The sequence below is a fragment of the Kitasatospora sp. NPDC056184 genome (genome assembly GCF_042268405.1).
In the GTDB taxonomy this organism is placed as follows: Bacteria; Actinomycetota; Actinomycetes; order Streptomycetales; family Streptomycetaceae; genus Kitasatospora.
Window position 1 is genome coordinate 57,672 of the sequence record NZ_JBHJUI010000027.1, and the last position, 40,606, is coordinate 98,277.

36 protein-coding genes (1 of these 36 running past the window's edge) are annotated in these 40,606 nt (G+C 74.1%); 17 read left to right on the plus strand and 19 right to left on the minus strand.

The window, feature by feature from the left end; translation table 11 throughout:
* Positions 1 to 2,304: the 5' portion of an FtsX-like permease family protein gene (locus ACFC0B_RS34580; RefSeq protein ID WP_376095191.1), read on the minus strand. Its footprint begins 546 nt before the window's first position; only the first 2,304 of its 2,850 coding nucleotides appear in the window; the start codon lies at positions 2,302 to 2,304; its stop codon lies beyond the left edge, outside the window.
* A gap of 805 nt (positions 2,305 to 3,109) precedes the next feature.
* Here ACFC0B_RS34580 and ACFC0B_RS34585 point away from each other — a divergent pair.
* Both ACFC0B_RS34585 and ACFC0B_RS34590 read left to right on the plus strand, forming a co-directional pair.
* Positions 3,110 to 4,612 carry a TolB family protein gene (locus tag ACFC0B_RS34585; RefSeq protein WP_376095194.1) on the plus strand — a complete coding sequence of 501 codons (1,503 nt, stop codon included), beginning with the start codon at positions 3,110 to 3,112 and terminating at the stop codon, positions 4,610 to 4,612.
* 537 nt (positions 4,613 to 5,149) lie between these two features.
* Positions 5,150 to 5,473: a hypothetical protein gene (locus ACFC0B_RS34590; RefSeq protein ID WP_376095197.1), complete on the plus strand. Its 324-nt coding sequence runs from the start codon at positions 5,150 to 5,152 to the stop codon at positions 5,471 to 5,473.
* A gap of 35 nt (positions 5,474 to 5,508) precedes the next feature.
* Here ACFC0B_RS34590 and ACFC0B_RS34595 read toward each other — a convergent pair whose 3' ends face one another.
* The 4 genes from ACFC0B_RS34595 to ACFC0B_RS34610 all read right to left on the minus strand — a co-directional run bounded on the left by ACFC0B_RS34595 (position 5,509) and on the right by ACFC0B_RS34610 (position 9,644).
* Positions 5,509 to 6,051, minus strand: a complete 543-nt coding sequence (locus ACFC0B_RS34595) for a GNAT family N-acetyltransferase (protein ID WP_376095200.1) — start codon at positions 6,049 to 6,051, stop codon at positions 5,509 to 5,511.
* 280 nt (positions 6,052 to 6,331) lie between these two features.
* Positions 6,332 to 7,636 carry a serine hydrolase domain-containing protein gene (locus ACFC0B_RS34600; protein ID WP_376095203.1) on the minus strand — a complete coding sequence of 435 codons (1,305 nt, stop codon included), beginning with the start codon at positions 7,634 to 7,636 and terminating at the stop codon, positions 6,332 to 6,334.
* A gap of 149 nt (positions 7,637 to 7,785) precedes the next feature.
* On the minus strand, positions 7,786 to 9,057 hold the full coding sequence (locus tag ACFC0B_RS34605) for a hypothetical protein (protein ID WP_376095206.1): 1,272 nt from the start codon (positions 9,055 to 9,057) through the stop codon (positions 7,786 to 7,788).
* A gap of 137 nt (positions 9,058 to 9,194) precedes the next feature.
* Positions 9,195 to 9,644, minus strand: a complete 450-nt coding sequence (locus ACFC0B_RS34610; RefSeq protein ID WP_376095209.1) for a hypothetical protein — start codon at positions 9,642 to 9,644, stop codon at positions 9,195 to 9,197.
* A 587-nt stretch (positions 9,645 to 10,231) separates the two neighbouring features.
* Here ACFC0B_RS34610 and ACFC0B_RS34615 point away from each other — a divergent pair.
* Entirely contained in the window at positions 10,232 to 10,738 is a 507-nt protein-coding gene (locus tag ACFC0B_RS34615) for a DUF2004 domain-containing protein (RefSeq protein WP_376095212.1), read from the plus strand.
* 3 nt (positions 10,739 to 10,741) lie between these two features.
* On the opposite strand, the gene ACFC0B_RS34620 is transcribed toward ACFC0B_RS34615, so the two are convergent.
* Positions 10,742 to 11,326, minus strand: coding sequence for a DUF4240 domain-containing protein (locus ACFC0B_RS34620; protein ID WP_376095215.1), 585 nt, complete (start codon positions 11,324 to 11,326; stop codon positions 10,742 to 10,744).
* Positions 11,327 to 11,664: 338 nt separating this feature from the next.
* Between ACFC0B_RS34620 and ACFC0B_RS34625 the strand changes: the two genes are divergently transcribed.
* The 3 genes from ACFC0B_RS34625 (at position 11,665) to ACFC0B_RS34635 (ending at position 16,717) form a co-directional block, all read left to right on the plus strand.
* Positions 11,665 to 12,024: a CATRA system-associated protein gene (locus ACFC0B_RS34625; RefSeq protein WP_376095218.1), complete on the plus strand. Its 360-nt coding sequence runs from the start codon at positions 11,665 to 11,667 to the stop codon at positions 12,022 to 12,024.
* On the plus strand, positions 12,017 to 13,573 hold the full coding sequence (locus ACFC0B_RS34630) for a CATRA conflict system CASPASE/TPR repeat-associated protein (protein WP_376095221.1): 1,557 nt from the start codon (positions 12,017 to 12,019) through the stop codon (positions 13,571 to 13,573). The genes ACFC0B_RS34625 and ACFC0B_RS34630 overlap by 8 nt, the downstream gene beginning before the upstream one ends.
* Positions 13,574 to 13,651: 78 nt before the next feature.
* Entirely contained in the window at positions 13,652 to 16,717 is a 3,066-nt protein-coding gene (locus ACFC0B_RS34635; RefSeq protein WP_376095224.1) for a CHAT domain-containing protein, read from the plus strand.
* 243 nt (positions 16,718 to 16,960) lie between these two features.
* Here ACFC0B_RS34635 and ACFC0B_RS34640 read toward each other — a convergent pair whose 3' ends face one another.
* Positions 16,961 to 17,803 carry an NmrA family NAD(P)-binding protein gene (locus tag ACFC0B_RS34640; RefSeq protein WP_376095227.1) on the minus strand — a complete coding sequence of 281 codons (843 nt, stop codon included), beginning with the start codon at positions 17,801 to 17,803 and terminating at the stop codon, positions 16,961 to 16,963.
* A gap of 64 nt (positions 17,804 to 17,867) precedes the next feature.
* Between ACFC0B_RS34640 and ACFC0B_RS34645 the strand changes: the two genes are divergently transcribed.
* Positions 17,868 to 18,203, plus strand: coding sequence for a winged helix-turn-helix transcriptional regulator (locus tag ACFC0B_RS34645; RefSeq protein WP_376095230.1), 336 nt, complete (start codon positions 17,868 to 17,870; stop codon positions 18,201 to 18,203).
* A gap of 146 nt (positions 18,204 to 18,349) precedes the next feature.
* On the opposite strand, the gene ACFC0B_RS34650 is transcribed toward ACFC0B_RS34645, so the two are convergent.
* Entirely contained in the window at positions 18,350 to 19,588 is a 1,239-nt protein-coding gene (locus ACFC0B_RS34650) for an SUKH-4 family immunity protein (RefSeq protein WP_376095233.1), read from the minus strand.
* Positions 19,589 to 20,113: 525 nt separating this feature from the next.
* On the opposite strand from ACFC0B_RS34650, the gene ACFC0B_RS34655 reads away from it, so the two are divergent.
* Positions 20,114 to 23,425, plus strand: coding sequence for a tetratricopeptide repeat protein (locus ACFC0B_RS34655; RefSeq protein ID WP_376095236.1), 3,312 nt, complete (start codon positions 20,114 to 20,116; stop codon positions 23,423 to 23,425).
* A gap of 224 nt (positions 23,426 to 23,649) precedes the next feature.
* Here ACFC0B_RS34655 and ACFC0B_RS34660 read toward each other — a convergent pair whose 3' ends face one another.
* On the minus strand, positions 23,650 to 24,123 hold the full coding sequence (locus ACFC0B_RS34660; protein WP_376095239.1) for a hypothetical protein: 474 nt from the start codon (positions 24,121 to 24,123) through the stop codon (positions 23,650 to 23,652).
* Between the two features lie 35 nt (positions 24,124 to 24,158).
* On the opposite strand from ACFC0B_RS34660, the gene ACFC0B_RS34665 reads away from it, so the two are divergent.
* From ACFC0B_RS34665 to ACFC0B_RS34675, 3 genes are all read left to right on the plus strand, one after another.
* The gene (locus tag ACFC0B_RS34665; RefSeq protein ID WP_376095242.1) at positions 24,159 to 24,839 is read left to right on the plus strand and encodes an SMI1/KNR4 family protein; all 681 of its coding nucleotides are present in this window, start codon (positions 24,159 to 24,161) and stop codon (positions 24,837 to 24,839) included.
* Between the two features lie 126 nt (positions 24,840 to 24,965).
* Positions 24,966 to 25,367: a transposase family protein gene (locus tag ACFC0B_RS34670; protein WP_376095294.1), complete on the plus strand. Its 402-nt coding sequence runs from the start codon at positions 24,966 to 24,968 to the stop codon at positions 25,365 to 25,367.
* Positions 25,274 to 25,468, plus strand: coding sequence for a hypothetical protein (locus tag ACFC0B_RS34675; RefSeq protein ID WP_376095297.1), 195 nt, complete (start codon positions 25,274 to 25,276; stop codon positions 25,466 to 25,468). The genes ACFC0B_RS34670 and ACFC0B_RS34675 overlap by 94 nt, the downstream gene beginning before the upstream one ends.
* Positions 25,469 to 25,716: 248 nt before the next feature.
* Here ACFC0B_RS34675 and ACFC0B_RS34680 read toward each other — a convergent pair whose 3' ends face one another.
* Positions 25,717 to 26,268, minus strand: a complete 552-nt coding sequence (locus tag ACFC0B_RS34680) for a hypothetical protein (RefSeq protein ID WP_376095245.1) — start codon at positions 26,266 to 26,268, stop codon at positions 25,717 to 25,719.
* An 821-nt stretch (positions 26,269 to 27,089) separates the two neighbouring features.
* On the opposite strand from ACFC0B_RS34680, the gene ACFC0B_RS34685 reads away from it, so the two are divergent.
* Both ACFC0B_RS34685 and ACFC0B_RS34690 read left to right on the plus strand, forming a co-directional pair.
* Positions 27,090 to 28,247: a methyltransferase domain-containing protein gene (locus ACFC0B_RS34685; RefSeq protein WP_376095248.1), complete on the plus strand. Its 1,158-nt coding sequence runs from the start codon at positions 27,090 to 27,092 to the stop codon at positions 28,245 to 28,247.
* 407 nt (positions 28,248 to 28,654) lie between these two features.
* On the plus strand, positions 28,655 to 29,146 hold the full coding sequence (locus ACFC0B_RS34690; protein ID WP_376095251.1) for a hypothetical protein: 492 nt from the start codon (positions 28,655 to 28,657) through the stop codon (positions 29,144 to 29,146).
* Between the two features lie 199 nt (positions 29,147 to 29,345).
* Here ACFC0B_RS34690 and ACFC0B_RS34695 read toward each other — a convergent pair whose 3' ends face one another.
* Complete coding sequence (locus tag ACFC0B_RS34695) at positions 29,346 to 30,029, minus strand: TetR/AcrR family transcriptional regulator (RefSeq protein ID WP_376095255.1); 684 nt, start codon at positions 30,027 to 30,029, stop codon at positions 29,346 to 29,348.
* 93 nt (positions 30,030 to 30,122) lie between these two features.
* Here ACFC0B_RS34695 and ACFC0B_RS34700 point away from each other — a divergent pair, with 93 nt between their 5' ends.
* Positions 30,123 to 30,839: an NAD(P)-dependent oxidoreductase gene (locus ACFC0B_RS34700; RefSeq protein ID WP_376095258.1), complete on the plus strand. Its 717-nt coding sequence runs from the start codon at positions 30,123 to 30,125 to the stop codon at positions 30,837 to 30,839.
* A gap of 42 nt (positions 30,840 to 30,881) precedes the next feature.
* Here ACFC0B_RS34700 and ACFC0B_RS34705 read toward each other — a convergent pair whose 3' ends face one another.
* The gene (locus ACFC0B_RS34705; RefSeq protein WP_376095261.1) at positions 30,882 to 31,199 is read right to left on the minus strand and encodes a hypothetical protein; all 318 of its coding nucleotides are present in this window, start codon (positions 31,197 to 31,199) and stop codon (positions 30,882 to 30,884) included.
* A 173-nt stretch (positions 31,200 to 31,372) separates the two neighbouring features.
* Between ACFC0B_RS34705 and ACFC0B_RS34710 the strand changes: the two genes are divergently transcribed.
* The gene (locus ACFC0B_RS34710) at positions 31,373 to 32,083 is read left to right on the plus strand and encodes a hypothetical protein (protein ID WP_376095264.1); all 711 of its coding nucleotides are present in this window, start codon (positions 31,373 to 31,375) and stop codon (positions 32,081 to 32,083) included.
* A 137-nt stretch (positions 32,084 to 32,220) separates the two neighbouring features.
* On the opposite strand, the gene ACFC0B_RS34715 is transcribed toward ACFC0B_RS34710, so the two are convergent.
* From ACFC0B_RS34715 to ACFC0B_RS34725, 3 genes are all read right to left on the minus strand, one after another.
* Positions 32,221 to 33,402, minus strand: coding sequence for a HEAT repeat domain-containing protein (locus tag ACFC0B_RS34715; protein WP_376095267.1), 1,182 nt, complete (start codon positions 33,400 to 33,402; stop codon positions 32,221 to 32,223).
* A 262-nt stretch (positions 33,403 to 33,664) separates the two neighbouring features.
* Positions 33,665 to 34,576 carry a chitinase gene (locus ACFC0B_RS34720; RefSeq protein WP_376095270.1) on the minus strand — a complete coding sequence of 304 codons (912 nt, stop codon included), beginning with the start codon at positions 34,574 to 34,576 and terminating at the stop codon, positions 33,665 to 33,667.
* A gap of 259 nt (positions 34,577 to 34,835) precedes the next feature.
* Positions 34,836 to 35,366 (minus strand): MarR family winged helix-turn-helix transcriptional regulator, encoded by a 531-nt coding sequence (locus ACFC0B_RS34725; RefSeq protein ID WP_376095273.1) that lies wholly within the window; start codon positions 35,364 to 35,366, stop codon positions 34,836 to 34,838.
* A 97-nt stretch (positions 35,367 to 35,463) separates the two neighbouring features.
* On the opposite strand from ACFC0B_RS34725, the gene ACFC0B_RS34730 reads away from it, so the two are divergent.
* On the plus strand, positions 35,464 to 36,774 hold the full coding sequence (locus tag ACFC0B_RS34730) for an SgcJ/EcaC family oxidoreductase (protein WP_376095276.1): 1,311 nt from the start codon (positions 35,464 to 35,466) through the stop codon (positions 36,772 to 36,774).
* A gap of 152 nt (positions 36,775 to 36,926) precedes the next feature.
* Here ACFC0B_RS34730 and ACFC0B_RS34735 read toward each other — a convergent pair whose 3' ends face one another.
* The 4 genes from ACFC0B_RS34735 to ACFC0B_RS34750 all read right to left on the minus strand — a co-directional run bounded on the left by ACFC0B_RS34735 (position 36,927) and on the right by ACFC0B_RS34750 (position 39,815).
* On the minus strand, positions 36,927 to 37,286 hold the full coding sequence (locus ACFC0B_RS34735) for a hypothetical protein (RefSeq protein WP_376095279.1): 360 nt from the start codon (positions 37,284 to 37,286) through the stop codon (positions 36,927 to 36,929).
* A gap of 31 nt (positions 37,287 to 37,317) precedes the next feature.
* Positions 37,318 to 37,710 carry a hypothetical protein gene (locus ACFC0B_RS34740; RefSeq protein ID WP_376095282.1) on the minus strand — a complete coding sequence of 131 codons (393 nt, stop codon included), beginning with the start codon at positions 37,708 to 37,710 and terminating at the stop codon, positions 37,318 to 37,320.
* 181 nt (positions 37,711 to 37,891) lie between these two features.
* Complete coding sequence (locus tag ACFC0B_RS34745; protein WP_376095285.1) at positions 37,892 to 38,974, minus strand: hypothetical protein; 1,083 nt, start codon at positions 38,972 to 38,974, stop codon at positions 37,892 to 37,894.
* A gap of 163 nt (positions 38,975 to 39,137) precedes the next feature.
* Complete coding sequence (locus ACFC0B_RS34750) at positions 39,138 to 39,815, minus strand: TetR/AcrR family transcriptional regulator (RefSeq protein WP_376095288.1); 678 nt, start codon at positions 39,813 to 39,815, stop codon at positions 39,138 to 39,140.
* A 100-nt stretch (positions 39,816 to 39,915) separates the two neighbouring features.
* Here ACFC0B_RS34750 and ACFC0B_RS34755 point away from each other — a divergent pair.
* Positions 39,916 to 40,606, plus strand: a 691-nt coding sequence (locus ACFC0B_RS34755; RefSeq protein ID WP_376095291.1) for an ester cyclase, incomplete at its 3' end; no start/stop codon positions are given.

A 40,606-nucleotide genomic window follows, 5' to 3' on the forward strand; every position in this document is an offset into this window, starting at 1 on the left:
GATGCGTTCGCGCACCAGGCTCCGCAGGGCGTCCTGGTCGACGGAGCCGGTGGCCAGCCAGAGGTTGGGGCGGCCGAGTTCGGGGGCGACGGCGACGGCCGGGCCGGCCGGCAGGACGACGAACAGCCGGCCCTCGCCCTGGAGAGCGGGGGTACCGTCGACGGTTCCGGCGGTCCTGGTGAGCAGTTCGCCGCCGTTCGGCAGTCGGAGGCGGTGGGTGGCGTCGGGACCCAGCCGCGCGGCGAGTGCGGTGGAGAGCAGGGCGGGCACCGGCGCGTCCGGTCCGCCGGTGCCGCCGGACAGCATGGCGGGGTCGAAGGCGCCGCGGCCGAGCGAGCGGGAGATCTCCGCGTAGGCGGCGGGGTCGGCGACGACGGCGAAGACCCGGGTGGCGTCGTTGCCGCCGAGCACGAACACCTCGGTGTCGGCCCAGATCCGGGCGGAGGCCCGTACGCCGGGCAGCACGGCGGCGGCCTCGGCGAAGGCGGGCGGGACGGTGACGCCGATCGGGAGGAGCACGGAGGCGTCGCCGCCGATGCTGAGCCGGGCGGCGCGGGCGCGCGCGGTGTCGACGGCGCCCAGCACGGTGGTGCCGAAGCCGGCGGTGGTGACGGCGAGCAGCAGCGCGAGCAGCGGCAGCACGGAGGGGCCCCTGCGTTCGCCGGTGCCGCGGGCGGCGCGGGTCAGGCCGAGGAAGCCGACGGCGCCCGGGCGCCCGGCCGAGATCCGGCCGAGCGCGCCGATCGCCGGCGGCTGGAGGCGGGCGAGAAGCAGTCCCCCGGTGAGGGCGAGCAGCAGCGGCGCGACGACCAGCAGCGGGTCGGCGCCCTCGCCGGCGGTGGCGACGCCGCGCCGGCGGACCTCCGCCACGGCGGCGACGGTCAGGGCCAGGACGGCGAGTTCGCCGACCACGCGTCGGCGGCCGCCGACGGACCGGGCGCGGGACCAGATCCGGGCGGCGCGCAGCGGGAGGGCGAGCAGGGTGAACAGGGCGACGGCGGTGGCGGCCAGTACGGCGCCGCCCCAGCGCGGGGTGGGCAGCAGCCACAGGGCGAGCGCGGTGGCGGCGACGGCAGCCGGCAGGACGGTCACCGCGCCCTCGCCGAGCAGCCGCCGCACGACTCCGGCCCGGGAGCCGCCGCGGGCCCGGAGCAGCCGCAGTTCCGCGGCGCGCCGGTCGCCGGTGAGTGCGGCGGCCAGGCATAGCACGACGGCGCCGACGCCGGCGAGGCCGGCCGGGCCGATCGAGGCGAGCGGCGCGACGGCCTCCCTCCGCGCGGTGGCTTGGCGGAAGAGCGTGGGCAGCGGGGAGGTGATCCGAAGGCCGGGGCGCCGGGTCTCGTTGGCCAGGGTGTTGGCGGTGTGCCCGGTGAGGTAGGAGGCGAGCGCCTGCTCGGTCTCGGCGAGCCGGTCGGCGCGCAGGCTGTCGACGCCGATGGGCAGGCGCCAGAAGTCCTGGGCGCCGGCGTGCCAGGTCCGCACCTGTTCGAGGGCGGTGGCGTCGACCAGACCGGCGGTGCGCCAGTAGGCGGCGGGCGGTTCCCGCGGGACCTGGATGTAGTTGAGGCAGGCCCGGTCGGGGCAGGGAAGGTCGGTCCAGTAGGGGTCGTTCTGGTCGTTGACGTGGAGGATGCCGACCACCTCGGCCCGGGGTGCCTCGTCTTCGAGCGAGGACGGGCCGGTCCTGAGGACGGCACCGAGGCGGATGCCGATGGAGGCGGCGGCATCGCGGCTGATCGCGATCGGGACGGGCTCCCCCGGCACGGGGGTGCCGGGCCAGCTGCCCTCCGCGAGCGTCACGTGGTCGCGCAGGCCCTGCACGTAGAGCAGGTCCAGCTTCGGGTCGGTATCATCGCCGGGCCGGTTCAGGCCGGGGTCGACGAGATCGCGGGGCTTGCTGCTGCGGGCGCCGTGGACCACGTCGCCGGGAGCGACGCCGAGGATGCCGGTGCGGGCGGTGAGCCGGGCGGCGTCCTCGTCCAGGCGCGCGGCATCGGCGCGCGGGCCTTCGACTCCGCCGGCCCGGCCACGGTCGTCGATGCCCTGGTCGGAGGTGGCGAGGATGCTGGTCGCCGCCGGGCCCCGGTCGCGCAGGAACTCGCGCAGGCCCTGGTCGGCGGTCCGGTCCAGTAGGCGGGGGAAGGCCGCCGCCAGGAAGACGGTGCCGAACGCGAGGGCGGCGGTGAGCAGCGCGGCGAGCGGGGCCGTGCGCAGCCGGGTGCGCACCCAGGCGGCGGGGCGGTGCGCGGCCTGGGGGCCCGCGTTCGCGGGCCGGGGGGCCGCGGTTTCGGCCGGGCTGGTCACTGGTGGACCCTCCTGTCTGCGGACCCTGCGACAGGGCTCGTGGTCGGATGCCGGTGAGAGCCGGGGCGACGGTCCGGGCCGGTCGCCTCGCGAGGGCCCCCGCGACGGGTTGCCCAGGGCGTGCAAGCCCCTTGTTCCGGGGTGAGGTGTCCGCCCGGCCGGCTCCCGACCGCGTTGTCCATGGCGATCAGCGCCCCGAGGGTCACGGAGCTCAGCACGGTCCACAGCTCGTCGTTCCGGGAGCGGGACCGGTTCCGCCGGCGCAGGCGGACGATGACGATGCGAGGAACGCGCGCGTGCTGATCGTGTACTCCAACAACCCCACCCCGTGTCACACGTCCGAAACTCCCCGCGAGGATGCCAGAAGTCCACCGTCGGCGGGCCGAATCGGGAAGAACCGGCCGGGCCCGCACAGGCCGTTCGGCCTCCCACCATCCGGATGCGGCCAGTTCCCGCAGATCCCCGGAACAAGGCGGCCCGGGCCCGCGCGGCCGGTCCCCCCGCCGGTGGTGCCGTGGGTACGGGCGAGATCCGCGCCGGCCCGGGATGGGGGCATCAGACGTGCACCACCTCGTGGACCGGGGCGGAGGTGGCCGCCGGGCGGACCCGTTCCGGGTCCGCCCGGCGGAATCCGTCACACCGGGGGCGACGGTTTGGCGGGTTCTCATCAAGGCAGTGTCCGGGGCATTGACCCGGGTCCTGCCCGGCGGTTGGCTCGTAGCCAGCCGACCGCCGAGGGGGGCGGGCCGCGCGGCGGTGCCGGGCCGGGCGCACGGTGAGGCGCGAGCAGGGGAGGGAACCCGTCATGACCACCACACCACCAGTCACACGCACCGCACGTACCGCCCGGGGCCCACGCGCGGCACGGGCCGCCGCGGTGCTGGCCGCCGTCGTCCTCGCCGGGGCCACGGCGGTCGTCCCCGCCCAGGCCGCCCCGGCCGACGCGGCGCAGGCGGAGCCGGCGCACGCCGGGGGGATCTGGGCGCGCACCGCCCGACTCAGCACCGGTATCGGCGGCGCCGAGCCGGACCACGGGAGCCGGGCCACCGGGCTGAGCGCCGACGGCCGCTGGGCCGTCTTCGACTCCGACGCCACCAACCTCGTGCCGGGCGACACCAACGGCACGACCGACGTCTTCGTCCGCGACCTGTGGACCGGCGGCATCGAGCGGATCAGCCTCACCTCCACCGGCGCACAGGCCGACGACTTCTCCTACGAGGGCGAGATCGACGCCCTCGGCCGCTCCGTGGTGTTCACCTCCCGGGCCGGCCTCGTCCCGGAGGACACCAACGGCACGACCGACGTCTACGTCCGCGACCTGTGGACCGGCGGCATCGAGTGGATCACGACCGGTGGCCCGGCCCAGCTGGAACCCGACCGGTACGCCAACGAGCCGTCGATCAGCGCCGACGGCCGCTACGTGGCCTTCTCCTCGACCCGTGACGACCTGGCACCCGGCGCCGGCCCCTACGGCACGATCAACATCTACGTCACCGACCGGTGGCAGCACACCACCCGCCTGCTCACCATCGGCGCGGACGGCTCACCGGCCAACCGCCACTCCTTCTGGCCGGTGATCAGCGCGGACGGCGGAAGCGTCGGCTTCATCTCCCGCGCCACCAACCTGGTGCCGCGCACCGAGGGCGGCCCGGCCGTCGAGGACCCGGCCGACGCGCAGGCCGCCGCCGACGACGAGGCCGCGCAGCCCCGCCGCCGCTACCTCCACGGCGACGACACGGCCGCCCGGCCGCCCCGCCAGTACCCGTACTACGTCCACGACCTGGCTTCCGGCCGCACCACGGTCGCCAGCGCCGACGAGTCCGGCGCGCCGCACCCCGCGGCCACCGGAACGATCAGCCCCGACGGCCGCCTCGCCGTCTACTCCTACCTCGTCCCCAACGAACCCGGCAGCAACTTCCGCCACCAGGAGCTCTTCGTCCGCGACCTCAGGACGGGCGCGGTCCGCCGACTGCCGATCGCCCTGACCGGCACCGTCACCACCGGCAGTTCCTCCGAGCCGGTCGTCGCCCCCGGCAACCGCTGGGTGTACTTCAACTCCAACGCCGACAATCTCGTCCCGGGCGACACCAACCACGCCGCCGACGTCTTCCGGCACGACCTGTGGACCGGCCGCACCGAGCGGGTCAGCGTGGCCGCGGACGGCTCCCAGTCCACCGGCAGTTCCTACGACCCGGTCGTAGGCGGCCTCGGCACAGCCGTCCTGTTCACCGCGGACGACGGCACCCTGGTCGACGGCGACGCCAACTTCTGGAACGACGCCTTCCTCCGCCGCGTCCTGCCCTTCTGACGCACCGACCGCCCCCGACAGGTACGTCCCCGAGGGCCCCGGCCCCACAGGGGCGCACCCGCGCCGGACCCCGGTCGGCGTCCCCCGACGACACGGCCCCGGACGCCGTCGTGGCGGCCGGGGCCGCGGTCGAACCGTTCCCGAAGCCTGTTGCGGACGATCGGAGAGGGGCACTTCTCCGGCATGGGTGGGGTGCGCTTCGAGGTCGGGAGGCAGTTCGGCCTGCCGGCACTCGGCTTCCCGCTGCAAGCCGCAGGAACGCGGGCCGTCGCTGCGACGGCCGGCCGCGGCGAGGGCGCTTCGCCGGATGATCCCGACGCCCGGGCGGATCAGGGGCCAGTAGGCGGCGAACCGCCGCCTCGCGCGGGCGTCGATCCCCCGGATCCGCGTGCGGGGGCCCGGGACGGAGATGCCGGGCCCGAATTCGAGGGTGCTCGAAGGGCTTTGCGGGGCCGGAACGCGCGCGGTGAGAGTGGGCCGGCGGGTCGGTTCGTCCGGCCGTACCCGTGACCGTCCGAACACCACCGAGGAGTACTCATGAGCCGTTCGTCCAGCCTCCGTCTGCGTGTCACCGCCGTGGCCCTCACCGCCTCCGCCTGCGTCCTCGGCGGTACCGTCTCGTCCGCCCAGGCCGCCCCGGCCCGAGCCGAATCGGTCACCGCGACCGAGTCCGCGAAGTTCATGGGCGGCGGAACCGGCGCTTCGATGGGCTCGGCCATCGAGAGCGCGGCCAACGTGGCCTACTCGTACGCCCAGGCGGCCGGCTGGCAGCGGAGCCAGTGCTACCTCCTCGGCTCCGAGGTCAGGTCGACCGGTACCGGCTGGTTCAACGCGGTCGCCCAGGTGTTCTGTCAGCGCTGAACCGCGCTGCCGCACCGGCCGCCGCACCCTCGGCATCACGCCCCGGGCGGCAGGGAGAGTTCGTAGCGGCTGAGCCAGACCGCCGGGCGGCCGTCCTCCGGCCGCTCCCAGGGCGGGCCGTCCACCGGCACGTCCCCCCGGTGCACGAACCCCCGGCCCTCGTAGTACGCCCGCAGCCGGCCGTTGTGCCGGACACAGTCCAGGCGCAGCGCGTCGACGCCCCGCTCCCGGGCCGCCTCGCGGGCCCGGTCCAGGATCACCGCGCCGAGCCCCGGTACCCGGCGCCGAACCGCGAGCCGGTGGACGTACCCGGCGGTGCCGCCGAGCTCCGCCCACATCGGATCGGCCCAGTCCAGGGTGAACGTGCCCGCGGGCTCGCCGTCGACGTCGACCAGCCAGGTCTCGCCGCGGGCGATCGCACCCTCGACCCAGTCCGCGCCGAAACGCGCCGGCCACTGCCGGACCCCTTGCGCACCGAGCCAGGCCGCGGCCTCGTCCAGCACGCCCAGCACCTCGTGCGTGTGCTCACCTGCGGCGCGCCGGAAGGCCACGCTCTCCCTGTTCCACTCGACCGTCATGATCCGGATTGTCGCAGCCGATCCGCCGACACCCCCGACCGGCCCCGACCGGCCTGCCCCGTGCCTGCGCTCAGCTCCGCGAGGCCTTGTCCAGCCGGTCGCAGAGCACCCGGCCGCCACGGCGCCGGCTGCCACCGCGCCGGGCGCGCCGAACGCCCCCGGGTCGACGGCGGGCACCGGACCCCTGTCCCACCGATCAACGGCTCCGGTGTTCCCGTCAGGTGCGGATCATGACGGCTCCCCCGCTGCCCGGCCGGTCCGGTGTCCGGCGGGGCGGCGGTCAGCCGGTCGGGGTGGCGGTGGCCGCGGCGGCCGGCTGGCGGCCGCAGAAGGCGGTCGCCAGCAGCTTCTGCGAGGTCTTCCAGCCCTGGCCGGTGTTGCGGTAGCCGTTGGTCGAGACCGCCACCAGCCGGCTGCCGTCCAGGGTGCTGTAGAGGGCGCTGTTGTGGCCGCGGCCGGTGCTGCCGTTGTTGCCCCAGACCTCGCCGCAGGGCGTGGTCAACCGGCCGATCCCCAGGCCGTACTGGGCGGCGCCGCTCGCCGGGGCGACCGTCAGCATCTCGGCGAGCAGCGGTGCGGGGAGCAGCCGCCCGGCGAGCAGGGCGTGGAGGAAGGTGGCGAGGTCGGCGGTGGTCGAGATGCCGACGCCCGCCGCGTCCATCTCGCTCGGCTCCATCTCGGTGACGTCCACCGGGCCGCCGGGCAGATCGAGGTAGGTGTGCGCGTGCGGGCCGCGGATCCCCGTCGCGTGGACCGGCATCGAGGTCCCGGTCAGCCCCAGCCGGTCGATGATCCGGCGCTCGACCTCCCGGCGCCAGTCGCGGCCGGTGACCCGCTCGACGATCATGCCGGCCAGCAGGTAGTTGGTGTTCGCGTAGCGCCAGCCCGTGCCGGGCGCGGAGTACGGCGGGTGGCTGTTGGCCACCGCGAGGAGCTGCTGCGGCGTCCAGCTCCGCCAGCGGCCCTCGCGGAGCCAGGTCTCGTGGTCGACACCGATGGCCGGGTCCTCGGTGTAGTCGAACAGCCCGCTGGTGTGGTTGAGCAACTGGCGCACGGTGATGGAGCCGCCGCCCGGGACGGCACCCGGCAGCAGGCTCTCCACGCTGTCGTCCAGCCCGAACCGTCCCTCGCCGACCAGTTGGAGGACGACCGTCGCCACGAAGGACTTGGTCACGCTGGCGATCCGGAACCGGCCGTTCGCCGAGGGCTCGGCGCCGGTCGAGAAGTCGCCCACGCCCCGCGCGCCCTTCCACACCGTGCGCCCGTACTCGGTCACCCGGGCGAGGGAGCTGGACGCCCCGCCGATCTCGACCATGCCCTCCAGCGCCTCGTTCAGCGCCGGGGCGTCCACGCCACCCTGGTGCGGGCCGCGGCCGGCCGCCTCCGCGCCGTTCCCCGGCTGCTCCTCGCCGACGGCCGCCGCTCCGGTCGGCCCGGTGCCGAGGGCGCCGGCGGCCGGGGCGGTCACGCCCACCAGGCCCGCCCCCGCCAGCGCGAGCGCGACGACCCGCACGGCCGTGCCGCGCCGTCCGGCGCGGACCCGCGCGCCCGGCGCCGTCCGCGCCCCGTTCCGGTGCTCCGCCACCCTCATGAGTCCTCCTGTGTCCGTGTCGACGGCTTTCGCCGTATTCGAAAGATGTGCGGGGCTGACGCTCGGTCCGGTGAATCCCAGCGGGGCCTTGACGCACAGCACCTCGACGGAGGCGCGCGGCCACGCCGGGTACGCGGCGCCGGCTAGAACCCGAAGACCTGCAGGCCCGGGTACTCGTCCTCGATGATCGTCGCTATCTCCGTCACGTAGAGGTTCGGCGAGCAACCGGGCCGCGTCCCCCCGAACGGGTTCTTGCACTTCGCCCCGCCCTTGCTGCCGGAGATGATGCCGGTGGCGTACACGTCGTCACTGGGGGTGTACTGGTAGACGGGGCCGCCGCTGTCCCCCATCCCCGCCATGTCGCGGCCGGCCACCTGGTCGACCTCGTACACCTTGCGGGTCTTGCCGCCGAGCTTCACCTCCCAGCCCGTCCTGACGACCTTGCCCTGGCACACCTCCCCCATGAGCGCTCCGTCCGCGCAGAGGAGCTGGTTCTTGAAGGCGCCGGCGTGCCCGTAGACCCTGCGCGTCTCCAGCTTCGCCCTGACAGGACCCCCGCTGTAGACGTTCGACGACGCCCGGGTCACCTCGATGAGTGCGACATCGTGGTAGGCGTTGGCGGAGCTCACCTTGCCGATCACGGCACTCGCACCGGTCCTGACGGTGTCACCCGTCTGCGCGCAGTGCTCGGCGGTGAGCAGGTAGTAGTTGTCGTGCCCCTGAGTCTTCACGCCGAAGGCGGACGAGCACAGGTTGCCGCCGGGCACCTTGATCAGCGATCCGCCGTACCAGGGCGAGCTGTCCGACTCCCTGCCCGCCAAGGCCGTGGCCCCCTCCTCGGGGGTGAGGGTCACGGGAATGCCGTGGGTGAGGCTCTCGGGGAGCGTCTCGCCGAGGTCCTGCAGGGCGCCGGACCGGGCCGCGGCATGGGTCGCGTCGACGCCGACGGTCACCGAGTTGCCGTCCTCGCTCGGCCCCGCCCCGGTCACCCGGGCGCCGCCGACGTCCACTCCGGACTCCACGATCGCATGCGCGCGCTCCTGCAGCTCCCGGCCGCTGTAGGCGGCGGCCACGACGGTGACGGCGAGGCCCCGGCCCCGCTGCGCGGCGATCAGATCGTTGACGTCCTGGGGCACCTCGCCCTTCCAGCGCAGGGTGTAGCCGTTGTCCTCCGGCGACAGGGCGATACCCGCGTACCCGGTGGCGGGATCCTGACGGGCCTGCCTGTCGACCTCCTGCGCCGCCAGGGTGATCCGCTCCTGAGTGGCCAGGTCCTCCGCAGACACGCCGGCGGCGTTGGCGGGCGGCGCTCCCGCCGCCCGAGCGGCCGAGGCGGGCACCGACGTCAGCGGAACGGCGAGCGCCAACGACGCCACGCCGAGCAGAGCCACCAGACCACGTGCGTTCTTCTTCATCATCTTCCCACCCTTGGATATGAGTCGGGGACTTCCATCGCCCGCGCCTGGATGCGGAGCGCCGCCGAACGGATCCGCCGGGCCGTGCCGCCGGCACCCGCCCCGGGCAGTTCCGGGCAGCGCGTGCGCGGAGCCGGCTACCGGAACCAGCCGCTCCAGTTTCCGTTGGCGTCACGGTTGTTGAACATGTGCCGGCCGTTGTAGGTGCTGATCATCTCCAGCTGCAGAACCGTGTCGGTGAACGCGTTCACCCTGACGGAGCCGGCGGACACATGGCCTCCGAGAGAAACCCACGCGGGGTTCGGGTCACGTCCGGGGTACCACCACCGGGTCCACACGCCGAAGTCCGTCCCGATCACGAAGATCTGCGTGACGCCGTTGCTGAACTGGACCTCCGGAATGTAGCGGTTGAAGCCCTGCCCGCAGACCATCCGGCCTCCCAGGGCCCACGCGACCTCCTCGTAGGTGATGTCCGGCTTCGCGCACAAGGGCCTGTCCCACGGCGGCCGCACCCAGTTGGCGCTCGCGGTGCCGGACGCCCCGAGAACCGAGCCCGCCAGCGTGACGGTCACCACGGCCGCCGACACGACCGCCCTCCCCAACCTGTTCATCCCCACCTGTGGCCTCCCGACCAGGAACGGTCGCCCACCGGACAGCGGGCGACACACAGGGCCCGGCATCCGCCGACCGGCGAAAGAGCATCCCCAGGCCTCCTCGGCAAGCCTTGCAAACGACTTGACGGACCGTCACCGGTTGCCCGCCGATGGTGCCCCCGAGGTCGGGTCCGGATGCCCCCGCACCCGCCCCACAACTGCCCGCGTCCTCGACAACCTTCGGACGGGTCCACGGCGTCGCCGAACCCCCAACGGGCCGCCCTGTCGCAGGCCGACCCGTCGAGCGTCACGCGCAGCCGGGGCGGGGCGGCCCGGGCGCGACCGGCCACCTGCGGCAGCAAGGGCTCCACCCGCTCCCACGCCGCGCCCGTCGACCCACCTCGACCCGCCACAGGATCAGCTGTCGGAGAAGCCTTAGGATGCTTCCTCTGGATCACTCCAGCCGCGGCGGGCAGAGACGAGTACCGGAGCGTCGTCGACCGTCACACGACGGAGCCACCGGCGCGGGTGCTGCCGGGTCTCACGACGGTCCGGCACGACAGGAAGGCGGAGTGTCTCGCATGAAGGCCATTGAGCATGCCCACTTCGGGCGGGTGGAGACCAACGCGCTCCGTGACACGGATGTCATCTGGCGGAGCACCTTGCAGCTGGGGGACGACGAGGTCGAGGTCCTGCTGTGGGCCGGACCGTCCAGCGAGCCGGACGCCGGAGAGCTGGACGACCTCGCCGCACGCCTCACCGACCTGCCGGCCCTCGACGCAGCGGCGCGCGCCGCTCTGCGACGGCACCTGCGCGCGGACCGCTACTTCATCGACTTCCACGTCGAGGAACTCGAGGGCGGCGAGGCCGTCGGCCGTCTCCTCCGGGCGGCGGCAGGCGGAGAGGTCGGGGCGGACGCCTTTGTCGCGGCCATGCGCCTGGGCGGCGTCGGGCTGTGGCTGAGCGACCTGCCCGGCAGGCCTCCGGTCGTCCTGGACTACGTCTTCGAACCCGACCTCAGTGACCAGGTACTCGCCGTCAAGGTGACCCGGCACGGGGCGGTGACGTCCGTCGACTGGGAGAGCTGACGTTCATCCCGCCGGTGCGCCGGGCGCGAGCCCGGCTTCCGCGGGGAAGAGGGCGTCGAGCCGGGGTGTCCCGGCCGTCGCGACGGCCTCCGCGGTGTCGGTGTCCTCCTCGGCCTCCTGGATCGCGTCCAAGGCCCCGTAGAACGCCTCCTCGCAGTCCTCCTGGCCCGTCAGCTCGCCGAACACCTCCTGGGCCACGTAGTCGAGCTCCTCCCATTCCGGCCACTCGTCGTCACGCCACTCCCGCAGGTCCCGTCCCACCAGGGCCCGTACCTCGGCGACGTCGGCGAGGGCGTCCGGATCGGCGAGCACCGCCCGGTACGTCCCCTGCCCCTGGGCCACCAGCCACAGCGCGAAGTAGTCGAAACCGTCGTCGGAGCACAGGCCGCCCTCGATCCGGCGCACCGCCCGCCACAGCGCACCCGTGGCCACCGCCGCGCACGCGGCCTCCAGACGCGCCTGGAACTCGACCGCCTCCGCGGCCGACCCGCTCCGCAGCGTCCCGCTCAGCCACTCCAGCCGTTCGTGCCGGCCACCGGCGCGACGGCTCAGCCCGTCCATGAGCGCCCAGAAAGTCTTGTCGTCCATGCCGCACAGGATCGCAACCACCACTGACACGCCCGTCGGCGCCCCGCACGCGAACAGCGGCAGCCGGGTGCGGGCGGAGGCGGGCGCCGTGCCGGCGTTCCAGCTGCGGCGGGGGCCCGTCCAGCGCGGCGCCACGCCCCGGACGGGCGGTCCGGGACTGCCGGCGGCGGCTTCGGACCGGCCGCCGGAGGAGGGGATGACGGCGCGGTCAAGGCCTCATCACCGATCGGCATCAGGCCTGCGGCTTCAGGCGTACGGCCCGCCTTCGAGGGGGAGATGCGCCATGCTGGTCCGGGGGCCGCCGACGCGTGTCGCGGCGACGAGCAGCGGGGGTCGGCATGGCACTGTCCGAGCGGGACCACCAGCGGGTACGGGCCGCGCTGGCACGGGTCACGGCGTGGGACGGATCCGGTGAGCAATGGGACCTGGTGCGGGGCCGGTTGGAGGTGCTGGCCGAAGCCGTGGCACTCGGTGACGCGCGGAAGGCGACCGCCGCGACCGCGGCGGTGGAACGGGTGCTGGAGGTGCGCGGGGTGCACCCGATCGACCGGGGCGAGCCCCGCCAGGACCCCCAGGCCGTGCCCGAACCGGTCCGCGAGCTGGTGCACGCCATCGGTCTGCGGCTCCCGCAGACGCAGTCCGGGCCGCAGGAGCCGGGCGGGAACTCCGACGAGGGGGGCGCCCGTGGGCGTGGCTGAACCCGCCCTCGTCGTCCACGCGTTCTTCGTCACCGGACCGGCCGGGGCGGACGACGGCCCCGGAGCAGCCCTCCCGCCCCCGCCGCCCGTTCCCGGTGAGCCTGCCGCGCCGCTGCCGTGGCGGGAGGCACTGCGGCCGCTGTGGCGGCGTTGCCGCGAGCTGGGCATCACCGAGGCCGTACCGGGGTCGTCCTGGCCGCAGGACCCGCCGGAAGCACCGCTGCCCCCGCGGCCGGACGGCTCCGGTTTCCAGGTCCTCGCCGCCGGCACCCGGGCCGGCGGCCCTCCGGTGCGCCAGGCCGTGCTCTACTGCTGCCAGGACGTGCTCGGTCTGAGCGTCGCCCTGGACCCGGCCGACCCGGCCCGGGGCTGGGACGACCTCGACGACGCCTGGCCGGCCGACCTGCTGGGCACCCTCGGGACGGTCCGCCTGTACCTCGGCCTGGTGCCGGGACGCATCGGCGCGGCGCGGGCGGAGTCGGCGCTGAGCCCGGTGCGGGCGGAGTCGGCGTGGGTGGTGCTGCCGGGCGGATTCGCGCTGGCCGCGCTGGCCGAAGCACCGCCGCCCGGCGGATCGGCGGCGCCACCCGCCCGCCGCCTCACCGTCCTCGCCGCACCCGAACACGAGTCCGTGCTCTACGACTTGGTGTGGGCCGACGGCGGCCGCCCCGGCGTCCAGCCGCTCACCCGCCACCTCCTGAACGCCGCCAAGCTCCGCTACGAGGCCCAGGTCTACCGGCGTGACCAGCACTACCGCGCCGCGCGGATCGCCGTCCAGGACAGCACCCGGCGGCTGAGCGTCCTGCTCGACCGGGCGAGCGGCGCGGGCGAGCCCCTCCCCGTGCGTGAACTCATCGCGGGCCAGACCGCGTTGCTCGCGGCGACCGCCCGCACCAACGGGTTGGTGGGCGCCCTCGGCGACCTGGTGGCGATGCGCCGCACCGTCCAGGGGCTCGCCCAGGCCTTGCGCCGGCCGCCCGTGGTCGACCGGCACGCCCCACCGGGACCCGACACCGTCCCGGGCTCCGATCTCGCCCTCGCCGACTGGCTGGAGGCGTGCATCGACGACGACACCGCCCTGCTGGGCACCGTTCGCGACACCGCCGCCGCGGTCTCCGAGGCGGCCGGGACGGTGATCCGGGATCTGCTCAACGCGCGGGAGCAGCGCGTCATGGTGGCGCAGACCGCGCTCCTGGGGGGCCTGGTCACCGCGCTCGCCGCCATCCAGTCCTTCGGCATCAAGATCGACGTCGCCGGTCCGGCGCGCAAACCGCTGGTGCTGACCCTGGCCGCGCTGAGCGTCGCGGTGCCGGTGGCGGCCCTGCAGTTCTCCCAGCGGCTCCCGGGTGCCCGGTTCGGCCGCCTCGCCACGTGGGCGGCGGGCGCGGCGGGCTGCTCCCTCGGCTGGCTGGGCATGGGCCTCCTCGCCGCGGCGGGCCACCGTACGGGCCCCGCCTGGACGGTGGCCGCGGCGGCCCTGTGCGGGGCGCTCACGGCGGGCGCCGTCCATCTCGCGGGCCGCCGGGCACGCGCACCGCGAGGACCGTAGAACGGCGGCCGCCTCACCGAGAACGGCTTCCCCCCGGAGAGCGACCTCTTGATTCCATCCCGCGAGGAAGGCGGCGACATGGCTCCGGCTCTCAAGGTCCGGTGGAACTACCAGCGGGCCGTGAGCATCCTGCGCAACCCTCGCGCCGCCGCCGATCCGCGGGCGCTGCGGCGGGCGGTCGGCCTGCTGGAGCGGTCCCGCGCGGCCGTACCGGCCGGAGACCCCCTGCTGACGCAGATCCTCCACGCGCTGGCCGGAGCGCACCACGGAATGTTCCGGCTGACGAAGGACTCGGCCGAACTGGACCGGGCGGTCGTCCACGGGGAGGAGGCGGTGGCGCGGGCGCTGGACGCCGACGACGCCGTGCCGGCACGTGGCGGACTCGCCGTGATCCTCGCGTCGCGGTTCGAGTGGACCCGCGACGTCGCGGACATCCGGCGTGCGGCAGACGTGCTGGAACCGGCGACCGCACGGGAGAGCACCGACCCGTTCGAGCGGGCGACGCTCCTGGCGACGCTCGGGCAGATCCAGATGCTGCTGTTCCGCGAGACCTCGCAGGGCGCCGACATCGACCGGGCGGTCGGCGCCCTGGAAACGGCGGCGGCGCTGGCTCCCCGCCATCCGGTGTCCGGGCGGTTCCTGACGAGCCTGGCGAACGCGCTCGCCCTCCGGTTCGAGGCCGGGGGGCACCCCGGCGGCCTGGACGAGGCGGTCGACCGGGGCCGCCGGGCGGTCGCCCATCTCGATCGGCCCGAAGCGCGCGACCTGCCGGCCATGGAGGCGGCCGGCTACCGCTCCAACCTCGCGTCGATCCTGGCGCAGCGGTTCGACGCGGCGGGTGACCCGGCCGACCTCCAGGAGTCGGTCGATCTCCTGCGCGCGGCGGCGGACTCGGTCCGCGACCCGCTCGACGCGGCCGGCCTGCACGGCAATCTCGCGCTCGCACTCACCATCCGCCACCAGCATCTGGGCAGCCTCGAAGACCTCGACGAAGCCGTGGAGCGTGCGCGGCGGTCCGTCGCCACCGGGCCCACCGCGGACATCACCTTCCCCCGCCGGGCCAGCACCCTCGCGGGCGCGCTGGCCCTGCGCCACTCGTCCACCGGCAGCCCCGCCGACCTGGACGAGGCGATCACGGCGTTCCGCCTGGCAGCCGCCCCCGCCCAGGAGGCCGGCGCAGCCGCGGACCCCGATCTGCCGCTGTGGCTGTCCAATCTGAGCACGGCGCTGATCGTCCGGTTCGAGGCGGCCGGCGCCCAGCAGGACCTCCTCGAAGCCGTCGCGGCGAGCCGCCGGGCGTCGGCCGCCGAGGTACCCGAGCTGCGCAGGGCCCCGGTGGAGTCCCAACTCGCAGCAGCGCTCACCCGGTTGGCGCAGCACGCCGGGTCGGCCGCGGACGCGGACGCGGCCGTCGAGGCGGCACTGCGGGCGGTCGCGAGCGGGCAGCAGGGGGCCCGGCAGGCGCCCCGGCCCGGGTACGCGATCTGGCTGCACCGGCTGGGCGACGCCCACCGGGCACGGCACCGGCTCACCGGCCGGACGCAGGATCTGACGGCGGCGGTCGACGCGTACACCCGGGCCTCGGACGTCCGTACGGCCCCGTTCACCGTGCGGGCGCGCAGCGCGCGGGAGGCGGGGCTGGCGATCGGCGAGCGGGACTGGCGGGCCGCGGCCGACGCCTGGGAGAAGGCGACGGGGCTGCTGGCCGCCGTCGCCGACCGCAGGATCTCGCGGGCCAGCAGACAGCGGCAGCTGGTCCGGTTCGACGGGCTCGCCCTGGACGCGGCAGCGGCGGCGCTGAACGTCGGGGATCCCGCGCGGGCCCTCGCCGCGCTGGAGCAGGGCCGGGGCGTCCTGCTCACCCAGGCGCTGGAGTCCCGCAGCGACCTCGGTGAACTCGACCGCCTCAGCCCCGAACTCGCCTCCGAGTTCCGCCGGCTGGCGATGCTGGTGGAGGCGGACACGGCGGGCGCCCTGCCGCTGGGCCTCGACGCGGAGCCGAGCGGACCGGGCGCGGAGCGGCGCCGCGCGGAGCGGGCCGACGCCTGGGACGCGCTGGTCTCCCGGATCCGCCGGACCGTCCCCGGCATGTCGCGCTTCCTGCTGCCGCCCCCGGTGAGCGAGTTGACCGCGGCGGCCGACCAGGGCCCCCTGGTGGTCGTCAACGTCTCCACGTACCGCTGCGACGCGCTGCTGGTGACGCCGGACGGCGTGCGGGCCGTGCCGCTGCCCGGGCTCGACGCGCAGACCGTGGCCGCCTACGCGCGGGCGCTGGAGGCCCGGACCGCTCCCGGCGCCGATCCCGAGGAGTTCCTCACCGAGCTGCTGGCCTGGCTGTGGACGGCCGTGGCGGCGCCGGTCCTGGAGCACGCCGAACCCCTGCTCGGCGCCGCGCGGCGCCTGTGGTGGATCCCGACCGGGCTGCTGGCGCTGCTGCCGCTGCACGCCGCCGGGCTGCCCCCGGACGACGCGGGGCAGCGGCCCCCGGGGGTCCCGGAACTGGTGACGGCCTCGTACGCCCCCACCGTCCGGATGCTCCGGCCGCCGCCCCCGGACGCGCCGGACCCCACGCCGGGCACGCTGGTCGTCGCGGTCGGACCGGACGGGACCCGCCGGGGCGTACGGCTCGCCCTCGACGAGGCGGCCGCGGTCAAGCGGGCCTCGGCCGGTGGCACCGTGCTGCTCGCGGACGGGCGGGCGACCGTCGCGCGGGTCCGCGAGGCCCTGTCCGGTGCGGGCCGGGCGCACTTCGCCTGCCACGGCGTCACCGACGCCGGCGACCCCAGCAGCAGCCATCTCGTGCTCCACGGAGGGACGCTGGAGGTCCGCGACATCGCCGTCCTGCGCCCGCCGGGAGCCGGACTCGCCTTCCTGTCCGCCTGCTCCACCGCCGCCTCGGGCGAGATCCTGAGCAACGAGGCGATCCACCTCTCCTCGGCCTTCCACCTCGCCGGCTACGCCCATGTCATCGGCACGCTCTGGCCGGTGGCCGACTCCGCCTGCCTCGAACTGACGGAGCAGGTCTACGCGGCCCTGGCCGACCACTCCCCCGCCGAGGCCCTGCGGCAGGCGGTCACCGCGCTGCGCGCCGAGTACCTGGACAGCCCCAGCGTGTGGGCGGCCCACCTGCACCTCGGCCGCTGAACCGGGCGACGGCCCCCCGGGGGGGCGTGCCCCGTGAACGCCCGGCTCGATCTCTGCGCCCGGATCACCCTGCCCGGGCGGCGTGCGGCCCGGGAGGGAAAGCCGCCGCCTCGGCCGGGGGCGCCCTCCGCACCTCTGTGGCCGGGGTCCGCGTCAAGGGCCGGTCCTGTGCCCCGATCGGACGCTGTTGGGGGGAGCCCCCGGATCCCCCCAACAGCGTGGGAGCGTGTCGCGGTCAGCCGGTCAGAGGCCGATGTCCGTCAGCCACTGACCGGTGGTGCGGGCGGTGACGCCGAGCAGCTTCTGAGCGGAGTTCTCCGGCGCGATCGCGTGGTCCGCGAGCGTGCTCAGCGCGTTGTAGACGGCGGCGACACCGGCGGCGGGGCCTTCGCCGATCAGGGGTGCGACCGCGGTGCGGAACTGCTCGGGGGTGATCGGCTCGAACACCACGTCCTTGCCGAGGTGGGTGCCGAACGCCGCGGCGAGGTCCGGTCCGGTGATCGCCGGGTACTGGCCCAGGGAGACGGGGCCGGTGACGTCCGGGCGGTCGAACAGGACGACGGCGGCGTCGGCGATGTCCAGGTGCGACGCCCAGGAGACCGGGAAGTCGGCGCGGATCGGGTAGGGCAGCGCGCCGCGCTCGTGCACCGTGCCGATGACGGACGGCAGGAGCAGGTTCTCCAGGTACAGCGTCGGCTGGATCACCGCGTGCGACACCCCGCTGTCCGCCAGGCCGCGGACCAGCTGTGCGGCGGCGCCACCGGTGCCCGGGTCGATCGGGGCGCCGCTGGTGGAGAACACCACGCGGGCGGGGCGGGCTTCGCGAAGGGCGGCGAGGATGTTGCGCGCGTAGGCCTGGCGGTCCTCCTCGGGAGCCATCGGCAGGTGGACGAACACGCCCTCGGCACCGCGGTAGGCACGGGTCAGCTCCGCGACGGAGCCGTATCCGGCGGCCACCACGCGCGCGCCGTCCACGACGGCGTCGGCGTGACGGGTCAAAGCGGTCACGGACTTGCCCGCGGCGGCGAGAGCGGCGACGACGGGGGCACCCTGGGCGCCGGTGGCGCCGTGAATCACGTAGGTCATGGCGCCATTAGTGCATGCACTGCACCAGTTACATCAACTGCACTAATGGGGTACGGTCACCAACATGACCGATTCCCGTCTCCCCGAGTGCGGTGTCGCCCGGTTCCTCACCCTGCTCAACGGCCCGTGGGCCACCCTGATCGTGCGGGAACTGCTGCACGGCCCCCACCGCTTCAACCAGCTGCGCGAGGCCCTGCCCGGCATCAGCCCGCACACCCTGACCAGCCGGCTGCGCCAGTTCGAGCGGCACGGCATCGTCACCCGCACGACCTACGCGGAGATCCCGCCGCGTGTCGAGTACGAGCTCACCCCGCTCGGCGAGGGGCTTCGCAACGTCCTGGAAACCATGGGGACCTGGGCCATGGAAGTGCCGGATCCCGCGGCCGACGTCGCCGTTTGAGACAGGCCCTGCCGGCCGTCGAGGACCACGCCGCCGCCCGGGGCCCTCGCTGCAGGTTGAGAACGCGGCCCGGCCCGGTGCCGGGCACGCCGCGCATCGGCGGCGCGGTCCGCAGCTGAACGCCCCGTACGGGACGGCCCTGGCCGCTACTCGATCAGTTCCCCCATGTGGCAGTCCTCGGCGCGCGTCGGCCAGAACTGGTCCTCGGTGGCCCAGGCCTGCGGGTCGAGGGCACGCAGAACGGGCTCCGCGACGCTGTCGAGGAGGTCACGGGGCCGGAAGACGGCCCACGGTGACGGGGCGGAGAGTACGGTCGAGCGACGACGTTCGGCGCGCAGCCGCTCGAAGGCCCACAGGACGTGGAGCAGCGTGGCCAGGTCGCGGTGCAGGTAGGGGGCGGGCTGGTCCTCGTCATGCCAGTCCGGCAGCTCGATCCGCCCGGTGGCGCCGTCGAGGGCGGCTTCGAGGTCGTACGTCCAGCCGCCGAGCGCGAGGTAGTCGCCCTGGTACGGGCGGGCGGTCGATTCCTCGTCCCCGTCGTCCACGTCGTCCACGTCGTCCGCGAAGGCGTCGGGGAAGGCCTCCGCCAAGGTGACCAGCGGTCCTTCGGCGGCCACCGTCAGGGGGCCGCGGCAGGAGACCGGCAGTCCGACCTCGGTGAGCAGCTGCCGGGTCGGGGTATGGACGAGCCGGTCGGGCAGTTCATCGGGGAGGAACCGGCGGACGATGCCTCCGCCGCAGAGATCCGCGAGGTCCTCGACCAGGTCCGGCCCGACGGTGTACGGCGCCCCGTCCGCCGCCCGTGGCTCGGCGCCCCACGCGAGCGCACGGATCCGCAGGGCGGTCTCCCAGTGGGCGGGCCGCCCGTCGGTGCGCTGCCAGAGGTCCGGGTCGGCCTCGCGGAGTTCCCGCAGCCCGAGCCGGACGGCGGCGTCGACGGTCGCGGGCCCGTACGGCGCCACCTCGTCACCCTCCTCCCGCTCGTAGGCGCCCGTGGCGACCAGGGTGACGGCCTCCACCACCACGGCCAGGGCGATCAGGGCGTGCGGACTGCTGGCCAGCAGGTCCCGCCGGAGCACGCCGCTCTCGTCGGGGCATGCCAGGTACACCGCACCGCTCGCACCGTCGAGCAGGACGGCGATGTCCTCGCCGTCCGCCGAGTACAGGGCCTCGCCCAGGACGAAGAGCCCCTCGCCGCCCGCAGGACCGGCCCCGAACCGCTCGGCGGCCGCTTCCGGGGGCCCGGCCGAGGTGGCCCGCAGGTCCAGGTACGCGTAGCACCACGACAGTTCCCCGGACGCGAGCAGCGTCCGGCTCGGCCCGTCGGTGAGCCCGGCCGGCCACGTCCAGGAGCCACCGGACCGCCCGCCCTCGTCGAGTCCCACCGGTGCGCTCCCCGTGTCGCCGTGCATCGTCCCGCGACAGTAACCCGTGCCACCGACAGTCCGGCGGGGCGGTGCCGCCCTGACGCCCAGGCTCGGCCCGCCCGGGCTCCGGCAGGCCGTGGGCGACAGGTCAGTGTCGCTTCCACTCATGGTGGGAGGACATCGCTCGCTCACTGGCCGACGGGCGGCTCCGTGGCCGAGAGGGCGGCGTCCCCAGGGGTGCCCGCGGCCGCGCGGGCACAGCGGCGATGGTTGGCGGCGGATTCCTCGCGACCCCCATCCTCCGGATCAACGTTCCGCTAGGCCCCCGGGCTCAGTGTGCGCACGCATCCGGACCCCGCATCCAGAGTCCACCGCTGCCAGGTCCGGCTGCCGGATGAGGCGGCCCAGACCGGCGGCGGCGAGGCCGGGCGGGGAGGCCGTGAGTGAACCGGCTGGTCGCGGATGCCGCAGTACTGGGAAGGTTCGGTCGGGGGTACGGGACGGCTTGGGCGTCCGGGGTGGCGTTCCGACAAGGGGGGTCTGATGGACGTGTTCGTGGGCAGAACTCAGGAGCAGGAGCGGTTCCGGCTGCTCCTGCGCGGGCTGGGGCGGCCCGACGAGGGGCCGGACGAAGGGCACGTTCTGCTGGTGCGGGGCCTGGGAGGTATCGGCAAGAGCACGCTGCTGCGGCGTTACGAGCAGATCGCCCGCGGGCAGAGCGCAGAGGACGCGGCCAACGGCAAGCGTCTGCGGGTGGCCTCGCTGGACTGGGAGCAGGGCCAGTTGCGGTCGGGCGGTGCGTCGGCGGAGGGGCCGCCGCTGTGGCGGGTCCTCGGGGCCGTTCAGGTCCAGGTGCAGCAGGCCACCGGGCGCAGGGGCGAGCGGGCGTTCGAGCGGTTTCGTGGGTGCGTGGTGCGGATGCCCGCTCTGGCGGCGCGGGCCCGGGAGCTGGGGCTGATCGGCGGCGGAGCTCCGGTGGCGACCGCGAGTGCGGAGGAGCTCCAGCAGGACATGGGCGGGGCGACCGGCGCTGCGGGGGCGCTTTCGGCGCTGGGGATCCAGGTAGCGGGCGACGTGGTCGCCCAGGGGGTGAACGGGGCGGCCGCAGCCAGGAACACGGGGCGCCGGGCTCTGCACGGGAACGTGGACTCCCGGCTGTTCCAGGAGCTGATCGACGACGTCCAGGCGATGCTGGACGCGTTCGCCCAGGGGATGCGGCAGGTCAGCAGCAGGCGCCATCCCGTGGTGGTCCTCCTGGACACCTGCGAGCTCCTGGGGGACGCCCTGAACGGCTTGCGGGAGGTGATGAAGGCCAGCGGCCGGCAGGTGCTCTGGGTCCTGGGGATCCGGTTGGAGGAGGACACCCAGGCCGCTGGGGACAGCCATGCGGTCGCGTTCGCGCGGTACCTCGACCACTGGCGCCTGCGCCACGAGGCGCTCGCCCGGTTCGACGACCGCAGTGTCGCCGCGTACCTGCGGCAGCGCCCGCGCGTGCCCGATCTGGACGATGACCAGGTGAAACGGATCGCGGAGTTCACCCGGGGTGTCCCGCTCGCGGTCTCCCTCACCGCCGACGCGCTCACCGACGGCATGGACCTCGACCGGGTCCTGGTCCCGTTCACCGGCGACGGGACCGTCTCCGGGATCATCAGAGAACTGGCCCGCCGCTACCTGGTCCACACGCGGACCGTCCCCGCCCTGCGGCCGGACCGGCAGCACCTGTGCGCCCTCGCCCTCATGCGCCCCGCCGTGAGCGAGGAGCTCTTCGACGGCACGCTGACGGGGCGGGACCGGGACGATCCCGGCGTCCTGGCCGCGCTGTGCGGGATCCCCGAACGCGATGTCACCAGCCACATCGACCGGCTGGCCGCCCGCCACGACTTCCTGCTCAGCCTCCCCCGCATCCTCCACCAGGACGTCCGAGACACCCTGCGCACCCTGCTGCTCTCCGCCGATGAACGCGCCCGCGTACGCGACGCCAACCAGCGAGCCGCCGACCACCTCCGGGCCCGGGCCGCCGCCCGCGGCCTCACCACCGTCGACGCCCAGCTCGAGGACCACAACTGGCGCCAGGACGTCCTCAGCCTGCTCTGGCACACCTACTGGACCGACCAGGCGGCCGGCCAGGATCTGCTCCTGCACCTGCTCCCCGCCGCCGTCCTCCACGACGCCTTCAACCGGCAGTTGCAGGACATCGCCGCCTTCTTCAACCCCACCGCCGCCCCCACCGAACGAGCGTTGCTGGCCACCCTGCGCAAGCTGCTCTACCTGTGGCCCTTCTGCCCGTCGAGCCCCGAACAGCAGGCCGCCCGCCTCGCTGTGGACCGCCTCGCCCGCCACACCGGTTCCGCGCCCCCCGTCCTGGCCGACCAGCCCCCCGCCCACACCTACCACCACCTCCTGCGCGCGAGCGTCCACAAGCACCTCGGAACCACACTCCTCCAGGCCGTCACCGCCCTGCGGCAGGCTGCCGGTCACGCCCCGCCCGATGACGGCCTCACCGCCGCTGCCATCGGCTCCACCGCCGAAGGCCTGATCGACACCGCCGAAGATCTCACCCCGGAGGACTTCGACGACCTGCTGAAGGCCGACGATGAGGCCTTCGTCGAGGCCCTCCGCCTCCACTGCCGCTACCAGCCCGACGGCGACGGCTACATCATCCTCGGGAATGTCCTGGCGCATCATCTGGAGCGCTACGGAGAGGCCGAGGCCGTCTTCCATCAAGCCCTCGACCACGACCCCGATAACTCGCAAGCGCACGCCGACCTCGGGTTTTTCCTGCTTTTGCTGGGGAGGGGAGAGGAGGCGGATACGGCCTTCCGACGGGCCCTCCACCATGACCCCGACAACGCGGAGGCCCACCTCGCTCTCGGCGGAATCCTGCACGAGGCGGGGCGGCTTGCGGAAGCCGAGGCCGCCTACCGCAGAGGGCTGCGCCATAGGCACAAGCTCGAGCACGGTGCCCTCGCCTACGCCCTCACCGCTCTCGGAGACCTCCTGTCCACGGTGGGGCGGCCCGAGGAGGCCGAAGCCGCCTACCGTCAAGCCCTCCACTACGCCCCCGATGGTGGCCCCCATCCCCACGACAGTATCGGCGCCGCCCTCGCGGAACGGTGGAAGCGCGAGGAAACCGAGGCCGTCTGCCGTCAACTCCTCCAGGACGACCCCGACAACGCCAAGATCCACACCAGCCTCGGAAACGCCCTGGTCGGGTTGGGCCGCAGGGAGGAGGCAGCCGCTGCCTTCCGCCAAGCCCTCGTGCACAACCCCGACAGCGCCAACGCCCAACTCGGATTGGGGCTCATGCTGCTCCTGACACAGGGCTACGGCGCAGCGACCGAGGCGCAGCTCCGGGAAGCGGTGCGGTGCGCACCCCGAAGTGTGGACGCGCACTTGTTGCTGGGGCGGGTGCTGATGGTCGGGGGCCGGGTCGAGGAGGCCCGGGAGGCGTGGGCGATCGTTGCCGATGACGACCGGATCGGGGCTTGGGAGCTTCTGCTGACGGCCGCCACCTGCCAGGACGACGATGTCAGGGACTACCTGTACCGGACCGTGCTGACGATCACGCAGGACGAAGAATCCGCTGGTGATACAGGCAGCGCGTTCCATGTGGCGGAGTGCCGGGCGGTGGCGCTGGCCGGGCGGGGGCAGGGCCGGGAAGGTGCGGAGGTGCTACGCGCGACCGTAGCCGCCCGGACCTCCGCGATGCTGTTCGACAGGCCGGCATACGAGCTGTTCGCCGCCGCCATGGCTCCGGGAGCGTTGGCGGAGATCGTGGCGGTGTGGGAAGCGATCATCGCAGCCGACCCATTGGCCAGCGGCCCGCCGGTTCGAGGTGCGGCCAAGGGAGACTGACGAACCATCAGCCCAAAGGACGACCACGGGCAGGCAGGCGCCCACAAGCATCAGAACAGTGGCCCCGGGTGACAATCCGACGGCCGAGAACGGCCGCGGCGACGGCGTGGCACAGCAGGCTGAGCCGGGCGAGCACCTGGCCCTCGAAGCGGGCAGACGAAGCTGCTCGCACACTTGTCCCCGAGATCAGCCCGCCAGGCCCGCCTCGTCGGCGTCTCGGGGGGCTACTCCCCCGCGGTCTGGACAAGGAGCCGAAGCTCCCCGCGATCCGTGGGCAGTCCCGCTCTGCGCAGCCAGGTGTCCCGGTTGGCGATCGGCCCCCAGCACGAGTCCTTCTCCACCAGGGCTGCCAGGAAGGCGCGCTGTGCCCGTGTCAGGGTGACCCCCTGCGGGTGGGGCTCGGGGAACGCGAAGACGAGCAGCGGTCCCCAGTCCAGGTCGACGGTGTGCTGGCCGCACAGCGGAACGAGGGCGAGTGCGGCGGGAAGGACCTGCTCGAAGCTCTCGGCACGTTCGAGCAACCCCCGCAGCACCGTGAACCGGAACCAGCCGTCGACCTGGGGCAGTGGCTCGTCGAACCAGCCGTCCACCGCGACCGGGTCGGCGAGCGCGGCCAGCAGGATGCCCGCTGCCGATGGGTCCGCGGTGCCGAGCGCGGCGCAGGTCCGTACGGCCGGGTCGTCATCGGTGAGCAGCATCGCGGTGTCCACCCCTGCGAACTACGCTCCGCTCCATGGACGATCAGTTGTGGGCGGGCGTGCGGGAGCGGGTACAGGCGCTGGCCGGCACATCGGCGGCGGAAGCCGGGCGCCGCCCGTTCGGAGCGATCGGGCACCGGTTCCGGCTCCAGCCGGTGCTGTCGCCGGCCGAGCTCGCCGGACTGGAGGCGCAGATCGGCGTCCGATTGCCGTGGGAGTACCGGACGTTCCTGCTGGCGGTAGGCGCCGGCGGGGCGGGGCCGGCCTACGGAGTCTTCCCCGTACAGCACGAGAGCGGCCGGTGGCGGTGGACCGGCGACGGCGCCGACCTGGCCGACTTCTCCCGGCTCGCCGAGCCGTTCCCCGTCCACGGCCCGGCCCCGGCAGTCGTGGAGAAGCTGCTGGAGGAATGCCCCCGGGAACAGGACTTCGACGAGATCGAGGACTTCGACACCGCCTACGAAGGCTGGGACCGGCAGTGGGGCGCAGTGATGTGGAACCCGGAACGCACGGTCGGCGCGCTCGCGATCTGCCACCTGGGCTGCGCCGCCCGGCAGTGGCTGGTGATCAGTGGACCCCAACGCGGCCGGATCTGGTCCGACGACCGGGTCGACGAAGTCGACCTGGCCCCGCTCCAGAACCAGGACGGGCAGCCCGTGACATTCGCCCGCTGGTACCTCGACTGGCTCGAACACGCCGAACAGCAAGGCCATTAGCGCAAACCGGCGCAGCCGCCAGTTTCCACCTGGTCGGGGCGGGCGGCACCAGCGGGTGATGTTGTCAGGTCATATAGGGGTCTGGCCCAGGTGGAGGTCGTCGGCGTCGAAGCGTCCGGTGCGGTGGTGCGGATCGCCGCCCGCGTAGCTGCTCCGGGTGCGTCATGCCCGGACTGCGGGACGTGGTCGGAGCGGGTCCACGGCTCCTACCTGCGCTCTCCGTCGGGTCTGCCCAGCTACGGGCGGCCCGTGACGGTTGCCCTGCGGGTGCGCCGCTTCGCCTGCCCGGCCCCGGCATGGCGGCGGCGGACGTTCGTCGAACAGGTCGACGGGCTGACACGTCGCCACGGGCAGGTCACCGAGCGGCAGCGTTCATCGGTCGCCGGACTGGGTCTGGCGCCGGCCGGGCGGGCCGGAGCAGGCTGCTGCGACGGGTGTTGGAGCTGCCCGATCCGGCCGTCGGTGCCCCGGCGGCGGTCGGGGTCGACGACTTCGCACTGCGCAAGGGCCGGACCTGCGGGACGGTGATCACGAACGCGGTCACCCACAAGGTCCTGGACCTGCTGCCCGAGCGCGACGCGGCCACCCTCGCCGTGCCGCGTTCTGCACCCGGGTCGGTATCCGCATGATCGACCACCGTGCCCTCGCCCTGTGGGCCGAGGGCACCGGCCGACCTCCTTGGCACTGACAACCCGACCGTCGAACCCCGCGACGGGGTGTGCCCGGGGTCAGGACCACAGCGGGCTCCGGTTCCTGGCGGTCCCGGCCCACAGGGGCGGAAGGCCGCGGACGTACGGTTCCGAACCATGCATACCGGGATCATCCCGTACGAAAGGTTACGAGACACAGGCGGGTTGCCGGTCATAGGGACGCGCTCCTAGCGGCGCAGGAAGATCCCGCCATCGATGACCCAGAAGCTGGCCGGAACCGCGCCGCACTTGACAACTTCGGAGTGCATCTGAGGGTCGGTCCAGTTGAAGCCGACCCGGCGCTCGCCCTGTTCGTCGGTCGGGTAGAAGGTGAGGCCGGCCTCGGGGTGCCGGCCCTCCTCGAAGAGATACGGCTCGCCCGCGAGCGGGGTGATCACGATCTGCGAGATGGGCCCGGTCACGGTGATGGCGCCGTTCCCGTCGACGGTCAGGCAGTCGACGTCGAACTCGGCCCGGGTGGTGCCGCTCTTCTCGAACACGTGCTGCACCACGACGTGTCCCCGGGGGCGGCCGTCGACCGTACGGGCGCTGACCCGCGCGGTGAGCCGCTCGCCGGGGTTGGGGCCCGGGCCGTGCTCGTTGAGCAGGGTCCAGCTGTGCAGCGCGAGGTGCTGGGCCGGTAGGGGGGTGGCCGGCGCGGCCGCGGCGGTGCCGGCCGTCCCGGCCGCGAGGGCCACGGCCGCGGTGGTGAGCGCGATGGCGGTGGTGAGCTTTCGCATGGTCAGATCCTCAACGGGGAGAAGGGAGTCGGGCTGTTTCCCGACCGCCTCCAATCTCCCGGCTCACCCCCGGTCGCGGCCTCCGCCGCAGGGAGGGACCGGCTCCCCCCGGAGGGGGAACCGCTCCTCATCCGCCCGACTCACCGAGTGGCGGCCACCGCCCGCAACGGCTGGCTGCCGGCGCCGCCCGAGCCGGACGAACCCGCCTGGCGCCAAGACCGACCGGCGAACGGCTCGGCCTCTGCTTCACCAAGCAGGTCAACGGCACCGCCTCCCGTCTCGCCCTGTCCTGGACATCCGGCGGCTACAGGGTGGAGGCCAGGGCGAGCCGGAGCGACGACTCCTGGTGTCCGTGAGCCCGGCACCGGGCGAAGGCAGTAGTTCGCCCGTGGAGGTGTACGCCCACCCCGTACCGGACAGCCAGAAGCCGGCACACGCACGAGGGCCCCTTGAACCCAAGGTTCGGACGCCGCCGGGATCCACTGAACGGGGCCGAGGACGGCGGTCCGGAGCCTTCCCGGATCCATCATCCCTTCCTCGGATCGCCGCTGCCGGCTGACCCTGCGCACGCGGTGTGCAGCACGCCCCGTACGCGCCTCCGTGCCCTCTACCGGCGCCAGGGCGGGGCGGGTCAGGATGGTGGGGTTGTTGTCCCGGACACGAGAGGGGACTGCTGTGACGCAGCCGCAGCGAGGTGCGCACGAGAAGCCGCCGCCGGATCCGGGCAAGGGCGATCCGCCTCCGGGGAACGCCGACGGGCAGGTGCGGAAGCCGGACCCGGGCAGTGACGGGAAGCACCGCAAGCCGAAGCAGGGCTGAGCGTGGACCTGGTGAAGCGGCGGGCGTTGCTCGACGAGGCGATGGACGCGCGCGGGGACTGGCCGGAACGCTCGGCGTGGCTGCGGGAGGCCGTGTCCGAGCTGCCTCGGGACCTGTTCGCGCCGGACCGGCTGTGGCGGTGGGACGGGCACGCGTACGTCCCCGTGGACCGGCGGACGGACCCGGAGGGCTGGGCCGAGGAACTGTACGGGAGCCAGGACTCGGCTGCCGTCACCCAGGTCTCGGGCGGGCTGCCGTCCTCCAGTCTCTCCGCCCAGGGCGTGGTGGTCGACATGCTCGACTCGCTGCGCCTGGAGCCCGGACACCGGGTGTGGGACGTCGGCGGCGGGCAGGGCTGGAACGCCGCGCTCGCCGCCCGGCGGGCCGGACCGGGCCGGGTGGTTTCCACCGAGATCGACCCGGAGCTCGCCGCGTTCGCGCGTGGCCGGTTGGCGGCCGCCGGTCTGGACGTCAGGACACTCGTCGCGGACGCCACCACCACGGTGCCCGGCGGCGGGCGCTTCGACCGGGTGATCGCCGCCTACGCGGTCGAGCGCGTGCCGTGGGCGTGGGTCGAGGCCACCCGGCCGGGCGGGCGGATCGTCTACCCGTGGGGCCGGCTCGGGCACGTCGCCCTCACCGTCGCCGCCGACGGGCGCCGCGCCTCCGGCTACGTGCAGGGCCTGGGGCAGTTCATGGCGGACCGCACCGGTCCGGTGCCGCCGACGGCCGGGTGGGCCGGATACCGGGCGGTACGCGGCGAGGGTCCGGCCGAGACCGAGCGGATCGTCGACCGTGACCTCACCCCGCTCGCGTCGGACTGGGACCTCACCTTCGCGCTGCGGGTCGCCGTGCCGGACGCCGTGATCACCACCGGCCGCGACGCGGACGGCCTCAACGCCTGGGTCCACGACGGCGCGGCGTCCTGGGCCGTCTTCTCCGCCACCGGCGACGGCGCGACCGTACTGCACCAGGGCGGTGAGCGGCGGATCGGCGACGAGCTGATGCTGGCCTGGGCGCAGTGGGAGGGACACCGCCGGCCGGACCCGTACGACTACGGCATCACGGTCACTCCCGAGCGCCAGTTCGCGTGGCTGCGCGACGCGGACGACGGACCCCGGTGGCCCCTCCACGGGAAGGCGGCACCCGCCTCGCCCTGACGGCCGCAGACGGCTCTGCCGCACCGGCACCACGGGCCGTCGGGGCGGTGCCGCCGAGCCCGGGCGGGAGGGGGCCGGAGTGTGCGCACCGGCGCGGCTCCCTCCGGAACGGCTGCGAACGGGCAGGGGAAATGGGGGTCTTGCCGATCCGGCGAATGCTTTGCATAGTTACTTTGCATCCCACCGGGCACGTCCCGTGGGACCGATCCGCTCATCGCCATGTCATGAGCATGGCTTCATTGCGTCCACTTGTTCCGTCGCTCCGACGCGCGGCAGATCCCTGTTCCGCCGCCCCGACCGCCACCTGCGCCAGGGCCGCACGCCGCCCCCCACGCACCGGCCAGTCTCCCAGGAGACGTCCCACGCCGTCACACGCCAGCACCTCCTTCCAGAACAGGGGAAAGATCATGCGCAGCGCCACCAAGACCGGGCGCCGCGTCCTGGCCGTCCTGGCCGTCACGGCGTCAGCACTGACCGCGGCACCGGCCGTCGGCCAGGCGGCGGCCGCGGAGAGCACCCGCACCGCCTCCACCGCCCCGGTGCCCGGAACGATCGCCAGCCTCGCCGTCGACGGCAGCCGCATCGGCGTTCTGACCACCGACGGCCGCGTGTTCGTCAAGGACGGCACCGTCGACTCCCGCGGATGGGTCCAGCAGTACGACGGCGCCACCGCGCTCGCCCTGTCCGGCAACCGCATCGGCATCGTCGCCGCGAACGGCCACGCCTACGTCAAGGAAGGCAGCCTCTTCGCCGGATGGTTCGACGAGGGCGGCAACGCGCTCTCGATCGTCCTGGACGGCAACCGCATCGGCGTCGTCACTACCGACCACCACGCCTGGGTCAAGGAGGGCGTCATCGCCAACTTCACCAACTGGGTGGACATGGGCGCCGAAGGCTGACACCGCAACGGCCCGCCCGGGAGTGCGCAGGCCAGGCCGGCACCGGCCTCGACGGCAGCAACCCGGCGCCCCGGGGCCGAGCGGTCCTGTTCCGCCGCCGCCTCGACCGCGCCGCGGCTCGCCCGGTGCGGCGCCACGAACGCGCCGCACCGGGCACGCCGCACCGGCGAGCCGACATCACACGGCGGGCGCGGGCCCGCTACGCGCCCGGGGCCCCGTCCGGGTGGAGGGCGTCGAGGATGAGGGCGAGGCCGAAGGCGAACTCGTCGGCGTAGTCGTAGCCGGGTTTGAGGACGTGCTCGGTGGCCAGCTCGGCGAGGTGGGGGTAGGTGCCGGCGGGCATCCCGCTCAGGATGGCACCCGCGACCTCGGCGGGCTCCGCCCCGCCCTTGAACGGCAGGCCGACCTCCTGGAGCACGAAGCCGTACAGGTAGCTGTCGATCAGCGAGACCGCGCGCGCGGTCATCGGCACGGAGAATCCGCCGGCGCGCAGCGCGCCGATGACGGCGTCGTGGTGACGCAGGGTCGCCGGGCCGGGCTGGGCGCGGGAGTCCATGAGGCCGATCGCCCACGGGTGGCGCAGGAGGGCGGCGCGTGCGGAGACCGCGCGCCGGCGCATGGCGTCCTTCCAGTCGGTGTCGCGCGGCGGGAGCTCGATCTCGCCGAACACCGCGTCCACCATGCCGTCGAGGATGTCCTCGCGGCCTGCCACGTGGTGGTAGAGCGACATCGCCTCGACCCCCAGCGGCCGGGCGACAGCCCGCATGGTGAGCGCGGCGGACCCCTTCTCGTCCGCCACCTCCACCGCCGCCCGGATCACGCGCTCACGGCTCAGCGGCGTGCGGGCCGACTTCGCGCGCCGCCCCTTGCCTCCCTCGGGCATCCGGCCCCTCCTCCACGTCCATTGACGGCCTTACAGGGTAAGGCTAACGTGCCTTACAACATAAGGCCGCCATGTCCGCGAAGGGGCTGCGCCATGGGCGAGGAGCACGTGGAGAAGGTCTGCGTCATCGGGGCTTCGGGGAAGCTCGGGCAGTACATGGTCGGACACGCGCTGGAACGCGGCTACGAGGTGGTCGGCGTCTGCCGGGAGCGCAGCGTGCCGAAGCTGGCCGCGTTCGAGGGGCGGATCACCGTCGTCCCCGGGGCGACGAACGACCCGGAGGTGATCCGCCGGGCGGTCGCCGGGTGCGACGGGGTGCTGACGGTGCTGGTGCCCTGGGGCGTGCGCCAGTACGCGTCGGGCACGGCGCAGGCGGTCCTCGACCACGCCCGGCCGGGCGCGCGCCTGGTGTTCTCCTGCGGCTGGCACATCACGCGCGACGGCAAGGACCGGTACGCGCGGACGTTCACCCTGGGCCTGCGGATCGCCACCGCGCTGGGCAAGCTCGTCCGCGCGGTCGAGATCGACGACCAGGTGGAGGCGTGCCGACGGGTGTTCGCCAGCGGCACCCGGTGGACCGTGGTGCGCGGCAGCGACCTGGAGGAGGGACCGAGCCAGGGCCTGCCGGTGTGGAGCCGGCACGTGGGAGACCCGGTGCTGGCGAGCAACCTGACGCGCCGGGTGGACTTCGCGCTGTTCATGGTGGAGGCGCTGACCACGGACGCTCTCGTCCGGGAGGCTCCGGCGATCGTCGGCCGTCTGACCCCCAGCGCGCTCGCCCACGCCGGCGACGCCGGCGGCCGGGGCTGAGGGCGGAAGGCGCGGGCGAGCCCGCCGGGGGTCGGACGCCGGTCAGCGCAGCGGGTTCGTGATCGGCGTCGGCCCCGGCGCCCCCTCCGACTTCCGCAGAGCGGCCCGTTCCGCCCGCGACTCCACCAGCCCGCCCCCGAGGACGGCCAGCCCCGCGATGATCGCCACGAAGACCGGTGGCCGGTGTTGGTCGCGGACCGTGGCGCACTCCGCGGGCTCCGGGGTGTACGTGTACGTGTCCGGCTCGGGGTGTTCGGTCTGCGGTCCGGCCGCGACGAACACGGACCCGCAGGTCCCCACGCTGGACTCGATCGGCGTGAACCCCCAGACGACCCCGCCGACGAACAGGATCAGCCCCATGACAGTGAATCGCAGCCCCCGCACCGCTCCCCCAAGTCCCTCGCCGCAGCCGTGCCGCACGACCAGGCATACCGCATGGATCAAGGGCTGTCAGCACCCCTGACCTCCCCCACGCACGAGACGACGGCATACGCTCCGGGACAGGAACCCGGACCTGCGAGGAGGACCACCTGTTGGACGCCGGCCTGTTGCAGCAATCGCTCGACGATCTTCTTCACCGCATCCTGCCCAGCCGGCCCCGGCCCGCGCTTCCGTCCGACGCCGACGCACAGGAGCGCTACGAGCGGCTGGAGGCCACGCGCCTGCACGTGGGCGAGACGCTGGCGGCCGACCCCGCGCTGACCGTTCGCGTAGCCGACAACGTGCTGCCACTACTCGCCCTGGATGACAGTGCCACCAGCCAGTTGGTCTTCCCCCTGGTCGCGGCCCTCGGACGTCGGCCGGTCCTGACCTTCCTCATTTCCCGCTCCAGGACCGGCAGTTGGCAAACCCGCACCAACTCCTGCGGGGCCGCCTACTGGGTCAGCGTCTGGCGCTCCACCGCACGACGCGACGAGCTCATCAGCGCCACTCGCGGAGGCATGCTCACCAGGGAACAGGCCCACACCCTGCTGCAGCAGGACGCAGAGCATCCGCGCCGGCGAACCGGCGACCATGTCAGCGACCTCTGGCCGAGCCTGTGGGCTGCGGCGGCCGACGCATTCGTCCACTGCCAGGACGACCAGTTGCGTCGACGCCTCCAGGCCGCCTTCCCTCTGGACCCGCGTCACTACCCGTCCGGCCACGGCCTGCTGCTCGACCGGGTCCGGAGCATCGCGGAAGTCATGCCCGGTTCCTTTCGCAGACTCCTGGCGAACGAGTCGGGCTACGGCCTTCTGATCTGAGCTGCCGACCGCATCGGTGCGGTCGCGCGAGGCGGTCCTCGGCGAAGACGGGCTGCGGCGTGGCCCTGGGCGGGTGAACGCGTTCTGCTCCGCGTTCTGCGGCCGCCCTGCCTCCGCCGTCGGCCGCGGTCGTGGGATCACATGCCCGGGGTGCGGGCGCGGAGTTGGTGGTGGAGGTAGTCGAGGCGGCGCGCTCCATGGCTGCTGATGGTCTTGCCGCCACGACGGATCTCGTCGAGGACCGGCGTGGCGCGTTCGTCGTCCCGTAGGGCCAGCGCGATGGCGGCTTCGAGGCGGACGTCGGCCTGGGCGTCGGTGAGGCGGGCCAGCAGTACTCCGCGCAGGGCAGGCGTGTCGTCGGAAGAGAGGGTGAGCGCGTACAGCGCGCTGGTCCGGATCATGGGGACGGGGTCGTCAGCCAGGCTCAGGAGGACGCCGAGGGCGTCGATGCCGTCGGCCAGGAGCGCGGGGAGCGCGGGGAGCGCCAGGGCGACGCAGTTGCGCACGACTGGGTCCGGGTGATCGGCGAGGGCCAGGACCGCCGGGAGTTCCTCGCGCGAGCAGTAGCCGGTGAAGGCCGCGACGACGGTGCGCAGGGCGTACGGGTCCTGCTCGGTGTCCAGGCGGGGCCGGAGGAACTCGGCGGCCTCCCGGGTGAATGGCGGCTCGTCGTCGCCGCTGTCGGGGTTGAGGCCGAAGCCGAGGAACTGGATCACGTCGAGCGCGAAGCGCCGACGGTCGAGCGAGCCGGCATCCCCGGCGCCCTCTGCCACCGCCCGGGCCCAGTCGAATCTCTCCTGGCTCTCCGGCCGGGCGATGTGGAACAGCGACGCGAACCAGTCGTCGTGCTCGGGGTCGGCACGGACCAGGGCGCGGGCCATCAACTCGTCCGGCGTGCGGTGGACGCCGAGCCTCGCCTCCAGGTCGGTGATGACCCCCCGGTGGGCCGCGAGCGGCGCGCGCCCGGCACCGGTCCCGGACTCCAGGGCCGCCTGCGCCACCCGCAGCGCGCGGCGGTGCGGACTGTCGGCTCGCAGCGGGTCGCGGTCTGGCGACAGCAGCGCGTCCAGGACCCAGTAGGCACCGTTGCCGGCGGCCCAGGTGACCGGGTCGACACCGCCGGCCCAGGGGTGGGTCGGGTCGACACCCCACACGACCAAGCGGTCGACGACTTTGTGGCGCCCTGCGTACGCGGCGGCGGCCAGCAGGGAGATGCCGTCGTCACCCGCGAGTTCGTCGCCCGCCGCCTCATCCAGGAACTCGAAGACCGTGATGTCGTCGCCGCGCTCAAGGGCGGCCAGCAGGGAAGGCAGACGCACCGGCTGATCATCCCCGCCGCCCGGACACCCGGTCCAACGGTTTTCCACCCGCGCTCCCGCGGCCCCGGCCGACCGCAGTAAGGCTCCAGGCCGGCGGGCACGTACCGTCCGCCTGGAACGGACTCCGTCAGCGGACCACCAGGCTCCGGATCGCCGCCGTGATCGGCGGGCATCGACGCCACGCACGAGCGTGAGGCGGTTCACCGTCGGTTGCGGGCCGGGCGGGAGTGCCCGGCCCGCGACCGACGCCTTCGGCGAAGGGTCAGCAGGAGACGCCGGAGCCGGTCGGCACGCCGAGGATCTGGGTGAACGCCTTGTACCGGTTGACCCGGCTCTCGACCTGGCGCGGGTTCTTGCCGTCGCACTCCAGTGCGCCGTTGATCGAGCGGATCGACTGCCCGAAGCCGGCGCCGCTGATCACGGCGTCGTGGCCGGTGATCGGGCCCGGCCCGTTCTGGGTGTTCCAGTACCAGAGGGCGGTCATCATGGCGACGGCCGGATCGTTCTCCACAAGCCAGGGGTTGTTCAGCAGGTCGATGCCGAGGAAGTCACCCACCCGCTTGTAGTTGTAGTTCCAGCTCAGCTGGATGGGCCCGCGCCCGTAGTACGCCGCCTGGCCGGCCGGGCAGCCGTAGGGCTGGTCGGCGTCGCAGTAGTGCGGGTAGTTCGCCTCGTTGACCTCCTTGATGTAGTACAGCCCGGCGGTCTCGTGGCTGATGTTCGCGAGGAAGGCCGCGGCCTCCTGCTTGCGCATCGTGCTGTCGCCGGTGTGCGCGAACGCGGGGAAGGCCTTCATGGCGTCCACCAGGCCCTGGTACGTGTAGGCGGGATTCCGGTTCGGGAACATCTGGTCGAACTGGGACGCGCTCACCACGAAGCTGTTCGGGTACGGGTTGCCGCCGGTTCCGCAGGTGTAGGGCGCCCAGTAGTACGTGCTCACCGTGGGGTTGTAGCCGGGGTTTTCGCGCCGGGCGACATAGACCGCGCCGTCGGTGTGCCGGACGATGTCGCGGGCCTGGTAGTTGGCGCCCTGCGACCAGTTGGGCGCTGTCGCGCAGTCGTCCGCCGGGGTGGGGGTGGCGGCGGAGGCGGAGGCGGGCACGAGCGCTGCGGCAGCCAGCGAGCCGGCCGCCATCAGACCGGCCAGCAGCGCCTTCATGCGGTTTCTGAGCACGGGCTTCCTTTCGTCCATCGCGCGCACGCCGAACGGACCCGGTGGGGGCCGGGTCGGCCGACAGGCGCCGTGGGGGAGGATGTTGGCGCACACTGAATCGCTCCGCGTCCAGCGCGGTCAAGGCCCGGTCCGACATGTTTTGCAGGCTGCAACAACCGTCGTTCACCGTTGAGTTGACTGACCTTCAGCAGTAGTTTCCGGCCTGGCGCCCGATGGTCGGATCGCCGTCGCGCTCGCCGACTCCGCGCCGGGCCGCGCGCTACCGCCCCTCGGGCGCCTCGGCGGAGTCGCCGAGGGTGAGCAGGACGCGGCGCAGCAGGCCCGCGAGTTGGTCGCGTTCGGCGGTGGTGAGCCCGGCGAGCTGGCGCTCCTCCCCGGCGAGGTGGTGCTCGACGAGGCGGTTGGTGAGTTCCCTGCCCGTGTCGGTCAGGGAGATCAGCACGCGGCGGCGGTGGGCGGGGTCGACGGCCCGGTCGACCAGGCCCTTCTCCACCAGGTGGTCGATGCGGTTGGTGAGCGCCGCGGAGCTGACCATGGCGGCCGAGCTGAGCTCGCCGGCGGTGAGGACGTGCGGGGGGCCGGAGCGCAGCAGGGTGGCCAGGACGTCGAACTCCCACGGTTCGACGCCCTGGACGGCCAGGTTCTCCTTGATCCCGCGCTCCAGCAGGCGCGAGGCCCTGGAGAGGCGGCCGATCACGGCCATGGGCGAGGCGTCCAGGTCGGGGCGGACCGCGCGCCACTGGGCGGTGATGCGGTCGACGCCGTCGTGCTGGGGCTGCTGTTCCGTCATGCCCGCGAGTCTAACATTTCGACGTGGAACTGTTTGACATCGCCGATCAATCGGCCTATAGTTTCGATATCGAAATGTTTGACATAGGGGGTATGTCATGAAGGTCTTGCTCACCGGCGCCACCGGCTACATCGGATCCGCACTCACCGAGCACCTCACCGCCGCGGGCCACCAGGTCGTCGCACTCGTCCGAGGCGCCGAGCCCAGGCCCGGCCGGGCCTGGCACGCCCAGCTCGTCGGCGACACCGCCGACCCGGCCTCCCTGGCCGGCGCCGTGACCCCGGACATCGAGGCCGTGATCCACCTGGCTCCCCCGAGCGGCGACGAGGCCGTCGACGCCGCCGCCGTCCGGGCGCTCGCCACCCCGCTGCGCGGCACCGGCCGTCCGTTCGTCTACACCAGCGGCGTCTGGGTGCTCGGCGCCACCGGCGAGGCCCAGGAGGTCGGCGAGGACGCACCCACCGACCCGATCGACATCGTCGGCTACCGTCCGCGGATCGAGCAGCGGGTACTGGCCGAGTCCGCCGAGGGCGTGCGCGCGGTCGTCGTGCGCCCCGCCATCGTGTACGGGCGCGGCGGCGGCATCCCCGCGATCCTCGTCGACCGGGCCCGCCTGCAGGGGGCGCCCGAGTACTACGGCGAGGAGGACGTGCGCTGGCCCACCGTGCACGTGGACGACCTGGCCGAGCTGTTCGTGGCGGCCGTCGAGCGGGCCGCGGCCGGCACCGTCTGGCACGGCGTCGGCGAGCCGGCCGTCCCGGTCCGCGACCTCGCCCGGGCCGCCGGCCGCGCGGCCGGCGTGCTCGCCGCCCCGCACGCGGTGCCGGTGGAGCAGGCCGCCGAGGTCTTCGGCCCGCTCTTCGCGGGCGCGCTCGCGCTCGACCAGAGCGTCAGCGGCGCCGCCGCCCGCACCACCCTCGGCTGGCGGCCGGAGCGGCCGGGCCCGGTGGCCGAGCTGGTGTCGGGGTCGTACCGTCCGGTCGAGGTGTTCGGCGCCCCCGACGGCCCGGAGACCGACGCCGAGGTGGCCGCGGTCCGCCGCCTCGTCGCCGAGGTCGAACACGCCCAGCAGAACGAGCTGGTGGACGACTTCCTGGGCGTCTTCCGCAAGGAGGATCCGGTGTGGACCACCGGGCACGGCAAGCGGCTCTCGGGCTTCGAGGAGATCGCGGACTTCACCCGCCAGGTGCTGCCCGGCGCGACGGCCGAGTCCACCGCCGTCTACGACGTCGAGCGCATCCTGTTCCTGCGGCCCGACGTGGCCGCGGTGAACGTCCGCCAGCAGCCGGTCCGCCACGACGGCACCCGGATCGCCGACCGGCCCGAGGGCCGCCCGTTCTACATCCTGGTCAAGGAGGACGGCACCTGGCGCGTCGGTGCCGCCCAGAACACCGTCGTGGTCGACTGACCTCCCGTCGGGCAGGGGGCCCGGGGTACCTCACTCCCCCGGGCCGGGCGGGGTGTGCGGACCCGGACGGGGGTCGGGTCCGCACACCACGCCTGCCCGGGCCGACGGCGAGCCCCCGCACCCGACGGCTCCGAAGCGTGCGGGTATCCCGGTCAGGCGGGGAGCCAGGACGGCCACCACGGCGGAACGTTGTCCGCCGTACAGAGGCCGGAATCCCCGGGGTACCCGCTCGGCGTGCCCAGCACCGCGAAGCAGGCGACGGCCGCCACCGCGAGGGCCGACAGCACCAGGGCCGCCGGCACGAGGCCGCGCCAGGCGGTGGGCAGGCCGACGGTCAGCCGCCTCGCGCCCGCCCACGCCGCCACCGCCGTCACCAGGCACAGCAGTTCCATGGCGGGCCATTCGGCGAGCACGAACGTGAACCGGTGCGGCGGCTCCCACGCCGCGTCGCACCAGCGTCGCGCCGACGCCACCAGGAAGGCCGCTGCGAACCCGACGGCGAGCCCCCGCACCCGACGGCTCCGAAGCGTGCGGGTCTCCCGGTCAGGCGGGGAGCCAGGACGGCCACCACGGCGGAACGTTGTCCGCCGTACAGAGACCGGAATCCCCGGGGTACCCGCTCGGCGTGCCCAGCACCGCGAAGCAGGCGACGGCCGCCACCGCGAGGGCCGACAGCACCAGGGCCGCCGGCACGAGGCCGCGCCAGGCGGTGGGCAGGCCGACGGTCAGCCGCCTTGCGCCCGCCCACGCCGCCACCGCCGTCACCAGGCACAGCAGTTCCATGCCGGGCCATTCGGCGAGCACGAACGTGAACCGGTGCGGCGGCTCCCACGCCGCGTCGCACCAGCGTCGCGCCGACGCCACCAGGAAGGCCGCTGCGAACCCGGCGGCCAGCCCCAGGAGCCCGGCCCCGACCCCGGCGGCTCCCCGCAGCAAGGCCCGCCGTCGACTCCCGGACCCCCGCGCGGGCCCCGCTCCGATCGAAACGCTCACGCGGATCCCGACGCGCACGCGCCGCCGACGGTTCTCCGCCACCCGAACCGCGGGGGGCGGGCGGTCACGGGCCGCCGCCCGGCACGGACGCGTCGTACCGCTGCCCCGTCCGGGGTGCCGGGGGTCAGTTCGGGATGATGTGCAGCCTGCCGGTGTCCCCGGTGGTCCCGCTCACGTAGAGGGCGTCGCCATCGGGGTCGACGGCGAGGTCGGTCACCTTCTTCTCCGGGGACGGCAAGGTCTCGTCGGCGGCGTCCTCGCCGGTGGTGGTGTCGTAGGCGTGCAGCAGCGGCTGGTCGGGGTCGTCCTCGACCGCGTAGAAGCGACTGCCGTCGGCGGCCGCCCGCGGGAGGGCCACGACGGTGTCGGGCGCGGTCAGGGTGATCCTGCGCACGACCGGGTCGGCGGCCGGGTCGACGAGGTCGCCCTTGCCGGACAGACCGCCGTCCAGGGCGAGGAGTCGCTGCCCGTCGGGCGTGAACGCGAGGTCGTAGCCGGTCGACGCGACGGTGTTCGGCACGGTGCGGAGGACGACCGGCGCCCCGCCGGAGGCGTCCACGTGCAGGAGCCCGGCGCTGGTGCCGAGATAGAGGTCCCGGGTGCCGGGGCGGAACACCGGGGTCCCCGCCAGCCAGGCGCCGAGCGGGACGGACGCGGTGAACGCCCGCTCGGTGGTGGAGAACGCCAGCAGCCTGGCGTCCCGGCGGCGCTTGTACTGCCACGGACCGTCCTGGGCGACGTAGACGGTGGCGCCGTCCGGGCTCACGGCGATGCCGCTCGGCGCGCCCGCGACCCAGCCGGCCGGACGCGGCTGGTCCGGTGCCGCGGTGGTGGACAGGACCGTCAGCGTGGCGGTGTCGACCACGCTGAGGTTCGGACCGTTGAGGACGTACAGGCGCGCGCCGTCCGCCGCGAGCGCCGAGCGGGGCCGGCCCTCGGCGGTTCCCAGGCCGACCTGCCCGCCGACCGCCCCGGTCCCGGTGTCGACCGCCTTGACCCGGATCTCCCGGGCCGCGTCCAGCACCACGACGTACGCCGTGCCACCGTCCGGGGCGATGAGCGCCACCGGCTGCTCGGCCCCCACCGTGACGACGGTCCCGCCGTCCGGTGGCACGGCCTCGGCCACCCCACCCGTCAGGCCGAGCGCGGCCGCGGCGGCGAGCGCGGCCGTCCGGCGGACGGCCTTGGACAGAGCCCTCTTGGACATCGTTCCCCTCCCAGCGGCGTTGGCGATCCCCCGGGAGCAAACTAACCGGCCAACGGCGGACGCGACCGCCGATTGGCATGTTTCCCTCAGGATCGGCGGGTGCGGCACGCCGCGAAGGCCTCCGGGGAAGGGAACGGCGCCGGGCCGGGAAGCGGGAAGGCGCTCAACTCCGGGCGCGGGCGCGCAGGGTGGCGAGCGCCGTACCGAGCAGGAACTCCTCCGCACGGTCCCAGGTCCAGCCGGTCTCGGTCACCAGTGTGCGCCAGCTGTTCGGGCCGAACCAGAACCAGAGCAGGTCCGCCGTCTCCGCCACCGGCCGACCGGGTACGGGCGGGCCGCCCAGGCGCTCCGGGGCCTCCAGGGACTCCGGGGTCTCTGCGCCCTCCAACGCGTGCAGGTGCTGCGCGGCGTCGCGCAGTGCGTCGCGGTAGGAGGCGGTGGCGCGCTCCCACAGCGCCTCGCCGTCCTCGTGCGAGGGCAGCGCCTTGTGGATCGCCTGGTGCACCGCGAACTGCCCCTCGTTCCCGGCCCGGGTGCCCCGGGCCACCGCCCGCAGCACGGACTCGACATCCGGCTGCGCGAGCGCCCGGGACATCGCCCGCTCGTAGCCGGAGTCGCGCACGGCCGCGTCGACGATCTCGTTGAGGATGTCGCCCTTGCTGCCGGCGCTCGCGAAGACGGTCTTCGCGGAGACGCCGGCCTCGGCCGCGATGTCCGCGACGGTCACCCGCCCGTAGCCGCGTTCGGCGAACAGCCGGATCGCCGCCCGCAGGATCAGCTCGCGCGTCTGCGCGGCGGCCTGCTCCCGCCGGGGCGAGACGTACGTGCGCTTGGCGACCATGGCGATCAGTGTAGTCAGCCGGTCTGGAGTCTTGCCCTATTCAATAGGTCAGCTATAACGTCAATTTCTCGAGCACCCGAACCCGAAGGACGGAACACCGATGGTGATGACACCCCAGGACGTGGCCCGCGGCCTCTTCGAGGTCCTGGCGACCGGGGACCCGGTGCTGGCCGAGCAGGTCGTGCACCCCGAGTTCAGCAACCGCGAGGCGGTCGTCTCCCCCGCCGCCTGCTCGCTGCCCGGGCCGGCCGGCGTGCTGGCGTCGAGCACCTGGCTGCGGGCGGCCTTCAGCGGTCTCCGCTTCCCCGTCAGCGACGTGTCCGTGGACGGCGATCAGGTCTGGCTGCGGCTGCGGATGCAGGGCCGGCACACCGGGGCCTTCGTCCGCTACCGCGACGGCGGGCTCGACCAGGCCCTCCCGCCCACCGGCGCCGGGATCGACTCCGAACAGGTCCACCTGCTGCGCCTGCGGGACGGCAAGGTGGTGCGCCACGAGGCGGTGCGCGACGACGTCACCCTGCTCGGCCAGCTCGGCGTCTTCCCCCCTGGCCCCGGCGCCCTGCGCGTCCTCGCGTGGAAGGTGACCGGTCGCGCCGCCCGCGCCGCGGCCGAGATCACCGTGGCGGCGGCCACCGGGGACCAGGACAGGGCCACGCTGGTCGAGGTGACGGTGCCGGTCTTCAGACCGGTCGGCGCGGCGGGCGGACGGGCCGTCGCCCCCGCTGTTGAGCGCGACGGCGGCGACCACGCCGACCACGGCCAGGACCGCGATCCCGATGCCGACGGCCGTG

What these genes read in the sequence shown, in the direction of transcription:
- ACFC0B_RS34750 (WP_376095288.1), bottom strand. Translation starts at nt 39,815, where the DNA reads ATGGTCGCCAAGCGCACGTACGTCTCGCCCCGGCGGGAGCAGGCCGCC.
- ACFC0B_RS34665 (WP_376095242.1), top strand. Translation starts at nt 24,159, where the DNA reads ATGGACGATCAGTTGTGGGCGGGCGTGCGGGAGCGGGTACAGGCGCTG.
- ACFC0B_RS34690 (WP_376095251.1), top strand. Translation starts at nt 28,655, where the DNA reads ATGCGCAGCGCCACCAAGACCGGGCGCCGCGTCCTGGCCGTCCTGGCC.
- ACFC0B_RS34590 (WP_376095197.1), top strand. Translation starts at nt 5,150, where the DNA reads ATGAGCCGTTCGTCCAGCCTCCGTCTGCGTGTCACCGCCGTGGCCCTC.
- ACFC0B_RS34640 (WP_376095227.1), bottom strand. Translation starts at nt 17,803, where the DNA reads ATGACCTACGTGATTCACGGCGCCACCGGCGCCCAGGGTGCCCCCGTC.
- ACFC0B_RS34730 (WP_376095276.1), top strand. Translation starts at nt 35,464, where the DNA reads ATGAAGGTCTTGCTCACCGGCGCCACCGGCTACATCGGATCCGCACTC.
- ACFC0B_RS34585 (WP_376095194.1), top strand. Translation starts at nt 3,110, where the DNA reads ATGACCACCACACCACCAGTCACACGCACCGCACGTACCGCCCGGGGC.
- ACFC0B_RS34660 (WP_376095239.1), bottom strand. Translation starts at nt 24,123, where the DNA reads ATGCTGCTCACCGATGACGACCCGGCCGTACGGACCTGCGCCGCGCTC.
- ACFC0B_RS34635 (WP_376095224.1), top strand. Translation starts at nt 13,652, where the DNA reads ATGGCTCCGGCTCTCAAGGTCCGGTGGAACTACCAGCGGGCCGTGAGC.
- ACFC0B_RS34645 (WP_376095230.1), top strand. Translation starts at nt 17,868, where the DNA reads ATGACCGATTCCCGTCTCCCCGAGTGCGGTGTCGCCCGGTTCCTCACC.
- ACFC0B_RS34680 (WP_376095245.1), bottom strand. Translation starts at nt 26,268, where the DNA reads ATGCGAAAGCTCACCACCGCCATCGCGCTCACCACCGCGGCCGTGGCC.
- ACFC0B_RS34700 (WP_376095258.1), top strand. Translation starts at nt 30,123, where the DNA reads ATGGGCGAGGAGCACGTGGAGAAGGTCTGCGTCATCGGGGCTTCGGGG.
- ACFC0B_RS34615 (WP_376095212.1), top strand. Translation starts at nt 10,232, where the DNA reads ATGAAGGCCATTGAGCATGCCCACTTCGGGCGGGTGGAGACCAACGCG.
- ACFC0B_RS34595 (WP_376095200.1), bottom strand. Translation starts at nt 6,051, where the DNA reads ATGACGGTCGAGTGGAACAGGGAGAGCGTGGCCTTCCGGCGCGCCGCA.
- ACFC0B_RS34620 (WP_376095215.1), bottom strand. Translation starts at nt 11,326, where the DNA reads ATGGACGACAAGACTTTCTGGGCGCTCATGGACGGGCTGAGCCGTCGC.
- ACFC0B_RS34725 (WP_376095273.1), bottom strand. Translation starts at nt 35,366, where the DNA reads ATGACGGAACAGCAGCCCCAGCACGACGGCGTCGACCGCATCACCGCC.
- ACFC0B_RS34695 (WP_376095255.1), bottom strand. Translation starts at nt 30,029, where the DNA reads ATGCCCGAGGGAGGCAAGGGGCGGCGCGCGAAGTCGGCCCGCACGCCG.
- ACFC0B_RS34705 (WP_376095261.1), bottom strand. Translation starts at nt 31,199, where the DNA reads ATGGGGCTGATCCTGTTCGTCGGCGGGGTCGTCTGGGGGTTCACGCCG.
- ACFC0B_RS34745 (WP_376095285.1), bottom strand. Translation starts at nt 38,974, where the DNA reads ATGTCCAAGAGGGCTCTGTCCAAGGCCGTCCGCCGGACGGCCGCGCTC.
- ACFC0B_RS34605 (WP_376095206.1), bottom strand. Translation starts at nt 9,057, where the DNA reads ATGAAGAAGAACGCACGTGGTCTGGTGGCTCTGCTCGGCGTGGCGTCG.
- ACFC0B_RS34655 (WP_376095236.1), top strand. Translation starts at nt 20,114, where the DNA reads ATGGACGTGTTCGTGGGCAGAACTCAGGAGCAGGAGCGGTTCCGGCTG.
- ACFC0B_RS34625 (WP_376095218.1), top strand. Translation starts at nt 11,665, where the DNA reads ATGGCACTGTCCGAGCGGGACCACCAGCGGGTACGGGCCGCGCTGGCA.